Annotated in this window: 39 protein-coding genes, 1 tRNA gene, 1 other RNA gene and 1 pseudogene (1 of these 42 running past the window's edge); 21 read left to right on the top strand and 21 right to left on the bottom strand. The window is 64.3% G+C overall.

Annotation, left to right across the window (positions count from 1 at the left end):
• Positions 1-226 carry the 5' end (the start) of a hypothetical protein gene (locus tag H2052_RS13665; RefSeq protein ID WP_293782608.1) on the bottom strand. Its footprint begins 1,364 nt before the window's first position, so the window shows 226 of its 1,590 coding nt (coding positions 1-226); it begins with the start codon at positions 224-226; the stop codon falls past the left edge of the window.
• Positions 227-407: 181 nt separating this feature from the next.
• Between H2052_RS13665 and rnpB the strand changes: the two genes are divergently transcribed.
• An RNA gene (gene rnpB, locus H2052_RS13660) (RNase P RNA component class A) lies at positions 408-784 on the top strand.
• Here the strand turns inward: rnpB and H2052_RS13655 are convergent.
• Both H2052_RS13655 and H2052_RS13650 read right to left on the bottom strand, forming a co-directional pair.
• Positions 785-1,231 (bottom strand): NfeD family protein, encoded by a 447-nt coding sequence (locus H2052_RS13655; RefSeq protein WP_293782606.1) that lies wholly within the window; start codon positions 1,229-1,231, stop codon positions 785-787.
• Between the two features lie 10 nt (positions 1,232-1,241).
• Positions 1,242-2,216, bottom strand: coding sequence for an SPFH domain-containing protein (locus H2052_RS13650; protein ID WP_293782604.1), 975 nt, complete (start codon positions 2,214-2,216; stop codon positions 1,242-1,244).
• Between the two features lie 79 nt (positions 2,217-2,295).
• Between H2052_RS13650 and H2052_RS13645 the strand changes: the two genes are divergently transcribed.
• The 4 genes from H2052_RS13645 to tesB all read left to right on the top strand — a co-directional run bounded on the left by H2052_RS13645 (position 2,296) and on the right by tesB (position 6,663).
• Entirely contained in the window at positions 2,296-3,141 is an 846-nt protein-coding gene (locus H2052_RS13645) for a CoA ester lyase (protein ID WP_293782602.1), read from the top strand.
• A 62-nt stretch (positions 3,142-3,203) separates the two neighbouring features.
• Positions 3,204-5,297 (top strand): TonB-dependent receptor, encoded by a 2,094-nt coding sequence (locus tag H2052_RS13640; RefSeq protein ID WP_293782600.1) that lies wholly within the window; start codon positions 3,204-3,206, stop codon positions 5,295-5,297.
• Positions 5,298-5,371: 74 nt separating this feature from the next.
• Complete coding sequence (gene mce / locus H2052_RS13635; RefSeq protein ID WP_293782598.1) at positions 5,372-5,794, top strand: methylmalonyl-CoA epimerase; 423 nt, start codon at positions 5,372-5,374, stop codon at positions 5,792-5,794.
• The gene (gene tesB / locus H2052_RS13630) at positions 5,794-6,663 is read left to right on the top strand and encodes an acyl-CoA thioesterase II (RefSeq protein ID WP_293782596.1); all 870 of its coding nucleotides are present in this window, start codon (positions 5,794-5,796) and stop codon (positions 6,661-6,663) included. The genes mce and tesB overlap by 1 nt, the downstream gene beginning before the upstream one ends.
• Positions 6,664-6,665: 2 nt before the next feature.
• Here tesB and nhaA read toward each other — a convergent pair whose 3' ends face one another.
• Positions 6,666-7,856: a Na+/H+ antiporter NhaA gene (gene nhaA, locus H2052_RS13625; RefSeq protein ID WP_293782594.1), complete on the bottom strand. Its 1,191-nt coding sequence runs from the start codon at positions 7,854-7,856 to the stop codon at positions 6,666-6,668.
• Between the two features lie 153 nt (positions 7,857-8,009).
• Between nhaA and H2052_RS13620 the strand changes: the two genes are divergently transcribed.
• From H2052_RS13620 to H2052_RS13610, 3 genes are read left to right on the top strand one after another with little or no spacing between them, the layout of a single operon-like run.
• Positions 8,010-8,636, top strand: coding sequence for a methyltransferase domain-containing protein (locus H2052_RS13620; protein ID WP_293782592.1), 627 nt, complete (start codon positions 8,010-8,012; stop codon positions 8,634-8,636).
• On the top strand, positions 8,633-9,250 hold the full coding sequence (locus H2052_RS13615) for a TetR/AcrR family transcriptional regulator (RefSeq protein WP_293782590.1): 618 nt from the start codon (positions 8,633-8,635) through the stop codon (positions 9,248-9,250). Before H2052_RS13620 ends, H2052_RS13615 begins: the two co-directional genes overlap by 4 nt.
• Positions 9,247-10,128, top strand: a complete 882-nt coding sequence (locus tag H2052_RS13610; protein WP_293782588.1) for an SUMF1/EgtB/PvdO family nonheme iron enzyme — start codon at positions 9,247-9,249, stop codon at positions 10,126-10,128. The genes H2052_RS13615 and H2052_RS13610 overlap by 4 nt, the downstream gene beginning before the upstream one ends.
• Here H2052_RS13610 and H2052_RS13605 read toward each other — a convergent pair.
• From H2052_RS13605 to H2052_RS13570, 8 genes are all read right to left on the bottom strand, one after another.
• Positions 10,113-11,756, bottom strand: a complete 1,644-nt coding sequence (locus tag H2052_RS13605) for a sulfatase-like hydrolase/transferase (protein ID WP_293782586.1) — start codon at positions 11,754-11,756, stop codon at positions 10,113-10,115. The genes H2052_RS13610 and H2052_RS13605 overlap by 16 nt on opposite strands.
• Complete coding sequence (locus tag H2052_RS13600; RefSeq protein WP_293782584.1) at positions 11,753-12,775, bottom strand: glutathione S-transferase family protein; 1,023 nt, start codon at positions 12,773-12,775, stop codon at positions 11,753-11,755. Before H2052_RS13600 ends, H2052_RS13605 begins: the two co-directional genes overlap by 4 nt.
• Positions 12,772-14,541 (bottom strand): arylsulfatase, encoded by a 1,770-nt coding sequence (locus H2052_RS13595; protein ID WP_293782582.1) that lies wholly within the window; start codon positions 14,539-14,541, stop codon positions 12,772-12,774. The genes H2052_RS13600 and H2052_RS13595 overlap by 4 nt, the downstream gene beginning before the upstream one ends.
• A 97-nt stretch (positions 14,542-14,638) precedes the next feature.
• Positions 14,639-25,747 carry a YDG domain-containing protein gene (locus tag H2052_RS13590; RefSeq protein WP_293782580.1) on the bottom strand — a complete coding sequence of 3,703 codons (11,109 nt, stop codon included), beginning with the start codon at positions 25,745-25,747 and terminating at the stop codon, positions 14,639-14,641.
• Positions 25,748-25,776: 29 nt separating this feature from the next.
• Positions 25,777-26,286: an invasion associated locus B family protein gene (locus tag H2052_RS13585; protein WP_293782578.1), complete on the bottom strand. Its 510-nt coding sequence runs from the start codon at positions 26,284-26,286 to the stop codon at positions 25,777-25,779.
• 20 nt (positions 26,287-26,306) lie between these two features.
• On the bottom strand, positions 26,307-28,013 hold the full coding sequence (locus tag H2052_RS13580) for a POTRA domain-containing protein (RefSeq protein ID WP_293782576.1): 1,707 nt from the start codon (positions 28,011-28,013) through the stop codon (positions 26,307-26,309).
• The gene (locus H2052_RS13575; RefSeq protein WP_293782574.1) at positions 28,006-28,785 is read right to left on the bottom strand and encodes a SapC family protein; all 780 of its coding nucleotides are present in this window, start codon (positions 28,783-28,785) and stop codon (positions 28,006-28,008) included. Before H2052_RS13575 ends, H2052_RS13580 begins: the two co-directional genes overlap by 8 nt.
• A gap of 143 nt (positions 28,786-28,928) precedes the next feature.
• The gene (locus H2052_RS13570; RefSeq protein ID WP_293782572.1) at positions 28,929-30,248 is read right to left on the bottom strand and encodes an EAL domain-containing protein; all 1,320 of its coding nucleotides are present in this window, start codon (positions 30,246-30,248) and stop codon (positions 28,929-28,931) included.
• Positions 30,249-30,380: 132 nt separating this feature from the next.
• Between H2052_RS13570 and H2052_RS13565 the strand changes: the two genes are divergently transcribed.
• Complete coding sequence (locus H2052_RS13565) at positions 30,381-31,364, top strand: site-specific integrase (RefSeq protein WP_293782570.1); 984 nt, start codon at positions 30,381-30,383, stop codon at positions 31,362-31,364.
• Positions 31,365-31,377: 13 nt separating this feature from the next.
• Here H2052_RS13565 and H2052_RS13560 read toward each other — a convergent pair whose 3' ends face one another.
• Positions 31,378-31,809 (bottom strand): DUF488 domain-containing protein, encoded by a 432-nt coding sequence (locus H2052_RS13560; RefSeq protein ID WP_293782568.1) that lies wholly within the window; start codon positions 31,807-31,809, stop codon positions 31,378-31,380.
• A gap of 74 nt (positions 31,810-31,883) precedes the next feature.
• Here H2052_RS13560 and H2052_RS13555 point away from each other — a divergent pair, with 74 nt between their 5' ends.
• Together H2052_RS13555 and H2052_RS13550 are read left to right on the top strand one after the other, a co-directional pair.
• On the top strand, positions 31,884-35,225 hold the full coding sequence (locus H2052_RS13555) for a PAS-domain containing protein (RefSeq protein ID WP_293782566.1): 3,342 nt from the start codon (positions 31,884-31,886) through the stop codon (positions 35,223-35,225).
• A 192-nt stretch (positions 35,226-35,417) separates the two neighbouring features.
• Positions 35,418-35,750, top strand: coding sequence for a hypothetical protein (locus tag H2052_RS13550; RefSeq protein ID WP_293782564.1), 333 nt, complete (start codon positions 35,418-35,420; stop codon positions 35,748-35,750).
• A 67-nt stretch (positions 35,751-35,817) separates the two neighbouring features.
• Here H2052_RS13550 and H2052_RS13545 read toward each other — a convergent pair whose 3' ends face one another.
• Together H2052_RS13545 and acs are read right to left on the bottom strand one after the other, a co-directional pair.
• Positions 35,818-36,444 carry a response regulator transcription factor gene (locus H2052_RS13545; protein ID WP_293782562.1) on the bottom strand — a complete coding sequence of 209 codons (627 nt, stop codon included), beginning with the start codon at positions 36,442-36,444 and terminating at the stop codon, positions 35,818-35,820.
• A gap of 6 nt (positions 36,445-36,450) precedes the next feature.
• A complete protein-coding gene (gene acs / locus H2052_RS13540) occupies positions 36,451-38,412 on the bottom strand; it encodes an acetate--CoA ligase (RefSeq protein ID WP_293782560.1) in 1,962 nt (653 codons plus the stop codon).
• A 183-nt stretch (positions 38,413-38,595) separates the two neighbouring features.
• Here acs and H2052_RS13535 point away from each other — a divergent pair, with 183 nt between their 5' ends.
• The 3 genes from H2052_RS13535 to H2052_RS13525 all read left to right on the top strand — a co-directional run bounded on the left by H2052_RS13535 (position 38,596) and on the right by H2052_RS13525 (position 41,819).
• Positions 38,596-39,939: a DcaP family trimeric outer membrane transporter gene (locus H2052_RS13535; protein WP_293782558.1), complete on the top strand. Its 1,344-nt coding sequence runs from the start codon at positions 38,596-38,598 to the stop codon at positions 39,937-39,939.
• A gap of 18 nt (positions 39,940-39,957) precedes the next feature.
• Positions 39,958-41,625, top strand: coding sequence for an MFS transporter (locus H2052_RS13530; protein WP_293782556.1), 1,668 nt, complete (start codon positions 39,958-39,960; stop codon positions 41,623-41,625).
• 118 nt (positions 41,626-41,743) lie between these two features.
• Positions 41,744-41,819, top strand: a tRNA-Glu gene (locus H2052_RS13525).
• A gap of 550 nt (positions 41,820-42,369) precedes the next feature.
• Here the strand turns inward: H2052_RS13525 and H2052_RS13520 are convergent.
• The 4 genes from H2052_RS13520 to H2052_RS13505 are packed head-to-tail and all read right to left on the bottom strand — an operon-like array spanning position 42,370 to position 48,240.
• Positions 42,370-43,866, bottom strand: a complete 1,497-nt coding sequence (locus H2052_RS13520) for an MFS transporter (protein WP_293782554.1) — start codon at positions 43,864-43,866, stop codon at positions 42,370-42,372.
• Positions 43,867-43,906: 40 nt separating this feature from the next.
• Positions 43,907-44,695 carry an alpha/beta fold hydrolase gene (locus H2052_RS13515; protein WP_293782552.1) on the bottom strand — a complete coding sequence of 263 codons (789 nt, stop codon included), beginning with the start codon at positions 44,693-44,695 and terminating at the stop codon, positions 43,907-43,909.
• Complete coding sequence (locus tag H2052_RS13510; RefSeq protein ID WP_293782550.1) at positions 44,682-45,974, bottom strand: serine hydrolase domain-containing protein; 1,293 nt, start codon at positions 45,972-45,974, stop codon at positions 44,682-44,684. The genes H2052_RS13515 and H2052_RS13510 overlap by 14 nt, the downstream gene beginning before the upstream one ends.
• A 40-nt stretch (positions 45,975-46,014) precedes the next feature.
• Positions 46,015-48,240, bottom strand: a complete 2,226-nt coding sequence (locus tag H2052_RS13505; RefSeq protein WP_293782548.1) for a TonB-dependent receptor — start codon at positions 48,238-48,240, stop codon at positions 46,015-46,017.
• 116 nt (positions 48,241-48,356) lie between these two features.
• On the opposite strand from H2052_RS13505, the gene H2052_RS13500 reads away from it, so the two are divergent.
• Positions 48,357-49,187, top strand: a complete 831-nt coding sequence (locus H2052_RS13500) for a TetR/AcrR family transcriptional regulator (RefSeq protein WP_293782546.1) — start codon at positions 48,357-48,359, stop codon at positions 49,185-49,187.
• 34 nt (positions 49,188-49,221) lie between these two features.
• Here H2052_RS13500 and H2052_RS13495 read toward each other — a convergent pair whose 3' ends face one another.
• On the bottom strand, positions 49,222-50,682 hold the full coding sequence (locus H2052_RS13495; protein ID WP_293782544.1) for an AMP-binding protein: 1,461 nt from the start codon (positions 50,680-50,682) through the stop codon (positions 49,222-49,224).
• A gap of 202 nt (positions 50,683-50,884) precedes the next feature.
• On the opposite strand from H2052_RS13495, the pseudogene H2052_RS13490 reads away from it, so the two are divergent.
• Positions 50,885-51,284, top strand: a pseudogene (locus H2052_RS13490) (DDE-type integrase/transposase/recombinase); the annotation flags it as partial.
• A 115-nt stretch (positions 51,285-51,399) separates the two neighbouring features.
• Here H2052_RS13490 and H2052_RS13485 read toward each other — a convergent pair.
• On the bottom strand, positions 51,400-51,543 hold the full coding sequence (locus H2052_RS13485; protein ID WP_293782542.1) for a hypothetical protein: 144 nt from the start codon (positions 51,541-51,543) through the stop codon (positions 51,400-51,402).
• Positions 51,544-52,010: 467 nt separating this feature from the next.
• On the opposite strand from H2052_RS13485, the gene H2052_RS13480 reads away from it, so the two are divergent.
• The 5 genes from H2052_RS13480 to H2052_RS13460 form a co-directional block, all read left to right on the top strand.
• Positions 52,011-52,412 carry a TonB-dependent receptor plug domain-containing protein gene (locus H2052_RS13480; protein ID WP_293782540.1) on the top strand — a complete coding sequence of 134 codons (402 nt, stop codon included), beginning with the start codon at positions 52,011-52,013 and terminating at the stop codon, positions 52,410-52,412.
• Positions 52,366-54,255, top strand: a complete 1,890-nt coding sequence (locus tag H2052_RS13475) for a TonB-dependent receptor (RefSeq protein ID WP_293782538.1) — start codon at positions 52,366-52,368, stop codon at positions 54,253-54,255. The genes H2052_RS13480 and H2052_RS13475 overlap by 47 nt, the downstream gene beginning before the upstream one ends.
• A 161-nt stretch (positions 54,256-54,416) precedes the next feature.
• Complete coding sequence (locus H2052_RS13470) at positions 54,417-55,145, top strand: LuxR family transcriptional regulator (protein ID WP_293782536.1); 729 nt, start codon at positions 54,417-54,419, stop codon at positions 55,143-55,145.
• A gap of 92 nt (positions 55,146-55,237) precedes the next feature.
• Positions 55,238-55,597, top strand: coding sequence for a hypothetical protein (locus H2052_RS13465; RefSeq protein WP_293782534.1), 360 nt, complete (start codon positions 55,238-55,240; stop codon positions 55,595-55,597).
• Between the two features lie 11 nt (positions 55,598-55,608).
• Positions 55,609-57,671, top strand: a 2,063-nt coding sequence (locus H2052_RS13460) for a N,N-dimethylformamidase beta subunit family domain-containing protein (protein ID WP_293782532.1), incomplete at its 3' end; no start/stop codon positions are given.

Raw genomic sequence — 57,671 nt, 5'->3', positions numbered from 1 at the left:
GATGATCCAGCGCCAGCGTGCAGCGTTGGTGGCCGATCTCTGGAAGGACTTTCGGCGTTCTGGCTTTCGCGGCTTTGGGGCCCGCCATGAACGTCGTCATCTTGGAAACAGGGTTTTCCCCGCATCCCGCCCACAATGCATCTGATGCAGAAACTTGTGCGCTGGCCGCCGACGTGGCGAAAAACACGGCCGCGAGTGCAGCGTAACGAGTAATCATGATGGACATCCCCCTGTCTCACAAATCTAGAACGATTCTGGGGGGTATCAAGACGCGTTTTGCCAAATATTCCTTTTGGTGAGGCAACGGATTCATGAAACGAGACCTTACTGTTTCGATGGTCTTGCAAGTGCCTCTGTTCAGGTGCTGCCTTGCCAATCCGAACCCCTGACCGTATCTATATGCCCGGTCAGAGGGTCGGACGGCCGCCGCGCCAGGGTTCGAAAGAACGGCGGGGAGGAAAGTCCGGGCTCCACGGATAGACGGTGCCGGGTAACGCCCGGCGGGGGCGACCCCAGGGAAAGTGCCACAGAGAGCAGACCGCCCGATGGTTTCGGCCGGACGGCAAGGGTGAAAGGGTGCGGCAAGAGCGCACCGCGCGACCGGCAACGGAAGCGGCACGGCAAACCCCACCGGGAGCAAAACCGAATAGGGGCGGCGCATGGCTTATCCGGCCGGACCGCCCGGGTAGGTTGCTTGAGACGGCGCGCGAGCGCCGTCCTAGAGGAATGGTCGTCGCTGCCTTTGCGGGCAGTACAGAACCCGGCTTACAGACCCTCTGACCGTTTATGCCGGTTCGACGTGGAGCGTCGCACCGTCAACGCCGGTGATGCGGACCATGGTGCCGGCCGCGGCGTCGGGGCCGGTGGCGAGCCAAGGCGAATCGCCGACCTGCACGCGCCCGCGCCCGTCGATGATCGGTTCCACGACCTTGACGCGCGTACCGACCAGCCGCTCGCCGCGGCGGTTGAGCCCCGTATCGCTGGTTTCAACCGGGTTGCGCTTCAGGAAGTTGCGGCCGACGAACACCGCCACGACCGACAGGATCGCGAACACCGCGAGTTGCAGTTCCCACCCGAAGCCGAGCGCGAGCGTGACGACGCCGGTAACGCCGGCGGCCATCGCGAGCCAGATCATGAAGATGCCGGGTGCGATGATCTCCATGATCGCAAGCACCGCGGCGGCGGCGAACCAGACCCAGTAGGTCATCTCGAAGTTCTGGAAATCCGGCATGGCGGTCTCCTCAGGCCTGCTCGAACGGACCCGGACGGCGCGGGCGTGGCGCGGGCGCTGGCGGCGGCGTATCCCCGCCGTCGCGCACGGCCTTTACCAGTTCGCCGATGCCGCCGATCGTGCCGACGAGGCTCGTGGCTTCCAGCGGCATGAAGATCGTCTTGGCGTTCGGCGAGCTTGCGAAGGCGTGCATCGCGTCCACATATTTCTGCGCGACGAAGTAGTTGATCGCCTGCGCGTTGCCGCTGGCGATGGCGTTCGAGACCATTTCGGTCGCCTTGGCTTCGGCCTCCGCCTCGCGCTCGCGCGCCTCGGCGTCGCGGAACGCAGCCTCGCGGCGGCCTTCGGCTTCCAGGATCTGCGATTGCTTCTGGCCTTCCGCTTTCAGGATTTCCGAAGCGCGCAGACCTTCAGCTTCCAGAATCGCGGCACGCTTCTCGCGTTCCGCCTTCATCTGCCGCGCCATCGAGTTCACGATGTCCTGCGGCGGGCGGATGTCCTTCACCTCGACGCGCGTGATCTTCACGCCCCACGATGTCGTCGCGTCATCGACGACATGCAGCAGCCGGGCATTGATCTCGTCACGGCGCGACAGCGTCTCGTCGAGGTCCATGGAGCCCATCACGGTGCGCAGGTTGGTCGTGGTGAGCTGCAGGATCGCGACATAGACGTCGGAGACCTCATAAGCGGCCTTCGCGGCATCGAGCACCTGGAAGAACACCACGCCGTCCACGGAAACCATGGCGTTGTCCTTGGTGATGATTTCCTGTCCCGGAATATCGAGCACCTGCTCCATCATGTTGACCTTGCGGCCGACGCGATCGATGAACGGCAGGATCAGCGTGAAGCCGGGCTTTGCGACCTGCGTGAAGCGGCCGAAGCGCTCGATCGTATATTCATAGCCCTGCCGGACGACGACGACCGCACTCCACACGAACACGACGGCGAGCGCCGCCAGGAAGATTACGAAAAGTCCGCCACCCATATCCATGTCCCCCATAAATCGGTTGCCCACAGCGATATTGGACCGCCATAGCACGAATTCCACAGGGAATCTTAACGCCATGACCGATTTTCGCGCTTACCGCAGTGCGCTCTATCTTCCGGCCGCGAATGCGCGCGCCGTCGAGAAGGCGCGGACGCTGGATGCCGACGTGGTGATCCTCGACCTTGAGGACGCCGTCGCGCCTGACGCAAAACCAGCCGCCCGCGCCGCCGCCGCCGAAGCGGTGACGGTGGGCGGCTGGGGTCGCCGCACGGTCGCGATCCGCGTCAACGGCATTGGCACGCAGTGGTGCGAGGCGGATTTCCTCGCCGTCCGTTCCGCCCAGCCCGCAGCCGTCGTCGTGCCCAAGGTGAGCAGCGCGGACGAAGCAGCGGAGGCGGTGCGCCTCGCAGGCGGTGTGCCGGTGTGGGCGATGATCGAGACGCCGCGCGGGGTGCAGGCGGTCGACGCGATCGCCGATACCCCGGGTGTCGCCGCGCTCGTCGTCGGCGCTGCCGATCTCGAAAAGGATCTCGGCTGCCGCGTCGGCCCGGCGCGTGCCGAAATGCAGTACGCGCTGCAGCGGATCGTCATTGCCGCGCGCGCCGCCGGCATCATGGCGTTCGACGCCATGTACCCCGATATCAAGGATATGGAGGGGCTGGAGGCGGTGACGCTTCAGGGCAAGGCGCTCGGCTTCGACGGCAAGACGCTGATCCACCCCGCGCAGATCGAAACCGCGAACCGCGTCTTTTCGCCCTCCGCTGCCGAGGTGGAGCAGGCCCGCCGCATTGTCGCGACGTTCGAAGCGGCGAAGGCCGAAGGAAAAGGCGTCGCGACGCTCGATGGCAAGATCGTCGAGGTGCTCCACGCCGCGCAGGCCCGCGATCTCATCGCTTTCGCCGAGAGCATCGCACCACAATAATTGACAAGTTATAACATTACATTCTAAACGGCCTCCCATCAGAAAAAAGGGAGTTCGTGGTCATGCGTTCGATGCTTCTCGCCGCGTGTGCGGTTCAGGTTCTTGCGCTTCCGGCGTTTGCACAGGCCTCCGGCGAGCAGAAGAGCGACGACCTGCACACGATCGGCGACGATATCGTGGTGACCGCGCCTTACGCCCGCTCGCGCGCCGACCTTCTCTCGGGCACCTCGGTGATGACCGAAGGCGAGCTCCGGCAGTCGCTGCAGCCGCAGATCGGCGAAGTCATCGCCCGCCAGCCCGGCGTTTCGGCGACAAGCTTCTCGCCCGGCGCCTCGCGCCCCGTCCTGCGCGGCATGCAGGGTGAGCGCATCCGCGTTCTGACGGATGGTATCGGTTCGATCGACGTTTCCAACACGTCGGCCGATCATGCGGTCACGATCGACCCGATCACCGCGCAGCGCGTCGAGATCATCCGCGGTCCCGCGTCGCTGCTGTATGGCTCGTCGGCGATCGGCGGCGTCGTCAACGTCCTCGACAAGCGTATCCCGCGTTCGGTCCCGGAGCACGGCGTGCATGTCGATGCGATCGGTAGCGTCGCGAGCGCGGCGGATGAGGTCAGCGTTGCCGCCGGCATCGACGCGGCGCTTACCGACACGATCGTCGCCCACGTCGACGGTAGCTGGCGCGACACGAACGACCTGCGCATTGGCGGCTATGGGCTGGCGCCTGAACTGCGCGCAGAGGCTCTGGAACACGCCGCGGAAGGCGACGAAGAGGCCGCCGAGGCTGCGGGCATCCGCGGCCGCCTACCGAACAGCTTCACGCGCACGAAGACGGCGGGCGGCGGTCTCTCGATCATTACCGACGGTGGTTCGCTCGGCTTTTCGGTCGGCTATTTCAATTCGAACTACGGCGTTCCGGAACGGCCCGTGCTGCACGAGCATGAGGAGGGCGAGGAGGAAGGCGAGGAAGAGGGCCACGAGCACGGCGACGTCAGCATCGGCCTCAAGCAGTGGCGCGCCGACGTGCGCGGCGAGGTCGAGCTTGGCGAAGGCTTCCTCGAAAAGCTGCGCGTGCGCGTCGGCTACGCTGATTACACGCACACCGAGTTCGAGGGCGACGAGGTCGGCACGGTGTTTGACAACCAGGGCGTCGAGGGCCGCGTCGAGCTCGTTCAGGCGAAGCGCGGCGCGTGGAACGGTGCGTTCGGCGGCCAGTTCTACATCCGCGATTTCTCGGCCGTCGGCGAAGAAGCCTTCCTGCCGCCGAACGAAACCGAACAGTTCGGCCTGTTCACCGTCCAGGAGTTGAACCTCGGCGCGCTCGGTGTCGAGGCGTCGGGGCGCTACGAGCGCACCAACGTGACTTCGAACGCGGTCGGCATCAGTCGTCATTTCAATGCCTTTTCCGCCGCACTTGGCGCACGCTACGAACTGACGGACGGCATCAACATCGGCATCAACGGCTCGCGCGCCGTGCGTGCTCCCTCCGCCGAGGAGCTGTTCTCGAACGGCCCGCACATCGCGACACAGGCGTTCGAGGTCGGTGATCCGACGCTCGCCAAGGAAAAGAGCTGGGGTCTCGAAGCCTTCCTGCGCGGGGAGACGGGCGGTGTCGCCTTCTCGCTGGGCGCCTTCGCGAGCTGGTTCAAGAACTACATCTACGAGGCCGACACGGGGCTGGAAGAAGACGAGCTTCCCGTCTTCCAGTATTCGCAGGCCGACGCGACCTATTATGGGCTCGAAGCCGAACTCTCCGCGCCGCTGTTCACGGCCGGGGATTTCCGCTTCGTTGCCGACGGTGTGGCGGACTACGTCCGCGCGAAGATCGATTCGGTCGGCCCCGCGCCGCGCATCCCGCCGCTTCGGGTGCTCGGCGGCATCGAGGCGCAGTCGGATCTCGTCACGGGCCGCGTCGAGGTGGAATGGAGCGACAAGCAGACGCGCGTTGCCGCGTTCGAAACCGAAACCGGCTCGCACACGCTGGTGAACGCCTCCGTCTTGTGGCGCGTCCTCGGTGCCGATAGCCCCGCGACGCTGCAGCTTTCGGCGAACAACCTGTTCGATGTCGATGCGCGCCGCCACGCGAGCTTCACCAAGGACTACGTGCCGCTTGCGGGCCGCGACGTGCGGGCGACGCTCAGCCTCAGTTTCTAGCCGGGTTGCGTCCGGCGCCCGCCGGGGTTTATGGGCCTTCTTCGCAGATGCAACATGCGGTGAAGGAGGCCCAAATGATCGGACGCTTGAACCATGTCGGGATCGCAACCCCGTCGATCGACAAGGCCGTCGCCGTCTATCGCGATTTCCTTGGCGCGACGAAGATCCACGAAAAATTCGCACTGCCCGCGCAGGGCGTGTGGGTCTGTTTCGTCGATACACCGAACAGCCAGATCGAACTGATCGAGCCTTACGGCGACGATTCGCCCATCCACGGTTTCCTGAAAAAGAACCCGGCGGGCGGCCAGCACCACGTGTGTTTCGAAGTGCCGGACATCATTGCCGCGCGTGACGACATGCGCGCAAAGGGCGCCACCGTTCTCGGCACCGGCGAACCGCGCATCGGCGCACATGGCACGCCGGTGATCTTCATTCATCCCAAGGACATGGGCGGGGTCCTTATCGAACTGATGGAAACGCCGAAGGACGCGCATTGATGAACGCGGAGGAGATGGTTGCGGATCTCGTGTCCGCGCTCGATCTGGAACGGATCGAGGAAAACCTGTTCCGCGGCCGCAACACGGGCGAGGGCTTCCGCCGACTGTTCGGCGGGCAGGTGATCGCGCAGGCGCTCGTCGCGGCGAGCCGCACGGTCGCGGACGATCGCCCGCCGCACAGTCTCCACGCTTATTTCATGCGCGAAGGCGACCATAGTGTCCCCGTCGTCTATCAGGTCGAGCGCGACCGCGACGGCAAGAGCTTCTCCACCCGGCGTGTCATCGCCATCCAGCACGGCCGTCCGATTTTCAACCTCGCGGCGTCGTTCCAGGTCGAGGAAAAGGGGCTGGAGCATCAGTTCGACATGCCCGATGTGCCGGCTCCGGAAACGCTGATCAGCGACATGGACTGGCGGCTGCAGTTCGCCGATCAGATTCCCGAGGCGGCGCTCGAGCGCTTTCTACAGGAACGGCCGATCGAGTTCCGCCGCGTCGATCCGTCGATACCGGGCAGCGGGGCGAGGCCGCCGCAGCAGAACATCTGGTTCAAGGCAATCGCGCCGGTGCCGGACGATGCCGCGCTGCATCGCTGCATGTTGGCCTACGCCTCCGATATGACGCTCTTGTCGACAAGCGAGCGGCCGCACAACATCGCCTGGTGGGACGAAGCGATGCAGATCGCCAGCCTCGATCACGCGCTGTGGTTCCACGCACCGTTCCGCGTCGACGACTGGCTGCTCTACGTGCAGGACAGCCCACGCTCCTCCGGCGCACGCGGTTTCAACCGCGGGCTCATCTACGACCGCTCCGGCGTGCTCGTCGCTTCGGTGACGCAGGAAGGGCTGATCCGGAACCGCGACCTCGCCTGACGTTACGGCGCCGGTTCGCGGCGTGCGATCGACAGCACCACCGCCCCGAGGATGCCCGAGAGCAGCGAGCCCCCGAGCACGCCGAGCTTCACCTCGTCGAGATAGATGTCGGAGGCATAGGAGAGGCCGCCGATGAACAGGCTCATCGTGAAGCCGATGCCGCAGAGCAGCGCCACGCCATAGACCTGCGCAGTAGAGGCGTGGACCGGATAGTCGGCGAGGCCGAGCTTCTTCATCACCCAGATCACGCCGAACACGCCGACCTGCTTTCCCATGAAAAGGCCGAGCGTGATGCCGAGCACGATCGGGCTGACGAGCATTTCCGCAGTGACGTTCGCGAACGAAAGCCCCGCGTTGGCGAAGCCGAAGATTGGCACGATCGCAAACGCGACCCAACCTGCAATTGCGTGTTCGAGCCGGTGCAGCGGGGAATGTTCGTCGTCGATGTGGGTCGCCGTCTGTGTCAGCGGGATGGTGAGCGCGACGGCAACGCCTGCGAGCGTCGCATGAACGCCTGAAAGCAGCATCGCCGTCCACACGCCGGCGCCCACGATCAGGTAGGGCCAGAGCGAACGGATGCCGAAGCGGTTGAAGCCATACAGCACCGCGATCAGCAGCACCGCCGCCACAAGCGCGGCGAGATTGAGTTCGGCCGTATAGAACAGCGCGATGATCACGATGGCGCCGAGGTCGTCGATGATGGCAACAGCGGTCAGGAACACTTTGAGCGACACGGGCACGCGCGGGCCCAGCAGCGTAAGGACGCCGAGCGCGAAGGCGATGTCGGTGGCGGAAGGGATCGCCCAGCCGCGAATCGTGGCGGCGTCACCGACGTTGAATGCGGCGAAGATGAGCGCGGGCACGATCATGCCGCCTGCTGCGGCGGCGCCTGGGAGGATACGGCGTTCCCACGTCGAAAGCTGGCCGTCCAGCAGCTCGCGCTTCACTTCCAGCCCGACGAGCAGGAAGAAGATCGCCATCAGCCCGTCGTTGATCCAGTGGCTGAGCGAAAGCGGGCCGACATAGGTCTTGAGCGCGCTGAAATACGCGTCCGAAAGTGGGGAATTGGCCACGATCAGTGCAGCCGCCGCAGCCGCCATCAGCACGATGCCGCCGGCGGACTCCGTCCGCAGGAACTCGCGCAGCGCCGACTGTGGGCGTTCGATCACCAGAGTGCGCAGATCGTTTATCATCTCACCTCGTCCGCAACGTTCACCATGCGCTCCGAATGGGGTTACAGGAGCCGGCTGGGGGCGAAAACCCCAAACCGGACGCCTGACCTGCCGAAATATGCTGCTTGCCCGCGCGCGTCGGGTGTCCGACTATTCGCTCAAGGAGATATAATAATGGGTTTTTGGGATCGCTATGCGGTGCCGGCAATCGTATCGTGCGCCTGCACGTCGAAACCGGTCATGCGGCAGCGCGCGAAGGTTGTGCCGGAAGCTGCGGGGGCAGTGCTTGAACTCGGCTGCGGCGCGGGAACGAATTTCGCTTTGTATGATCCGGCGCGCGTTACGCGGCTTCATGCCGTGGAGCCTGCGCCCGGCATGGTCGCCCGTGCCCGGGAGAGGGCGCGGCACACCGCGATCATGGACCGCGTGCAGTTTCACGAAACGGGCGGGGAGAGCCTACCGCTGGAGAACGAAAGCATCGATACGGCGGTGGTGACCTTCGTGCTCTGCACGATCCCGGATTGGGGCCGAGCGCTTCGCGAGGTGCGGCGCGTGCTGAAGCCGGGCGGGCGCGTGCTGTTTTCCGAGCACGGCCTCGCGCCCGACGCGGACGTCGCGCGCTGGCAGCAGCGGATCGAGCCCGTTTGGACGCGTGTTTTCGGCGGCTGCCACTTGACGCGCCAGCCCGTCGCGATGCTCGCGAACAGCGGCTTTCGCGTGGATCGCCTCGAAACCATGTACCTGCCATCGACACCGCGCTTTGCGGGCTTTGCGAGCTGGGGTGCGGCGGTACCCTCATGACATCCGCTCCAATGGGCAAGGTCACCCGGCTGGTGCCGCACGGTGAGGAGGTCGTCGATGGCCGCCGACTGCGGAGCGAGCGAAGCCGTGTGCAGATCGTCGCCGCGATGCGCGCCGTGATCGAGGGCGGGAACATGGATCCCAATGCAACAAGCGTGGCCGAAGCGGCCGGTGTCTCGATCCGTACCGTTTTCCGGCATTTCGAGGAGATGGACAGCCTCTACCGCGAACTGAACGCACAGCTGGAGGCGGAAATCCTGCCGATGGTGATGACGCAGTTCGAGGCGCGCGACTGGCAGGGCAGGGCGCTAGAGGTCGTGACGCGACGGGCGCGCATCTACGAGCGGCTGATGCCGTTCAAGACCGCGGCGCACGCGCGCCGGTTCCAGTCCGAATATCTGATGGATGCCCACCGGCGCTTTCTCGCGATTGAGCGGGCGGCACTGCAGGCGATCCTGCCCCCCGAGGTCCGGTCGAACCCTGCGTTGTTCGCGGCGTTCGAAATGGTCACGGGGTTCCAGTCGTGGCAGCGCCTGCGGCAGGATCAGAACCTCGAGCCTGAAGATGCGGAGGCGGCGATGCGGTTTGCCGTCGAACGGCTGCTTGGTCTGTGAGGCGCCTCGCCGTCCTCGGCCTCGCGTTGCTCGGTGCGTGCGGCGTACGCGGTGGCGATGCCGCGTGCGGCATTCCCGCGGACAGGCTCGGCGTTTTCGTTGATGTGCCGGAGGGGCGCTTCATCAAGGGCGCCGCGCCGCGCTATCCCGAGGAACGCCCTGAAGTGTCGCTGCATGTCGGCGCGTTCCGAATTCAGGCGCATGAAGTTACGAACGATCAGTTCGCCGCGTTCGTGAAGGCCACCGGCTATCTCACCGATGCCGAGCGCACGGCGGGCGACGCCGATGGCGGATCGGCGGTGTTCACGGCGCCCGACGGCGGCGAGAGCCGGCCGTGGAAGCTGGTGCAGGGCGCGACGTGGCGGACGCCGGAAGGGCCGGGCTCGGACATCGCCGGCCGCGGCCGTGATCCCGTCGTGCACGTCTCCCCTGCCGATGCCGCCGCTTATGCGGCGTGGGTGGGCGGGCGTCTGCCGACCGAGGTCGAGTGGGAATATGCCGCGTCGCTCGGCCTGCCGAAGGGCGGCGATCAGGAAGCGGGCGCCTATGGGCCTGAAGCACGGCCGGTCGCCAACACATGGCAGGGCGTGTTTCCCGAAGAGCAGAAGGCGGCAGACGGCTTCGCAGGTCGCGCACCCGTCGGCTGCTTCCCGCCGAGCCGCATCGGCCTTTACGACATGATCGGCAACGTTTGGGAAATCACCGAGACGCCCTACGGCGAGGGCACGCAGACGATCAAGGGCGGCTCCTATCTCTGTTCGGAGAACTTCTGCCGCCGCTACCGCCCCGCCGCGCGCCAGCCACAGGAGGCGCGCTTCTCTGCAAGCCACGTCGGCTTCCGCATCATTAAAGATGCACCGTCTCAGTTGGGCCAGTAGGCGACCTCGTCCCCGGCGCCGACCCGCTCGGCGAGCGTTTTGTCGATCGCAACCGGTGCCTCGATCGTATGCGGATAGAGCGGCGCGCGCCCGGCCTTGCGATGCGCATCGAGCAGCGCCGTCATCGCCTTCACGCGCGCCGGATCGCGGTCCGCAAGGTTGGTCTTCTCGGTCGGGTCGGCGGCAAGGTTGAACAGCCAGGTTTTCTTCGGCCGCTCGGTCACCTGCAGCTTCCAGTCGCCCTGCCGCACGACGCGATAGTAGGCGCTCTGCCAGAAGAGTGCATCGTCGGCGCGCGGCGCAGCGTCGGCGAGCAGGTCGATGCCGTCGATGGCGACCCCGGTGGGAAGCGCCGCGCCCGCCGCCGCCGCAAAGGTCGGCATCAAATCGATATGCCCGGCGGGGCGCTCTACGCGCGTGCCGGGTGCGATCCGGGCGGGCCAGCGCATGAACAGCGGCACCCGGATGCCGCCTTCGAACATCGTGAGCTTCCAGCCCCGGTAGGGCGCGTTGATGTCGGGCAGGCCGATATAACCTGCGCCGCCGTTGTCGCTTGAAAACACGACGATGGTATTCTCGTAGAGACCCTCGGCTTTCAGCGTCGCGAGCACGCGTCCCACGCTCCGGTCGAGCGCGCGCACCATCGCGGCGTAGACGCGCAGGCGATGCGGCCTGATGTCTCCCACCGCTTCATAGTCCGCGCGCGTCGCCTGCAGCGGCGTATGCACGCCCCAGTGCGCGAGATAGAGGAAGAACGGTCGGTTGCGGTTGGCGCGGATCACCTTCACCGCCTCGTCGGTCCAGTAATCGGCAAGGTAGCCGCCCGGCGCGAACAGCGGCCCTTCGTTGAAGGATGCCGCATATTGCATCCGCGCCCACAGGAAGCGGTCGATGGGATCGAAATCGACGCGCGCGTTGACGACGCCGGGGTCATCCTCCGGCAGATGGAGGCCGCTCGCCATCAGCAGGCTTTCGTCGAAGCCCTGCGCGTTCGCGCCGAATTCCTTGCCGCTGCCGAGGTGCCACTTGCCGATATGGACGGTGTGATAGCCCGCGCCCTTCAGCACCTCCGCGATGGTCACTTCCGAACCCGGAAGGCCTTGTTCGTCGAAGGGCGGCACCTTGTCGTCTGCGTCACGGTTCCAGTCGGCGGGCGGCAGACCGGAGCGGTCGTTGTCCGAAAACATGGCGACCATGCGCCCCATCCCGTCCGGCGTCGGCGTGAATTCGAAGCCCGTGCGCGTCGGATAGCGTCCGGTCAGGATCATGGCGCGCGAAGGCGCGCAGCTCGCCGTGCCTGCATAGGCCTGCGCGAACAGCGCACCGTCCTTCGCGAGCCGGTCGATGTTCGGCGTCGGCACGCGCCCGCCCGCGACACCGCCGCCGAACGCGGTAATGTCGTTGATGCCGAGATCATCGGCCAGGATGAAGACGATGTTGGGCGGCCGCTTGCCTGCGGGTGCGGCGGCCGGGCCTTCGTTCCACGCAACGGGGCTGTAGGGCGCGATGTCGCGATCCTTGGCGAGCGTGGTGACGAGCCACAGGATCACCTCCTTGCGGTTCAGCCACGCAGCCGCGCCAAGCACAACAAGAAGCGCGGCGGCGGCGAGGGCCCACCGCCTTTTCACGGCAGAAGCTCTTCGCAGCCGGTGCGATCGAGAAGCGTCCGCACCGCGGCCTGGTCATCCGTACCAAGCGCCGCAAACGCATCCCCAATCCACTGCAGGCATTTCGCCTGATACGGGAAGGCGGGCTGCGTCCAGGGGCGACCGTCGATTTCCGTCTGCACGATTTCGGCGCCTGCCATCACCGCTTTGGCGTTCGCGATCAGAAACGGTGCATAAACCCGTCCGATCTCGCTGAGCAGCGGGCGCAGCGCGGTGAGCTCATCGCGCGAAAACCAGTCTGTGGTGGCCGGCTCGACGCCCGAGAGATCCTCGACACGGTCGATCCATGCCCGCACGCGCGGCGCGGTCTGCGCGGCGATCGCGGCGGAGGTCGGCTCGATGACGGCAAGCTGCGCGAGCTGCCCGTGAATGGCGAAATCGGCGGAGGATGGCCGCGCGCCGAGCACATAGCCACGCCTTGCAATCAGCGCATCCAGAACGGCAAGGAACCGCCGGTAGCTGAGTTCGATCGTTTCGGCCGTCGTGTCGTTCGATCCGACGACGTAGAGCCGGCTGATCTGCCGGTCGGCGAACATGTCCGCCGCCTGCGCGGCGAGTTCCGTCTGCATCGTCGGGGCCATCCAGAATACAAGCAGCGGCGCGGCATTCGCGGCATCTTCGGCGAACGCCCAGCGGTAGTGGAACATGGCCTTCGTCAGCCACTCGTCCGCATAGTCTTCGATCAGGTGGTTGAGAAACGCCAGCACGGGATCGCCGGGAAGCGCCTCGCGCCCGCCATGTTCGGCTTCGAGTCGCCGGATGATCGGCGAGGAATCCACCACGGGGTCGAGCGTGCCGTCGGGAAGCGGGAAATAGACCGTGGGCAGCAGCTTCACCTTCGGAACCGGATGGCCGGCGGGCGGCTGCCTGTAGCTGCCCCAGAGGATCGCGTAGGGAATGCGCCTGTACCGGAGCAGCGCGATCATCTTGCGCGTATAGGGCGAGCCCGGGGCGCCCAGCAGTCTCAGCGGTTCGGTCAAGCGGGCCTCCGTTTGCGTATAAGACGCAGGGTAAGAATGACGAGTGCGACGCCGCCGAGCAGAATGCCGCCGAGCGCCCAGCCGTGATGTTTCAGGATCTTGATGCGTGTGTTGAGCGTGATCTGCCGGAAGGGGTCGTATCCTTCCGGAATCTCGAGCACGCCCATCGACTTCGCATAGGAACGATAGTCGGCGAGCATGGACCGGAGGCGTGCAGGTTCGGTGCTGCCGAGGTCACGGGTTTCGCCGGGGTCCTGCGCGAGATTGTAGAGTTTCCATTGCCCGTCACCGTGCGGTGGCAGGTTGCGGACGAGCTTGTAGTCGCCGCGGTAGAGCGCGGCGTTGCCCGAAACCTCCATGCCGATCGCCGCATCGGGCGCATAGACGTGATCGGCCGCGCCGCTGAGGACGGGGCGAAGGCTGCGGCCGGTCATCGTCATGCCGCCCGCGCCCTCGATACCGGCGATGTCGAGCAGTGTCGGCGCCACGTCGGTGACAAAGGCGGCGGCTGACACGCGCGGCTGCGCGGTGATGCCGGGGCCGGACATGATGAACGGCACGCGCAGCCCGCCTTCGGACGCATAGAACTTGAACAGGCTGTGCGGCGCTGCCGCGGCGGTCGCCCACTCCGGGCCGATCGAGACGAACGAGCCTTTCTCGCCGAGCCGGTCCAGGTTCTGGTCGTAGCCGTTCATCCGCATCCAGAGCGGAAAGCCGCGCTGGCTGACGGGTTCATTGGGCTCAGGCCCATTGTCGGAGGTGACGACGAACACCGTGTTCGCCAGCGCACTGCGCTTCTCGAGATAGGCGATCAGCCGGCCGATGTGGTCGTCCATCGCCTCGATCATGCCGGCGTTCACCGCCATGCTTTTCGCGAGCAGGCGCCGCTCGGGGTCGGGAAGCGCATCCCAACGCCGCTGGCCGGCGGGTTTGGCGGCGACAGGGGCGCCGGCCGGGATCAGGCCCATCGCCTGCGCGCGCTGCCAGCGTGCCGTGCGGACACTGTCCCAGCCCTTGTCGTAGACCGCCTCGTAGCGCGCCGTATAGGACCGCGGCGCCTGCACCGGGATGTGCACAGCCTGGAACGCCACATAGGCGAAGAACGGGTCGCCCGTGGCCCGGTCCGTTTCCAGATAGTCGATCATGCGGTCGACGATGAATTCCGACGAGTAGAAATCGGCGGGCAGTGTCGCGGGCTTGCCGTCCTCGAACCACGGTGCCGTATCGTAATACGGCATGTAGGGCTTCTGTTCCCAGTTGTCGGCGCCGGAGGCATCGAGCGCGAACGACTTCTGGAAGCCATGCGAAGGCGGCAGGTCGCCCTTGCCGCTGCCAAGGTGCCACTTGCCCGTCATGTAGGTGCGATAGCCCGCACGCCGCAGCCGCTCCGCGACCGTGACCGCTTCGGGCGCAAGCCGCAGGCCGTAGCCCGGCTTCCCCTCGTGTTCGGGCGGCAGCACCTCGGGGATGGTGGCAACGCCGTTCCGGTGATTGTCGATGCCGGTGAGCAGCATCGCGCGCGACGGCGCGCAGAGCGGCGAGGTGCGGTAGTGCGTGAACAGCGCGCCCGCCGAAGCGAGCCGGTCGATATTGGGGGTACGCGCTTCGCCGCCGTAGGCGCCGAAATCCATCAGCGCTGCGTCATCGACCAGGATAAGCACGAAGTTGGGACGTACCGGCGCGGGTTCCGCGCGGGCAGGGGCGCAAGCGGCTGCAAGGCCGGCAAAGCCGCCCCAAAGCCAGCGCTGCAGCCTGCCCAGCCGCACCAACACCCTCTCCCGTTTGACCGTCCCCTTGCATCTGCAGGGCTCACGCCCTCGACGCAATCAATAATATGGCATTAGGACTGTCAATTTAAGGCGTCTATTGCGCAAAACGCGAGGGGCTGCCGAGGCAGTAGAGCGTGCGGCCGCTCATATTGAGCTGGAGGTGCGGAAGCAGACGCTGGCCGCCCGAGCGTTTCCCCGGATCGGAACAGAACGGCTCCTGGCCATCCAGCGCCGCTTCGCTCGTGTAGCCCGAGAGCGTTTGCAGCGTGGGCGTGGGTGCGATCGAGACCAGCCCGCCGAAACCGTCGCTGCCGCTGAGGCTGCCGGGCACGTGCTGGATGCGGTCCTGATCGTAGGGCGAAATCAGGTGGCCGGTCACGGTGAGCGTGCCCGGCGTGTAGGCGAGCACGTAATTCGGAGCCGATCCGCCGGACGCTTCGATCGCATAGTGCCCGGCGGGGGATTCGCCCGTCGCGGCCGTATGCAGCGCCACGCCGCTGACCACCGAGGCGTCGTCGCCCTCGGCGAGGCCGACGAGGTGATAGGTGAACGCCGGATTGGGCTGGAAGCGCGCGCGAGACTTGTCATCGACAACGACGGTCAGCGCCTTCGCGGAAACGTCCGTCGTGAGGCCGCCGAGCAGGCTGTCGTCCAGAACGAGATCGTAATTGCCCGCATCCCCGCCCGACAGCGAAACCCCGCCCACGGTCACGCTCTTGCCGGTTCCGGCGTTGCGATCGGCGGCCAGCGCCTCGTAGTCGAACGCGACGTTGTCGCCGGCAAGAATATCCACGGTCGTGAAATCGAGCGGCACGTTCCGCGTGCCGTCATAGGTCTTTTCGGCGGCCGCCACATCCGTGACTGTCAGCGTCTTGCGCCCGATATCGGCGCTGAGCCCGAGCAGCAGCGCCGCGTCGAGGCTGAGCGCGTAATTGCCCGCGTCGGCGCCGGTCAGCGCCACCGCGCCGCCGGTCACAGCGATGGCCTTGTTTGCGCCCGCGTTCTTGTCTGCGAACAGCGCTTCGTAACCGAAGCCCACCGTGTCGCCGCTAACGACATCGTCGGTGACGAAGGCGAGATCGGCGCCGCGCGAACCGTCGTAGGTTTTGGCAAGCGCGAGCACGTCTGTGATGCTGAGCGTCTTCGCGGTGATGTCCGCCGAAAAACCGCCGAGCAGCGCGGGATCGAGCACGACAACATAATTGTCCGCATCCGCACCGCTCAGGCTTATGCCGTCCCTAACCGAGACGGTTTTTCCGCTGCCGACATTCTTGTTGGCAAAGCGCGCATCATAACCGAACGCCGCATCGTCGCCGCCGACGAGTCCCGTCGCGGTGATCGCCAGCATGGCCGTCGTCGTTCCGTCGTATACCTTTTCGGAGGCCTCTACGGCCGTGATGTTCAGCGTCCTTGCGGCGATGTCGGCCGAAAGCCCCGCGAGCAGCGCGCCATCGAGGACGAGAATATAATTTCCGCCGTCCGAGCCCGAGAGCGACACACCGGAGGCGGTGATGCTCTTGCCGACGCCGGCGTTCTTGTCCGCGAAGTTCGCGGTGTAATCGAACGTCACCATATCGCCGGAAAGGATGTCCGCCGTCGTGAACGCGAGGCCCGCCGACGTCCCGCCGTCATAGACCTTGTCCGTCGCACCAACCGTGCTCACCGTCAGCGTTCGCGCCGTGATGTCCGCCGTGAGCGTGGACACGTCGCCCGGATCGAGCGCGAGCGTATAGTTCGCCGCGTCCGTTCCCGTCAGCGTTACGCTGCCCACCAGGCTGACGGACTTGCCCGTCCCGGCGGCCTTGTCGGCGAACTGCGCATCATAGGCGAACGTCACCGAATCCCCGGTCACGATGTCGCCGGTGGAGAAGGTGAGGGCGGCATCGCGCGTCCCGTCATAGGTCTTGCCGTTTGCCGTGACGCCCGTGTTCAGCGTGCGCGGCGAGATCGTCGCATTGGCGATCGTCGGCTGCGTCAGTGTATAATTGCCCGCGTCGCCGCCGGTGAGCGTGTAGCCCGATGCGGTGACGCTCCAGGTCCCCGCGTTCTTGTTGGCGAACAGCCCCGAGCCTGCCGAGAATTCGACGTCGTCACTGCCGATAATACCGATGAGCGATCCGCCCGAAAGGTCCGCGTCTGCGTCGCCGTCATAGACCTTGCCCGCAGCGGAGACGCCCGTCAGCGTCAGTGTCTTCGCGGTGATGGTTGCATTGGTGACGGTCGGCTGCGTCAGCGTGTAGTTGCCCGCATCCACACCCGACAGCGTGTATCCTGTGGCGGTGATGCTCCAGGTGCCAACATTGCGGCTCGCGAACGTGCCCGATCCGGCGACGAACGCGACATCGTCGCTGCCCACCACGCCGCCCAGCGTGCCGCCGGAAAGGTCGGCGTCGGCATTGCCGTCATACGTCTTGCCCGCGGCGGTCACACCGGCGAGGGTGAGCGCTTTCCGCGTCACGGTGAGCGCGCCGGTGGAGGAGGGGGTGCCGAACGTATAGCCGGCGCTGCTTGCCAGCGTGCCGTTGGCAATGCTGATGCTGTAAGGCGAACCGGCGACGTTCGCGGCGGCTGCGGTGCCCGCCGAACTCAGTATGGGCGCGCCGGAGAGGCCGATCGTTGCGAGCGTCTCCTGTGTCCAGATATCGCCGTAGGCCGATGCGTCGACGAGGCCATCAAGCGCATAGTGCGTGCCGAGCACGAGCGTCGGCCAAGAATAGGTTTCGCCGTAGACTTTGTCGTCCTCGAAGTCCGTGCTCGCCATCAGTGTGGGAGCGAAGGCGAAGACGTGACGGTTTCCGGCTCCAACGGATGCGGGGGGGAGTGTTCCGATCGTCTGCCCCCAGATCGGCAGGCTGCCGCTGGCGAGGCCACCGAACACGCTGTCGTCGGGGTTCCCCAGATACAGGATCCAGCGGCCCGAACCGGCGTCCAAGGCATTGCTTCCGGCGAGGTTGTCGAAGTCGAGGCCATCGGTTCCGGCTGCCGCCGCGATCACGATTTCGCCGGTGCCGGATTGGACCACGGTTCCGGTTCCCGCGAGGCGGAGGCCGTCATTGTTCGTGCCGGAGGCCGGGATGCCGCCTGTGGCGGTGATGCTGATGTTCGCGCCATTGCTCGAGAGCGCAAGCGCGCCATCAAGAAGTACGCCATGATTGCCGCCGGAGGTTCCCGTGCCGCCGCCCGTGCCGATGATCGCCACGGTGCCCGCGCTGGAATTGCTCGAGGTGGAGGCGACCGACGAATTCTGGATGATGGCGACGCCGACATTGTCGTCGCCCACCGTCGCATTGCCCGCCGTGCCGGTGATCGTGATCGCGCCGAGATTGCTTTCGATGCGCGCGCCGACCGGCGTTGTCGCCGTATCGTGAACGAGGACACCGGATTTGCCGCCGCCGACAGCGCCCGCGCCGCCGTGCCCTTCGATCTCGATCGCCCCGGCGCCGAGCGATTGGATCGTGCTGCCGTCGATATCCACGCCGATCGCATCGAGCGTGCCGGTGCCTGCGCGCCCGAAGAGCGCAATGCCGCCGCCGCCTCCCGCCGCGGTCCGGATCAGCGCATCGAAGGCAAAGAGCCCGGTATTCCTGCGGCCATCCGGCCTGGCGAATGCGATTCCATCGTTGTTTGCCGTCACCGAGATGGCATCGAAGGCGGCGCCGTCACCCGCGTAGCTGTTCTCCAGCGTGGCTTCGAAAATGGCGATCTGGGTGCCCGCCGTGAGGGAGAGTGTCGCCTTGCCCGTGACGAGGAGATGCACCCCGGATTTGACATCGATCGATGCGAGTTCGGATGTGAAGCTCTGCGCGCCGCTTGTGGTCACGTCCTGCTCGATGGAGATCACGCCGGAAGCATCAGTCGTGGTTACGGACGCGCTGCCTGCGGTGATGCCGTCCACCCCGCCGAAGCTGCCGACATTAAGACCGGTCGCCGCACCGTGATTGAGCACGAGCGCGCCCGTCCCGATATCGGCGGCGAGGAAGCCGACAGCGTTGTCCGCATGGTCCAGCGTGTAGTCGCTGTCCGCGCCCAGCAGCAGGAGCTGCTCGGCGGAGATCGCTGCGGTCTGCGTCGTTCCGCCTGCGATGTCGAGCGTCAGGCGGTTGAGGCCCACATCGATCCCGCCACCGATCGCAAGCGTGCTGCCGCCCACGATGCGCAGCCTGTCGTTGAAGGTCGTGAGGCCGCTGCCAACCGTGATTGCCCCTGCATCCGCATTGCCGATGACGATTTCGGAGAAGCCGTTCTGGATGTTGGAGAGCGATGACACGCTCAGCGATAGGTCGCCCGCGCCCGCGCCGAGCCCGATGGTTCGCCCGTCCGTGCGCGGCCGGATGGTGAGGATGCCGTTTCCGGAAACCGCGGCCATGAATGCAACCGTGTCTGCGTTGATCGTGATGTCGTTCGTGCCGGAGACGCCCAGCGATCCCCCGGAGGCGATCTCGAAATCCGGGTTGCCGCCGACGGCGCTGGCCGCGTTGATGGTGATATCGCCCGAAGCCGTGTGCACGCTGGCGCCGCTCCCCGATATCCATACGCCTGCACCGGCGGCGGAGGCGGTGCCCTGCAGCGTGATGTCGCCCGTACCCGTCGTGCGCACCTGCGAACCGTTGAACACGTGCATCCCCGGCGCCGGGCCGGTTCCCGTCGATTCGGCGATGATCTCTATGTCGCCGTCCGTGCCGATGATCTCCGACGACTGGGTCAGGAACACGCCGTAAGCGGTTCCGCCCGTGCCGCCGCCGCCCGTGCCGTTCAGCGTGATCTTGCCCGATCCGAGCGATTCGATCCTGGAGGCGCCGATCATGTTGATGCCGCGCCCATCAGTGGCGCCGCCGCGTGCTGAGAGATTGATCGCGCCCGCGCCCCCGGCGGCGGTGCGGATGACGGCGGCAGCGTCCATCTGGATGCCCGCAAGCGAGCCGGTCGCGGCGATAGCGCGCCGGTTCACCTCGATGACGATGGCGTCGAACGGCGTCAGGCCGCCGCTGTATGTGTTCTCGATCTTCGAGGCATCGTCGAGAAGAAGCTGCCGCGCGGCGTCGATACCGAGCGTCGCCGCACCCGACACCGCGATGGTCGTGCTCGCCGCAAGCTTCACGTCGCGTTCGGACGTATAGTGCTGCGCGCCGCTCGTGGTGATGTTGCCGCTGAGCAGGATGTCGCCCGCCGTGCTGGCGTTCGTCACGGTGAGCGCGCCTGCCGTGATCGCGCGCAGCGTGATGTCGCCGGCAGCGGTATTGGTTTTCCCCGCGCCGTCGCGCAGATCGATGGAGACGCTGCCGGTGCCTGCGGTGATCGTCGTGCCCACGCCCATGGTAATGGCTGCGGTTCCGCTGTCGCGGTAGGCATCGACCACGCCGTTCGCCAGCCTATCGTTCCCGATCAGCGTCAGGTCGCCGTTGTCGGTGGCGATGCTTGCATTGAGGAGCACGCTGCGCCCCGCCTGCAGCGTCAGATCGCCGCCGTCGCCAAGCGCGTTGTCCACCGTCACTGCCGCCGAGACGGTGATGTCGTTCGATGCCTGCAGCGTCAGGTTGGTGCCGGCGGCAAGCAGCGCGGCGAGCGACGTTGCCGAAATGTTGACGGTGGCATCCGGATGGTCGGCATAGGAAAACGCGCTCGGCCGTTCGGTCGAGAACAAATAGACGGCACCGCTGTTGGAGATGGCGTTGCTTGCGCCGTCATCTCCGTTCGCCCCCACCGCCAGCCGCAGGCCGTCCGCGCTCAGCGTCGCCGACACGCCGAAATTATCATCCACGTCGAGCACGATATTCGTGTCCCACGTGCCCGTGTAGCCCGCACCGATCGTGCCTTTGTGCGCCGCACCCGAAAAACTCGTGTCGGTGAAGCTGAATAGGTAAACAGCGCCCGCGTTCTGCACTGCGTTGCTGAAACCATCGTCCAGATTGGCGCCCACGGCCAGATAATTGCCATCGCCATTGAAAGCGACTGATCGGCCAAGCTGGTCGCCAGCTTCGAGCGGGATGAGATTGAGATTCTTTCCGCCGGAATAGCCCGTACCGATCCTCGCGGCGGAGGTACCGCCGCCAAAATCCGCATCGGTAAAGGTGAACAGATACACCGCGCCGGAGGCACTCGCCGCGTTGCCCGCGCCGTCATCGCCCGAGGCGCCGACGGCGAGCCGATCGCCGGCCGCGTTCAGCGCGACAGAAATGCCGAAATAGTCGCTGTCTTCAAGCGTCGGCATTCCGCTGACGCCGGCATATCCGCTCCCGATGGTGCCGGCGTGAGACCCGCCGCCAAAATCCGTGTCGGTGAAGCGGAACAGGTAAACCGCGCCCGAATTTGTCGTGGCGTTGGTACTTCCATCATCGAGATAAGCACCCACCGCTAGCCGATCACCCGCCGCGTTCAGCGCGACGGCCGAACCCAGGGAGTCGCTGGAGCCAAGCGCAACATTAATGTCTCCGACGCCGACATAGCCCGTGCCGATGGTCCCTGACTGCACACCGTTGGAAAACGTGCTGTCAGTGAAACTGAACAAATGCACGGCACCCGATCCCGCCACGCCGTTTGCGAAACCGTCATCCCCCCACGCGCCAACCGCCATGCGATTGCCGGTATCGTTCAGCGCGACGGAAAAGCCGAACCCGTCGCCCGATTCAAGCGACGCGAGATTGATATTCTTCCCGCCCGTATAACCCTTGCCGACAATGGCTTCGAGCGCACCGTCCGAGAACTGGTCGTCGCTGAAGCTGAACAGATAGATGGCGCCGTAGGGCGTTGTCCCGCCCTCGGCACCATGGTCCCCGAAAGCCCCAACCGCTAGCCGGTCACCCGCGCCGTTTAGCGCTGCGGATATGCCGAATTGGTCCGCAGTGTCCGGTGTGGGATTGAGCGCGAGATCGCGGTTTCGTCCATAGCCCTTGCCGAAAATGCCCGAGAGCCGGCCACCGCTGAAATCACCATCGGTGAAGCGGAACAGATAGACGGCGCCGGAACTTGCAGCCCCATTTGACGCGCCGCCATCCAGGAACGTGCCGACGGCAAGCCGGTCGCCCGCGGCATTCAACGCGACTGATATGCCGAACCGGTCATTTGCCTCCAGGTTGGATAAGCCCAGATTCTTGCCGCCAGTGTAGCTGCTGCCGATCTTTGCGGAGACTGCGCCGCCGGAAAAGTTCCTGTCGGTAAAGCTGAAGAGGTATACCGCACCCGCGTTCGCTGCAGCGTTGCCATTGCCGGCATCGCCAAATGCGCCAACTGCAAGCCGGTCGCCCGCCGCGTTCAGGGATACGCTTATTCCGAAGGAGTCGTTTGCATCCAGCGCCAGGGAAACATCGCCGCCGCCTGCATAGCCCTTGCCGATCGTACCGACATGCGAAGCGCCAGCGAAATCAGCGTCGGTGAAGGAAAACAGATAGACTGCACCAGCATTGCTTGTCAGGTCGTCACTTGCATCGTCGACGATCGTGCCGACGGCGAGACGGTCTCCTGCCGCGTTCAGTGATATTGAAACGCCGATCTGGTCACCGGCCGCAAGCGCAACATTCAAATCATCGGGTCCGGCATAACCGGCACCGATCGTACCCGTCAGGGACGCACTGCTTCCCAGCGTGAAAAGAAGTACGGCTCCTGAATCTGTGACAGAGTTGTTGAATCCGTCATCACCGGTCACCCCGACAGCCATGCGATCGCCCGCGGCGTTCAGTGCGACTGCGCGGCCGAACCGGTCGCTATCCTCGAGGCTGGCGACGTCAAGATCGTTGGCGCCGCTAAAGCCCGAATATCCTTTTCCGATGATCCCGCTGACATTCCCGTTCGAGAAGTTACCGTCATTGAAATCAATCAGATACACGGCACCCGCGTTTGAGGTGGAGTCGTCGCTGCCGTCGTCGTTGAGGGCTCCGATCGCGAGCCGTGTTCCGGCTGCGTTGAGTGCAACCGTTGATCCGAAATTGTCGTCAACCTGAAGCCGTGCGATGTCGAGATTCTTGCCGCCGCTATATCCCTTGCCGATGATCCCGGAGAGCGTGCCGCCCGAAAAATCACCGTCCGTGAAGCTGAACAGATACACGGCACCCGCGCTTGACGTGTCGTTGAGTGCGCCGCTGTCTGCCAGCGCACCAATGGCGAGCCGGTCTCCTTCGGCGTTGAGTGCGACGGCATCGCCAAACCGGTCATTCGCCTGCAGGTTCGCGACATCGATGTCGCCCGTCCGCCAGGCATCCCGGCCGATCACGCCCGCCACCGCGCCGCCCGAAAAATTGCCGTCCGCGAAGCGCATCAGATAGACGCCGCCCGCGCCGCTCAGGCTGTTGGTGCCGCCGTCGTCGCTGTAAGCACCGACCGCCAGCCGGTCGCCCGCCGCATTGAACGCGAGGCCGAAGCCGAACATGTCGCCGGCTTCCAGATCGGCGACGTCGGTGTTCTTGCCGCCGGTGTAGCCCTTGCCGATGATGCCTTCGTAGGTGCCGCCGGAAAGATCGGTGTTCGCGAACGACAGCAGGTGCACGGCGCCCGAGTTGGACATATTGTTCGTCGCGGCATTGTCGCCGAGTGCGGTTCCGGCAACGCGCGTGCCGTCCGCATTCATCGCGACCGCGTACCCGAACATGTCGCCGCCGACGATCGCAGAGACATTCGTATCTCCGGCACCCGTATAGCCCTTGCCGATGGTGCCGAGCTTGGTACCGCCGGAGAAGTTCGTGTCGGAAAAACCGATCACATGGATCGCGCCCGATTCCGCCGCGCTGTTGCCGAAGCCGTTGTCCCCGTGCGCGCCTATGGCGAGCCGATCACCGGCAGCGTTCAATGCGACGGAGACGCCGAGATAATCACCGACGTCGAGCGCGAGATTAATATCGCCGGGCCCTGCATAGCCGTAGCCCACCGTCCCGGCGTGCGTGCCGCCGCCGAAATCCGTGCCGGCGAAGCGGACGAGATAGGCCGCGCCCGATTTATCGGCAACGTTTCCGAAGCCGTCGTCGTTCCACGCGCCGATCGCAAGCAGGTCGCCGTCGCCGTTCAGCGAGACCGAGCGTCCGAAGCCGGCGTCGGCTTCAACGGCGATGGCAACGTCGCCCGCGCCGTTATAATTCCTGCCGATCGTTCCGACATGCGTACCGCCACTGAAATTGCCGTCCGCGAAACGGAGCAGATAGGCAGCGCCCGAACCGCTCGCGTCTTCATTCTTCCCGTCGTCGCCGATGGCGCCGACCGCGAGCAGATCGCCTGTCGCATTCAGCGCGACAGACGTACCGAATCCGTCGGCAGCGGCGAGTGCGGCGACGTCGATATTCTTGCCGCCTGTATAGCCCTTGCCGACGATGCTGGTCAGCGTGCCGTTCGAGAAATCGCCGTCGCTGAAGCTGAACAGATAGACGGCGCCCACATTGGTCGTGAGATTGTTCGCGCCGTCGTCTCCGCTCGCGCCGACCGCCATGCGCGTTCCGGCCGCATTGAGCGCCACCGACGATCCGAACGAATCGAATGTATCGAGCGCCGCCGCAACGGAATTCTCGAATGCATCGGGATTGCTGCTGTTCGCATAGACCGCACCGAGAACGGCGGCATATTGCCAGCTTTTGACATCGTCGACGGTGCCGATCACGATGTTCTTCGGATCGAGCAGCAGGTGCCCGCCCGCGCCGGTCAGCACCCAGTCGAGCGCGGCCTGGCGAAGATCGCCCGCGGAGGAGATTTCCACCGAACCGCCGCGCCCGCCGCGCGCGTCGACCGATCCCAGGAACGTCGTGCGCGTGTCCGACCAGAACACCGCCGTGCCGCCGTCGCCGCGCGAGGACGAAACATCGATCGCAGCCGCGTTGCCCACGAACAGCGTGTCCGCGCTCGACAGGGCTTCGCGCGCGCCCCATCGGCCGAGGAACGTCGAATGATAGGCCTGCGCAGGATCGGGCGTCTTCCCGCCCTGAAACGCGCCGCCGACGCGCACGAGCCCGCCCGCAAGCCGACCGCGTGCGCTGATCTGCGTGGAGAGCAGCGACACGCTGGCGCCGCTGAGATCGACCTGGCCGCCGCGCCCGTAGACGCCGTCCGCCAGATAGGTGCCCGATGTGGCAAGCCCGCCTTCGGTGACGACGCGGATCGCGCCGCCGTGAATCGCGCCCGAGGCATCGTTGCGGCCTGTCGTGGTTTCGATGATGCGTCCGGCGTCGAACCGGATCGTGCCGCCGTCGCCGAGACGGCCGGTCGCCGCCACGGTCTCCGCGAGCGAGAGCAATCCCTGCGCGTCTACCGCGATTGCGCCACCGTCCGTGCCGCTGGCGCTGATCAGCCCGCCGAGCGAAACGCTGCCGCCGCTGATCGCTATGGTGCCGCCCGCCTGCTTGTCGCTGTCCGCGGTGATGCGTCCGTTCGCGGTGACGCTGCCCGAGCCCGAAAGCACGATGCTGCCGCCCTTGCGGCTGATACCGTCCGCGCGCACGACGCCCGACACGTTCACCGAAGCGTTGACGACATCGCGCGCGGCTGCCGCGCTCAAGAGCACCTTGCCGCCGCTCGCCTCGATAACGCCGCTGTGCTCGACAAGCGCGGAGCCGCCGTCGCCGATCGTGGCCGCAACAATGCCGTCCGGCGCGAACGACACCAGACCGTCGCCGTAGAAATCGACAGAGAATCCCGTGCCTGCGCCCAGCGCGACGCGGCCAAGGTTGGCGACGATCGTGCCGCTGTTGCGCACGCGCGGCGCGACCAGCGCGGCAAGCCCCGCGTCGCGCACGGTGATGCGGCCTTCGTTGACGATCGATGCGGCGGGCAGGCTGCCGCCCGAAAAGTTCAGCGATCCCGTCGCCATGAACGCCTGGCGGTCGATGTCCGCCGTCGTCGCGACGAGCCCGCCCACGTCCACGGTCGCATCCTTGCCGAAGGCGATGCCGTTCCGGTTGATGAGCACGACGCGCCCGTTCGCGGTCAGGTTCCCGAGGATCGAGGAGGGGTCGGCGCCCGTCACGCGGTTCACGGCGACCGAGGTACTGCCCGGCTGGATGAAGCGCGTGCTTTCGCCCGTGCCGATCGAGAAGCTGTTCCAATCGAGAATCGCGCGGTCGCTCGTCTGCGTCACGGTCACGTGGCCGGTGCCGTCGCCCGCGATCGATGCGCTACCGGTGCTCACCGTGCCGCCGGAGGGGCCCGCGTGCGCCGCGCCCGCGAGCGCGAGTGCGGCAAGGCTGGTGCCCGCAAGAATGATGCGGCGCTTGTCGAATACGAAACGCGGGGCCATTGGGAATGCCTCTTTTCTTATTAGGTCTTTCAGCGGTTGGAGGCTTTCGCCCACGCCGTGTTCTGGATTGCCGATGCATCGAGCGCCTCGGCGAAACCGTTGAAGGAAAGCGGCAGCACCATCGGCTTGCCGTCGCTGCCGAGAACGGCGAGCGCACCCGCCTTCGCCGTGCGCAGCCGTGCGATCTCCGGCGTGCCGAGCAGGCGCTCGATGTAGCAGCCGCCCGCGTCGCAGCGCGTGTAGCCATAGCCTTCCAGATCGCTGGTTTCGTCGATGCGCAGCAATGGCGGCTGCGTGAGCCGCACGCCGAGCGGGAGACGGATCTGCACGGCATAGCGTTCGCCGCTGCCGCGATAGGCGAAGGCGACGCGCATGATCTGCTCGCCCGTGCTCTTCGATGTCGCGGCCTGCGCGATCTCGCACGGCGGCACGTCCGCCGCCGCCGTGCATTGCACGACCCAGTCGCCGTGGATGTCGGCCTTTGGTGTTTCGGGCGCGGCGGCGGCGAGTGCGACGAGGATGGCGGGCAGCGCGATCATGAAGCGGTCCTTGCTCCGGGTCATAGCGAGAGAGAGATCGAGAAATTGGCGCGCCATTTGCGCTCGGTCGGCCCCGAAAGGCCGCGCGCGGCCTCCGCCTGCGCGGTGAGGCGCGGCCCGATCTGCACCGAAATGCCGCCGCCTGCCGAGGACGCGGAATGACGCCGCGCCTCGCCGGTATCGAGGCGTCCCTTCTGCCAGCCGATGCCGCCATCGACGAAGCCGTGAACGCCGACCCCGATCTTGCCCGCCACCCCGCGCCGCCAGCGCGCTTCAAGCCCGCCCATCACGCAGTGATCGGCGCTCACCGTGCCGCTGTCGTAGCTGCGCCCGAAGCCCGCGCCGCCATAGCTGCATTCCGCCGCGCTCAGCAGCGCATCGGTCGCGGCCCATTGGCCGGAGCCCTTGGCGACAATCCCGAAATCGCCGCCCGCCACGCGCGCCACCGGCTGATAGCGCTGCGCGTAGAGCGTGACATTGAGGAAGGACGCGGAGCCGTTCATGCGCGTGCGCAGCGGATCGTCATCCCTCGTTGCGCCGAGCCCGGAGAAGCCCTTGATCGCGCCGACGCGAACGAGATTGATGCCGCCGCCGGTGTCGGCCCAGTCGAAATCGAGATCGACGGTCGCCGTGCGCATCCGGTCGCGCGTGAACGCCGTGCGCAGAACCGTGGAATCGGAATCGATCACGTGCCCGGCAAGGGTGAGGCCGATGTTGCTCGCGCGGCTACGGCGGATCGGGACCGCAATGCCGAGATCGACGTTCAGTGTCTCGCCGCGATAGCGGATCGCTTCGAGCAGTTCGCCGATCGGCCGGCTCCACGAAAAGCTCGCGCGCCCATCCAGGCGGACACCGTTCGGGCCGAGCCACTTGGTCGCTTCGCCGGTGAAGGAGCGGTAGCGGTCGCCGTCGGGGCTCGCCCATCCGCGCAGGCGCACCTCGCCGCTGTCGCCGCTGAAACGCAGCCCGCCGCCCAGCATGTCGCGGCCGAGCACGCCCGACATCATGTTGGTATAGCTCGCGTCGGCGCGCACGGCGCGGTGCGACAGATCGATCGTGAGCAGCGACGTGCCCGGCGTATCGGGTGATGGCGCGAGCTGCGATGTCGCGGCGAGCCCCGGCAGGTCGTTCATCAGCAGCAGCGCGCGCTCCAGATCCTCTGCCTTCAGCGGGCGCGATTCGAGAATGCGCGCCGCCGTCCGCACCGCGAGCAGTTCGCCCGCTGCGTCGCTCACGCTGCGGATTTCGCGCACCGTGCCGTTCCGTTTCACGCGGATCGCGGAGACGTGCCCCTCGATCACCTGGATACGCACGACGCCTTCGGAGAGCGCCTGCTCGGGAACGAGCGCGAAGGAGAGGAGATAGCCCTCCGCCGCATAGGCGCGCGTAACGGCGTCGGCGAACTGGAAGATCGCGCTGACGGCAACCTCTTCGCCCGGCTCCGCCCGCCACAGCGCCCGCAGGTCGGTTTCGGGAATCGCCGATGCGCCGTCGATCACGAGTGTGCGGAATGTGAATCGTGTTTCGGCGGCGGCTTCCGGCGCGACCTGCTGACGCAGCAGCGGCGCGGGCGCGGGTGCGGTCGCGCGGGCTTCGGGAATCGGCTCGGGCATCTGCGGCCGCGGCTCCGCGGTGCGCGGAATATCGGCGGGTGTCACCTGCGCCCCCGCTGCGTGGGCGGTGCAGAGCAGGACCGCGAGCACGGCCGGCGGGAGAACATCACGCATCGGCACGCTTTCTTGTTGATCGCTGGCGTGCCGGCGGTGTGTTCGCCGCAGCGCGCGCAGCCTGACGATCGAGCAGCGTCTGCCAGTTCGCCTGAGAGGTTTCGGCAAGTGCGGCGAGATCGAGCCAGCCCTTGCGGAACCAGTCGCCCAGACAATTGTCGGGAAGCGCACGCAGCTTCGCGCGATCGATCATCCGAAACCCGTCGATCCGGAATTGCGACTGGTCGGGAAGGTGGATATCGGCGCGCCGCGTTTCGAGAAGATCGCGCTCCCGCAAACCCGACACGAATTCCACCGTACGCAAATGATCGCGGTGATAGCGCTCGCAATAGTCGAGCGCGCGCGCGGCAAGAGGGGAGGCGGTGTCGCCGTCGAAAAGCCCATTCGCGTCCGCTGGCACCATGCCGTCGCGCTCGATCAATCGCGGCCGATCGATCGCCAGCATCAGCGCGTCGCTGTTCGGTGTGGTCACGGGCAGGAACGGATAGCGCCGAACATAGGCCGGCACGTAAGCGCCATCCGACCAGCGGCCCTCGCCGTCCACGAACAGATTGGAATCGCCGCCAAGTCCCAGCACCGCCAGCGGCACCGTCGTCTCGGTGTCGGCGAACACGATTGGATAGCAGCGCGCGGCGAGCGCGAATTCCGATGCGTTCAGCGGAACGGCCACGACGCTCGCCGCGAATTGAAAACTTTCGCAGGCGAGGAGTGCGGCGTGTTTGTGGAGATCGCCCCGGAGAAGGACGGGGTCTTCGTAAAGCAACGGAGGCATTTTTCACCAGCAGCATTGTTATTGTTATGTGCGACTGCCGTTCGACTTCGCGAGAGAACGCATAAACACGACATCCCCGGAATCGAACCGGGGATGGAACCGTTCCGGTGCTTCGAACCGTTCCCGCAATGATTGCGTTCTGATCATCCGGAGAGTCCGATCGATCGATATGGCGAATTTGCGGGCAGAAACGCGGCGCCACCAGATGCGGTCATTGTGGATGCAAATCCGCTCGCTGCGGCGGGTGCATTGCGGCGTGCGATCCACGGGCGCAGCGTGGAGGGGAAATGGATGTAGTGGCCCTGCTGCCAGTCCGCGCCGAGCGACGCGACGAGGCGGCTGTCCGCCTCCGTCTCGACGCCTTCGACGATGACCCCGGCGGCCATCGTGCCTGCAAGCCCGATCATGTGCGCAAGCGCGTTGCGGCATCGTGCCGATTGGCCTGCGCGGCGCAGAAAGAAGGCGTCGACCTTCACATAGTCGGGCGATAGGGCAAGCACGCTCCGCACGGAGCTGAAGCCCATGCCGAAATCGTCGATCGCGATCCGGCAGCCGAGTTCGCGCAGCGCGGATGTGAAGCGCGCGGCACTGGAAATCGAAGGGAACGCCGCGGTCTCGGTGATCTCCACGACGAGCCGACGCGTCGCGGCGGGGTTCGCGCGTAGCCGCGCGAGCGCATCGTCCCACCAGGGATCGAGAAGCGCACTCGCGGCGGAAATATTGACGCCGAGTCGCGCTGCGGAATCGGCCTCCAGCTCGTCGAGCACCAGCGACAGCATGATCTGGTCGAACGCGCGCACGAGGCCTGTGCGTTCCAGCGCTGCGACGGCGTCGCTCACCGTGGGCGTGTCGTCGCCGACGAGGCGCAGCAGGCATTCATGATAAAGGATTTCGTCCTCGCCGCTCACCGCCTGCCACGCGGGAAACAGGCGCCCCTCCGCCACGGCCGTGAACACCTGCGCGGCGGTCGCCATGTCGCGGCGATAGCGCGCGGCATCCGGGCACGCGGGCAGGGGGGCGCCGAAGGCGTCGTGAAGTGCGGCAAACCCGGCGGGGCTTATGTCTGCCCCGCTCGTGAATGTCGCCGCCGACCAGGCAATGGACACGGTCAGGAAAATGGAATCGTCCAGATACCGGATCGGCGAACGGGCAAATACGCTACGCAACTGCTGGGTGAAGTGTTCGGGGCTGCCCGGCACGACGAGCGCCGCATCGAGCCGGCCGAGCGCGCGATCGACGACATGCGTCGTGGCGCGCCCGGACACGGTGCTCTCAAGATGCTGCTGCGCTGCGAGTGCAGCGGCCTCGCCATAGGCTTTCGCGATCGACCGGATATTGTCGATTCGAAGCGCGATGAGGATCGGGGCGCAGTGGAAAACGCTGGCCACGGAGTCGTCCGGGTGCGCGGCTTCCGCCCCGATTGTCGTGAATCTTGCCGCCATGTCCGCCATGCGTTCCGCCAAATCCTGTTCGCCTTGGTTTGAGACGAAATAACCAAAACGGTATCAGAGGCGGCTGGACGACCGAGTATCGGGGATGAATACTCCCTATCGGAAGAAGAAAATCCAAAAAAACAATGTAATGGTAAAACAAAAATGTCCTGGAATATGTATAATACTAATGGAAAAAGAAAGTATCTTACAGAATCAGAAACTATGGATTTTGTTAGATTTGCGAAACAAAAAAGTAAAGATGTCTATGCGTTTTGTTGGCTGATGGCAGAAACGGGTTGCCGAATATCGGAGGCGCTGGCCGTTAGTGCGGAGAGTATAGATTTCCAGGCTGGAACCTTAATTATAAAATGCCTGAAGAAGCGGGGTAAATCTGTATATCGGGAAGTTCCTCTTTCTGAAGAATTCCTAAGATTCATGAAAAAATGGATAAATAGCAGGTCAAGTTCGGAATCCGATCTTTGGACATGGTCTCGCATGACTGCATATCGCCGTGTTTGCGAGGTGATGGTCGAGGCGGGACTTACCGGCGACTATGCGACACCGCGCGGACTACGCCACGGCTTCGGCGTCCGGGCCATTCAGTCGGGGGTTCCACTCAATCTGGTGCAGCGTTGGCTCGGCCACGCCGACATGAAGACGACGGCGATCTATGCGAGCGCGTCCGGACCGGAGGAGCGGCAGATCGCAGCGCGCATGTGGCTCGATGGGCGGGGCGGGGGTGGGGCGATGTCGGGCGGCGAAAGGGCGCCGCGCGAAAATAAAATCGAGTCCGATGAAAGGCTTGAATCCGCGAATTCCACGGAAAATGTATCAGCGCGAGCGCGTTCGGAGGGGGCGCGGGCACATGCTGCGGCGCCGCCGCCGTGGACGCTCAGATCAGCGGCGCGTTTAATTTATTGCCATCTGTTACGATATTGGTTATTTTGTAACACGAATTTTCATTGCGTTTCATTGACTTACCTCGCGTCCCATGGGGTTTTCCGTCTCCGGTCGTTATTGTCCCGAACGACGGTTTTTCGGCCATTCGGCCTGATTGCGGACCCTGTGCCGTCCGACCGGAAATTATGCAATCGTACAATTGTCGCAGATCGGCTGTCCGGGCGAGGGGTCGGGTCCGGGTTATGAATTCGGTGTCGCATCAGGCGAACAGGTGCGTCACGTCGGCATCGGGCATGATGGCATCGATCAGAAGCGTGCGGTGGCAGCAGGCAGGGTCGCGCTCGAAGCAGAGCAGCGCGGTCGGCTTCTCTCGGGCAAGCTCGATCAGCTGTTCTGCCTGAACAATGGCCTCGGGCTCGCGGAGCTGGCCTTCGTATACGGCGGCGAGTCCGGCGTGATCGCCCTTCCGCGCAGCCTCCCGGCCCGCAGGCGGTGTGCCGAGCGCCTTCAGCCCGACATAATCGATCCCGGCTTCGCGCAGACCGGCGGCAAGCACGTTCTTCGAAAACCCCGGGCGCCGCGAGAGCGGCACGGCGCGGACATCGGCGACCACCGTGACGCCGGCATCGCGCAGCGCCGCGATAAAGGCCTCCTGCGTCGTTCCTTCGTAGCCGATCGAGAAGATGCGCATGACGCTTCATAGCATTGCTTGCATTGCCTTGTGAATCCTCTCAAATTCCGGCCAAACAAGGGGAGGCGCGGCCCATGGATGGGCTTGTCCTGTTCGCGATCGCCGCGGCCTACGTGTCCGCGCTGTTCGCGCTCGCCTACTGGGCGGAGAACCGGCGTGGCCGCTGGCTGAAGCCGCGCTACCGGATTCCGGCCTACACGCTCGCGCTCGCGGTCTATTGCACGAGCTGGACGTTCTACGGCGCGGTCGGCAGCGCGGTGGCGGACGGTTGGCTGTACCTGCCGATCTATCTCGGGCCGATCCTCATCTATCTGTTCGGCTGGCGTTTCCTCGAGCGGCTTGTCGAAACCGTCCAGCGCGAGGGCGCCACCTCGATCGCCGATTTCATCGGCTCGCGTTTCGGCAAGAGCCGCACGGTCGCGGCGCTGGTCACGCTGCTCGCGCTCCTCGGCACGATCCCCTATCTTGCGCTGCAGTTGCGCTCGGTCGGCACCAGTTTCGCGGAGTTCACCGGCACAGACAGTCCCGGCCTCGTCATGGGATTTACCGCCGCGATGCTGGCGCTGTTCGCGATGCTGTTCGGCACGCGGCGCTACGAGGCGGCGGGCCGCAACGACGGCGTTCTCTTCGCGGTCGGCGTTGAATCGCTCGTGAAGCTCGCCGCGCTGGTCGCGGCGGGCGTGTTTGCAGCGGTCGTGTTCATGGGCCTCGACGCGCCGACGCGCACATCCGGTATGGCGGCACTCGGCGAGAATTTCGCGCCCGCGGGCATCGGCATCGATTTCCTTGTCGTGACGCTGCTTTCGATGATGGCGATCGTCTGCCTGCCGCGCCAGTTCTACATCGGCGTGATCGAGGCTGCATCCGTCCAGGATGTCCGCCGCTCGCGCCTGCCCTTCGCCGCTTATCTCGTCGTCACGTCGCTGGTCGTGATCCCGATCGCGCTCGCCGCGACCGCGCTCGTTCCGGCAGGGGCCAGCGCCGATCTGCTCGTGCTTGAAATGCCGCTCGCCGCGGGTGCGGAGGCCATCGCGATCCTCGTGTTCATCGGCGGCTTCTCGGCGGCGACGGGCATGGCGATCGTCGAATCCGTCGCGCTTTCCACGATGGTTTCGAACGATCTCATCGCGCCGCTTCTGCTGCGCAGCCCGCGCTGGGCAAACGATGCCAATCTCGGCCGCGTGATGCTCACGATCCGGCGCGTCGTCATCGCCTCGGTGATGGCGGGTGCGCTCGCCTACACGCAGATCATTCCGGCGGGCGAGCGGCTCGCCGCGATCGGGCTGATCGCGTTTGCGGCAATGGCACAGTTCGCGCCGAGCCTCGTGCTCGCCGTAGGCCGCGCCGGGCGCGATGCAGCGGCGGCCAAGGCGGGGCTTTCGACCGGCCTCGTGCTGTGGGCCTACACGCTCTTCATTCCCGCCGTCGTCGGCGCCGAAGGCATCGCGCCGCTCGCCGGAACGTTCGCCGACCCCAATGCGCTGCTCGGCCTTGATGGGCTCAGCCCGCTCGTCCACGGCACGCTCTGGAGCCTCGGGCTCAACATCGCCGTCCACGCACTCGTCGCGGCACGGCGCATCCGCTCGGCGCGTGTCTCCTTCGATTTCGGCGACGGCGTCGCGCGTGTGTCCGATCTCGCGGGGCTTGCCCGTCTCGTCGAGCGCTTCGTGGGCGCCGAGCGCACTGCCGCTGCGTTCGGCGATGCGCCAGCAGGCGTTCCGGTCGGGCGCGGGGCCGCGCAGATGGCCGAGCGCATGATCGCGGGCGTTGTCGGCGCACCTTCCGCACGCTCTCTTGTTGCGTCCGCGCTTTCCGGCACGACATTCACCGCAAGCGACGTTGCGCTGATGCTCGATGAAAGCAGCGGCAGCCTGCAATTCTCGAAGGATCTGCTCGCCGCGACGCTCGAACACATCGATCCGGGCGTCAGCGTGGTCGATAGCGATCTTAATCTCGTGGCGTGGAACAGCCGTTATCTCGACCTGTTCGATTATCCGCCCGGTATGGTGCGCGTCGGCGCGCCGGTCGCCGAACTCATCCGCCACAATGCACTGCGCGGCGAATGCGGCCCCGGGGAGGTCGACGATCATGTGCAGCGGCGCCTCGATCACATGCGGCGCGGCAGTCGGCACAGTTTCGAACGCATCCGCCCCGATGGCCGCGTCATAAAGACCGTCGGCGGCCCGATGCCGCGCGGCGGCTACGTGATGTGCTTCACCGATATCACGGCGGAAGCCGAGGCGCGCGCAGCCCTCGAACAGTCGCGCGCCGAGCTCGAAATCCGCGTCACGCAGCGCACTGCCGAACTGTCCGAAGCCAATGTCGCGCTTGCGCGGGCAACGCGTGAAAAGACGCGTTTCCTCGCCGCCGCAAGCCACGATCTGCTGCAGCCGCTCCACGCCGCCCGCCTGTTTGCCGCCGCCCTCGACCGCGAGGTGAGCGGAAGCGGTCATGTGCTCGTGGATCGGATCGACCAGTCGATCGTCGCCGCCGAGCAGCTCCTGCGCACGCTGCTCGATATCTCGAAGCTCGACGCAGGCGGCTTCGAACCGACGATCACCGTCTTCCAGTTGAAACCCCTGCTCCACGAGGTCGCGGCGACATTCCAGCCGATGGCCGCGGAAAAGGGACTGACGCTGCGTATCGGTGGTGTCGATGCGACGCTCGAAACCGATCGCACGCTGCTTCGCTCGATCGTGCAGAATCTCCTATCGAACGCCGTCCGCTACACCGCGCGCGGCGGTATCGTCCTCGGCGCGCGGCGGCGGGGCGAGCGCGTGCGCATCGATGTCGTCGACACCGGCCCCGGCATTCCGGAAGACAAGCAGGACCTGATCTTCCGCGAATTCGAAAGGCTCGGTACGGGCGGCGAGGCGGGCGTCGGGCTCGGCCTCGCCATCGTCGATCGTGCCGCCCGCCATCTTGGCGCGAAGGTCGACCTTGCATCGGTGCAGGGCAGGGGCAGCCGCTTCAGCGTCACCTTCGACCTCGCGAACGCGCAGCCGCCGCTGATCCAGGATGAAAAGGCCGTTTCGGTGACGGACGCGGTGCCGCTGCATCTCCTCGTCGTTGATGACGATCTTGCGGTCTGCGAGGCAATGACCGTGCTCGGCACCAGCCGGGGCCACCGCGTCACGACCGCAAACGACCCCGAGGCTGCGCTTGCCCACGAAGGCCCGTTCGATGTCGCGCTCGTCGATTTCCAGCTCGGTGCCGACATGGACGGTATCGATCTCATCGCCCACCTGCGCGCGCGCCATCCCGGCCTGCGCGCCGCGCTCGTCACGGCGGATCGCAGCCCGGAAACGCCGCGCCGCGCCGCCGCGCTTGGCATTCCCGTGCTCGCAAAGCCGCTGGCGGCGGCGACGCTCGATGCGTGGCTTGCAGGCGCGGCGGAAGAACCCCGCGCTGCCTGAATCAGGTCCCAATGTTGATTGGTCTTAGAGATATTCGGAGTCGGATGGATCGTCCACGATCCCCCCCCTCCCTGAAGCGGAGGGGCTTACCGATCCAATCCGGAACAGAACATCTGGGCAGTGCGGACAAGTTCGGACGGTCAGGAATCAACGCGGTTGCATACATGGTCGCGCTGAAGATATCCTCTCGTTATGCGTGCCGCCGTTTTACTTTGCTTCGCACTCGTCAATTGCTCGCCCGGCGATCGTTTCGATCAAGAGGCGTGGAAGAATGCCGACCTCATGGGTCGCGCGCGCGCCGACATGCTCCAAGATTTTTTGGATCGTTACCCACTGAAGGGAAAGACTCGCAGCGAAGTAATCGCCTTACTCGGAGAACCCACAAAAACAGACAAGTGGGACGGTACAGAGATGGCTTATGTGCTCGGCAATGATGGCTCTTATATGCCGATTGACAACGAGTGGTTGTTAATCGACCTGGATCAGCATCAGAGAGTGGTGACATTCAAGAGGGTGCGGGACTGACGCGGGGATGCCTGCACCTCTTCAAAAAAATCATTCATTCGGTGAGCGCGGAACCTGACACTACCGCCTAGTGCTTGATGCCGATGCCGAGCGCGCGTGCCGCAAGCGCCGCTTGTGTCCGGTTGCCGACGTCGAGCTTGCGCAGGATCACGGTCATGTGCGCCTTCACGGTTGCCTCGGTAATGCCGAGGTCGAAGGCGATCTGCTTGTTGAGTCGTCCGTCGAGAACGCCGAGAAGCACACGAAGCTGGGTCGGCGTCAGTGCCGCGACACGCGCTGCGACATCATCGAGTTCGCCGCTCGCGGGCGCGGCGATGGTTTCCCCGGCAAGCGCGTTCGCGATGGCCTTTTCGATCGTGCCGAGGTCGCTTTCCTTGCTCACGAAACCCACGGCGCCGAACCGCCGTGCCTCTGCCGCCGCGGTCGAAGCTTCGGCGCTCGACACCACGAGGATCGGCACGCCGGGCCGCTCGGCATGGAGCAGCGCGACGCCTGAATAGCCGGTCGCGCCGGGCATGTTGAGATCAAGCAGGATGAGCGCGATGTCCGCATTCGCCTCCGCCGCGCGCGACGCGGTGTCGAGCGTCCCCGCCTCGATGATGCGGGCGGCGGGGCGGACGCGGGTGGCAGCGAGCGAGAGCGCCTGTCGGAACAGGGGGTGGTCGTCCGCGATCAGGATGCTCTCGCCTGCCATGCAGGTTCACCTCTGGCGATTGCCGACGAGGTTCGCAACCACGGAAGGGTCCGCGAGCGTCGATGTGTCGCCAAGGTTGGAAACGTCGCCTTCGGCGATCTTGCGCAGGATGCGCCGCATGATCTTGCCCGATCGCGTCTTGGGGAGGCCGGGCGCAAACTGGATGGCGTCCGGAGTCGCGATGGGGCCGATCTCGCGGCGCACCCATTGCACGAGTTCGCGGCGCAGCGCGTCGTCACCGGTCTCGTTGGCGTTCAGCGTCACATAGGCATAGATGCCCTGGCCCTTCAGGTCGTGCGGCATCCCGACGACCGCCGCTTCCGCGACCTTCGCATGGGCGACGAGCGCGCTTTCGATCTCGGCGGTGCCCATGCGGTGGCCGGACACGTTGATCACGTCGTCGACGCGGCCCGTGATCCAGTAATAGCCGTCGGCGTCGCGGCGGCAGCCGTCACCTGTGAAATACTTGCCTGCATAGGTCGTGAAATAGGTCTGGAAGAAGCGTTCGTGGTCGCCCCAGATCGTGCGCGCCTGTCCCGGCCAGCTGTCGGTGATGACAAGATTGCCCTCGGCGGCGCCGTCCAGAACCTTGCCCTCGGAATCGACGAGTTCGGGCTTCACGCCGAACATGGGCTTGGTCGCGCTTCCGGGTTTCAGGTCGGTCGCGCCCGGCATCGGCGAAATCATCGCGCCGCCGGTCTCCGTCTGCCACCACGTATCGACGATCGGGCAGCGGCCTTCGCCGACCACGCGGTGATACCATTCCCACGCCTCCGGGTTGATCGGCTCGCCGACGGTGCCGAGCAGGCGCAGCGATTTGCGGCTGGTGCGCGTCACCCAGTCGTCGCCCTCGCGCATCAGCGCGCGGAGCGCCGTCGGTGCCGCGTAGAAAATTTCCACCTGGTATTTGTCGATGATATTCCAGAAGCGGCTGAAGTCCGGGTGGTTCGGGATGCCTTCGTACATCAATGTCGTCGCGCCGTTCGCAAGCGCGCCGTAGACGACATAGGTGTGGCCCGTCACCCAGCCCACGTCCGCCGCGCACCAGAACACCTCGCCCGGGCGGTAATCGAACACGTATTGATGCGTCATCGATGCCCAGACGAGGTAGCCGCCGGTCGTATGAAGCACGCCCTTGGGCTTTCCGGTGGAACCCGAAGTGTAGAGGATGAACAGCGGGTCTTCCGCGTTCATCGTTTCGGCCGCACAGTCCGCCGCGGCGGCGGCGACGGCATCGTGATACCAGATGTCGCGGCCGTCCTTCATCGCGATGTCCGCGCCCGTGCGGCGCACCACGATCACCTTTTCAACGCTCGTGCAGTGGGTCAGCGCCTCGTCGACATTGGCCTTCAGCGGCACGCGCTTCCCGCCGCGCAGCCCCTCGTCGGCGGTGATGACGAGCTGGGAATCGCAATCGGTGATGCGCCCGGCGAGACTGTCGGGCGAAAACCCGCCGAACACCACCGAGTGGATCGCGCCGATGCGCGCGCAGGCGAGCATGGCGGCAGCGGCTTCCGGGATCATCGGCAGATAGATCGTCACGCGGTCGCCCTTGCGGATGCCGCTTGCCTTCAGCGCGTTCGCCAGTCGGCACACCTCGTTGTGCAGCGCGCGGTAGCTGATGATGCGGCTGTCACCGGGTTCGTCCCCTTCCCAGATAATGGCGATCGCGTCGGGCCGGTCGGCGACGTGGCGGTCGAGGCAGTTGGCGGAGACGTTGAGCGCGCCGTCCTCGAACCACTTGATGCCGAAGTCGGCCTCGGCGAACGATGTGGCCTTCACCTTCGTGAACGGCGTCATCCAGTCGAGCCGCTGCGCCTCGCGTTTCCAGAATACCTCGGGGTCGCGCGCGGCCTCGGCGTAGAATTCCGCATAGGTGTCGGGGTTGATCATGGCGCGTGTGCGCCATTCGGCGGGAACCGGATAGGTCGCTGCTGCGCTGCTGGCGGATGCGGCAAGACTGGCCATGATGATCTCCTCCCGTTCTGTTTGGGGCAGCACATAGGGCAGGGGAGCCCTGTCGCGCATCCTCGACCATGGTCGTAGCTGCATTCGACCATCGTCGGGGTGTTCCCGCTGCCCGGTCAGCGCGATGCTCAGCAGCGTCGGTATAGTCCCGCCAGGGGACCGGCCGCCACTGGGAGGATTGCCATGACCATGCGTTCGCGGCCCGGCCTGTGCGCCGGTGTCGCCCTGATCGCCCTGATCGCTGGGCCGGCAAGCGCCGCCGAAACCCCCGACATCGAAGCGCGCATGAGCGCGATCGAGAGCCGCATGGCGGCGCTCACCGGCGAGCTTGAAGCCACCCGCGCGGAAAACGCCTCGCTCCGTAACGCGCTTGCCGAAACCCGCGCGAAGGCATCGCCGTCACCTGCGGACGGTTTCAAGGTCGGCGGCACCACCATCAAGATCGGCGGCTTTCTGAAAACCGTCGCGACGTTCAGCCGGTGGGACGATGGCGACGTCGCGGGCAATTCGCTCGGCCGCGATTTCTATCTGCCGCAGGCAATTCCCGTGGGCGGAACGCGCGAGTCCACGGACAGCGATTTCTCCGCAAAGCAGACGCGCCTTTGGCTGAACCTCTCGACCGACGTTTCCGGCCACACGCTGAAGGGCTATCTCGAAACCGATTTCCAGTCCGCGCCCGGCACGCAGGGATCGGAGCGCACGACGAACGGCTACAACCTCGCGCTGCGCCGCGCCTGGGTCCAGTTCGACAATCTGCTCGTGGGGCAGGACTGGTCGACCTTCCAGTATGTCGGCGCGCTTCCCGAAACCACGGATTTCGTCGGCCCCACCGAAGGCACGGTCTTCGTCCGCCAGCCGCTCGTGCGCTACACGGCGAAGTTGACACCTGCGCTCGCGCTCAGCGTCTCCGCCGAAAACGCCGAGTCCGCGACTATTTCGTCTACTTCGCCCACTCTTGTCGAGAACGACGACGACCGTCTCCCCGACTTCGTCGCAAGGCTCACCTACACCGCTCCCATCGGCGAACTCTCCTTCGCCGGGCTGTTCCGCCAACTGTCGGTCGATAACGGCACCGTCTCCGACACGGCCGCGGCCTGGGGGATCAGCGCCGCCGGCAAGATCGTGTTCGGACCCGACAAGCGCCACGACCTCCGCTTCATGGCAACCTACGGCGACGGCATCGGCCGCTACGTCGGCCTGAACTTCGCGCCCGATGCGGTGTACGACGGGTTTCCCGGCAGTACGCTCGAAACGGTGAAGACCTTCGCCGCACTCGCCGCCCTGAAGCTGGGCTGGACCCCGACGCTACGCTCCACCGTCATGGCCGGATACCAGAACGCCAGCTATCCTTCGCCGGCGCCGCTCACGGCGAACGACAAGGCGTGGAGCCTTGCCGCGAACCTGTTCTGGTCGCCCGTGAAGGCGCTCGATCTCGGCGTCGAATACCGCCACGGTGAACGCGAGTTGCTGAACGGACTTGCCGGACAGCTCAATCGTCTGGAATTTGCAGCAAAATACAATTTCTGAGGGAGAGGGAACAGGGACATGGCAACCGCTTACGACAGCATCCCCAAGCACCATAAGGCGACGCAGAGCGAAAAGCTCGTCATCGCCGCATCGTCGCTGGGTACGGTTTTCGAATGGTATGATTTCTACCTCTACGGTCTTCTGGCGCTTTACATCTCGTCCCACTTCTTCTCGGGCGTGAATGAAACCACGGGCTTCATCCTCGCGCTTGCGGCGTTCGCGGCGGGTTTCGCGGTGCGGCCCTTCGGCGCCATTTTCTTCGGGCGCATCGGCGATCTCGTCGGGCGCAAGAACACGTTCCTCGTAACGATGGGTATCATGGGCCTTTCGACGTTCGCGGTCGGCCTGTTGCCGTCCTATGGCACGATCGGCGTCGCCGCGCCGTTCATCCTTGTGGCCCTGCGTCTGCTTCAGGGCCTCGCGCTGGGCGGCGAGTACGGCGGCGCGGCCACATATGTTGCCGAGCACGCCCCCAACCACAAGCGTGGCCTCTATACCAGCTGGATCCAGACCACGGCGACGCTCGGCCTGTTCGCCGCGCTCCTCGTCGTCATCGGCATCCGCACCGTCATGGGCGAGGAAGCCTTCGCCGACTGGGGCTGGCGGATTCCGTTTCTCGTTTCGATCATCCTGCTCGCGGTCTCGATGTGGATCCGTATGCAGCTTTCCGAAAGCCCGGTCTTCCAGAAGATGAAGGACGAGGGCACCACATCAAAGGCGCCTCTCACCGAAGCGTTCGGCAAGTGGGGTAACCTCAAGTGGGTGCTGATCGCACTGATGGGCGCGGTCGCGGGGCAGGCAGTGGTCTGGTACACGGGCCAGTTCTACGCGCTGTTCTTCCTTGAAAAGACGCTGAAGGTAGACGGCGCGACCGCCAACATCCTCATCGCGATCGCGCTTGCACTCGGCACGCCGTTCTTCATCTTCTTCGGCTGGCTGTCGGACAAGATCGGCCGCAAGCCCATCATCCTCACGGGCTGCCTGATCGCGGCGCTCACCTACTTCCCGTTGTTCGGTGCGCTCACGAAGGCGGCGAACCCGGCGCTTGCGGCAGCGCAGGCGGCGGCTCCGATCAGCGTGATAGCAAACCAGGACGAGTGCTCGTTCCAGTTCGATCCGATCGGCAAGAACAAGTTCGACAGCTCAAGCTGTGACATCGCCAAGGCCTATCTCGCCAAGGCGGGTCTCAACTACAAAAACGTGGAGGCGCCCGCAGGCACCGTCGCTGAAATCCACATCGGCGGCACCACGATCGCAGCTCCGAATCCGGCAGAGGTGACGGGGGCGGACCGCACGGCGGCAATCACGGCCTTTCAGGATCAGGTGAAGAGTGCGCTCGGCGATGCCGGTTACCCGGCAGCTGCGGACCCGGACCGGATCGACAAGCCGATGGTGGTGGCGATCCTTTTCTTCCTCGTGCTGCTCGTGACGGCGGTATACGGCCCGATCGCGGCACTTTTGGTCGAATTGTTCCCGAGCCGCATCCGCTACACATCGATGTCGCTGCCGTATCACATCGGCAACGGCTGGTTCGGCGGTTTCCTGCCGACGACGGCCTTCGCGATGGTCGCGGCGACGGGTGATATCTACTACGGCCTCTGGTATCCGGTGGTGGTGGCGGTGATCACGCTCGTGGTCGGGATTCTGTTCCTGCCGGAAACCTTCCGCCGCAACATCGACGAGTAAACGTACCCCACATGAATCCGGGCGGCGATGGCAGCATCGCCGCCCGTTTCTTGCCGGCTTGACTCCTGCAGCCCACCCGCCTAAGTCACGCGCCTTCGCAAGCGGCTCTGCCGCCCACGGCCCCTTCGTCTAGCGGTCCAGGACGTCGCCCTCTCACGGCGAAAACACGGGTTCGAGTCCCGTAGGGGTCACCACGAAGGCTTCCCAAGGCTCCCAAGACGTGTCATAAGCGGCTGTTTTCAGCCATTTATTCCGCTATAATGCTCCTAGGCCATCCCGCTCTGGACCGCCACATCCCATCAATCTGATGGTATTTTTGATGGTACGTCGCGCGGGCCCGAAAGGGCGATACCATCATCTCAGGATCGTCCGACCCCGTAGAGGCTTCTTTGTTATGCTGGCCGCAGCGGACATGATTGAGGTCGCCGTCCACGCATCCGCTCGAGATAGACAGTCCGAAGCTGACGACTTGAGGCTTCGTCGCGGGCGACAAGAAACAGCCTAGGTCCCGCGCGCTATGCCTTCACACATGATGTCGTTCCATATCGTGCGCTTGAGGTCTTGAGCGCCAAGACGACACATCTCTGCCGGCGTCCATGGCTCAAATGGTATCGCGCCATCTCCAGGGCATGGAAATGCGTAAACTTGGCCGATGCGATCGAGCGGCCTGCGAGAAAACTCTCCCTAGGATTGGGTCACTCGATCTAAACGGCGAAATGATCGCATGGGGGACGTTGGTGCGCATTATCGTGGCTCGTTCACGGCTGCCTCAGTTCGCATGGCCTCCAGCTCAACCACGATATTCTTATGTTTTGCCCTGGTCAGATGATAACCGAAAAGGAACAGCGGTGCGACTATAACGATCAGCGCAGGCAGTGGCCCTGCGATCAGGCCGAGCCTTTCAACGACATGGCTGGGAAGCTGGAAGGCGTCGGGACGCGAGGCGAGATCGGCAGGAAAGCCGACGACATCCAACGCAATGCCGGCGATCAGGCCGCCGAGACCGGAAGCGCCTTTGTAGGCCAAGGTAAGGCCGGAAAAGAACAGGCCCTCCCGTCGAACCCCGAATAGCCATTCGTGCTCGTCAGCGGTGTCAGCAAGCATCGACTGAAATGCTACGCCTCCTATCATGATCGTCGTACCGAACAGGATTCCATTGACGACCAGGATCGGCGTCGTGCTGGACGGTGTGAATATCTGAGGATTGTAAATCTTCACGAGGGGCGGCCACATCAGAAATATAGCGATCCCGAGAAATGCTGAGATCGCCAGTGTGCGTTTCTCGCTCCTGCGCAGAATAAAGCTGCTGATGGGTGCGCCCAACAGCGGTCCGAGCGTGGAACTGAGGAGGACTAACTGGATGGAGAATGTATCGAGATTCCAGAAATAGCGTGTTGCGTGCAGCGACAAAGATACCGATGCCGAATAGGCAAGGAAGTAGAGGAGCACGGTTCCGAACAGGACTAGGAACGAGCGATTGCGGCCCAATTCGATCATCTCCCGCCTGAAGCTGGCAAGAAAGGGTGTCGTCTCCGGGGTTGGAGCATGTAACCGTGGGAGGGCCTTCCTGACAGCGACAATGGCGATGAGTCCTGCGAGCATAATGAGCACCGCAGATGTCCAGGCATAGGGGATGTAGCGCTCTCGGGCGAGCAGGCCACCGTCGCCGGACATGTAAACGCCGAGGCCAAGGATGACGCCAAGCAAGATGCCGCCGCTCTGGGAGATCAGGCGATAGGATACGATCGAAGCGCGCTCCCGGTAGTCATCGGTTACTTCGGCGCCCACGGCCGTATACGGCAGAACAAAACCGGACAGCGTCACTCGAAGGACAATCAGGCAACCCGTTACGTAGATGAATTGCGGGAATCCGGTCAGGGACTCTGGCATGGAGAACAATATGCCAAAGGCAATTGCGAATGGCGGCAGGCTGAAGACCATCCAGGGCAATCGGCGCCCCCAGCGCGAGCGAAGGCGGTCACTCGCCAGCCCGATCGCCGGATCGGCTATGGCGTCGACCAGAAGGGCGATCAGTTTTGCCGTACCCGCCAGGGTGCCGGACATGCCGCACACGGCAGTGAGATAGAACAACAGGAAGAAGCCAAATCCTGCGGCGACAATGCCGTCGGCGAGCGCCCCCGCGCCATAACCTGCCTTGAGACTGACTGACAGTGGACGGCCACGCCGGGCAGTTGCCGTTGACCAGTGGTCAGCCGCGGACTTCGCTTCTGCCTGAGGCATCAACTTTTCGTCACAGTTTGCGTTGTCACGGCAGGCAGTCTCATTTCATTTCTCCTGCACGTTTGGCTGATGCGATGAAGTCCGCAATACGCTCGCCGGCTGAAGCGCCATGAATTTCGAACGCCGCGATGTGGTCGCCGGGCAAGTCAATAAACGTGATGCCGTGGCTGGCTGCGAATTTCCGGCTCGCAGCGTAATAAAGATCGTCGCATCCCATCCAGAAGGCGACCGGCGCCGGAACGCGGGCTACCCCCTCCGCAAGTCCGTCAAGATCGTTCATCCCCTCGATTGCCGACGCGAGGGATGTTTCCTCCGTCTTGCCGACCCATGCAGCTATCTCGGGATTTACTTCCCGCACGAGTGCGATGAGGTACGGACCTGTTATCTCCGCGACGCCCCAAATGGCTGCAGGGGTGTACATGCCGCCGACGACGTCCCAGCCACCGATCGCCAAGGTGGCGACTCTGTCGGGATAATAGGTAGCGAACGCCGACGCCATCCAGCCGCCCATCGAGTAGCCGACGATGTGCGCACGCTCGATGGCCAGGACATCAAGGACCGCCGCGAGGTGTGCTGCGCGCCGCTTGGCAGTGTAGTGCCCGGATTCAACCGGTGCGTCGCTCCTGCCATGGCCCAGCGAATCCGGCGCTACGACCCTGTAGCGCGCGGCAAGCTTCCGGCCGAGGTCGCGCTGCAGAATGTCGGTGCCCGAACCGAAAGCCCCATGAAGCAAAAGCAAGGGCTCCCCCCTGCCGCATTCAACGAAATGGATCCAATGGCCGCCGGCTTCAGCATAACCTGTGTTGAGGGGCGTCTCAGTCTGTTCCACGCTGCTGCTTCTCCATCCCACCGACGTCCGCGTTCAACGCATTGTAGATTCCTCGCTGGTAGACAGGCAGCGCGCGCCTTCCCGCCGCGCCTACCCCGGTGGCGATCGTCGATCCGGACTGGGCGGAGACCGGCACCTGGTGCTGGATCAGATAAATCATGACAAGGTCATTGGCTGGATCGGCCTGCCACCACGTTCCAAAAATTCCTGGCCACGTGTAGGAGCCAGCCGCGCCGCAGGCGTAAGGATTGTCGTCGACGTCTTCCGCCATGGAAAGACCCAGTCCGAATCCGGATTTCTGCCACAGGGGCATGCCCGCGAATGGCACCTGACGCTGCGTCGCAGTGAGGCGGTTGGTCAGCATGCTTTCGACCGTCTCCTGCCGCAGCACCCGCACGCCATCATACTCACCGCGTTGTAGAAGCATCCGGGCAAACCGATGGTAGTCCCCGGCGCTGGAGATAAGCCCGCCGCCGCCTGGCGTGTAGCCCGGCGGTTCATCGTACATGCCCATTTCAACCTTCGACAACCCGCCGGCCGCTTTGTCGTATTCGTAGATGCTGGCGAGCCGGTCACGTTTTGCTGGCGGCAGCCAGAAGTCAGTATCGGTCATTCCAAGCGGTTCGAAAATCCTTTCGCACAGCACATCGCGCAGCGGACGTCCCACGATCCGCCCGATGAGAAAGCCCAGAACGTCCGTCGAATGGCCATAATGAAAACGCTCACCTGGCTGGTAGGTGAGCGGCAGGGTGCCCAGCGCCGCGAGCCATTCGTCCGGCGTCATCGCATTCATCGACGGATTGCCCAGCACATCGAAATATGCCTGTTGGATCGGCCCTTCGGAAAAGAAGCCGTAGGCCAGGCCGGACCGATGGGTGAGCAGGTCCTCGAAGGTTATCGGGCGCCGGGCGGGCTCGGTCTCGTCAAGTGGGCCTGCCGCCGCGCGAAGCACCCGCGGTTCGGCAAGCTCCGGGGCCCACGTGGAGATCGGCTGGTCGAGTGTGATCCGCTTCTCCTCCACCAGCCGCAGCGCGGCTGCAGACGTGATTGGTTTCGTCATCGATGCTATTCGAAACAGCGTATCGGTCCGCATCGGCGACGCCATTTCAATGTCTCGCCATCCGAGAGCTGAGGACTGGACGATGGTCCCCGATTTCGAGGTAAGCGTGACGATTCCGGAAAGCTCACCCCGGTCGATGAATGCCTGCAATGCAGGTTCGACCGCGGCGAGCCTCTCCCGGTCGAAGCCATGGGTGTTGTGGACTGCGTCAGCGATCACGGTCGCGAACCTTTCCGAATGGCGAACCGTTCAGGCTGGGTCAGAACTTGAATTCCGCACTCAGCCCATACATCCGAGGCTGGCCCACGGCGCCGCCCAGACTTGGATTGCCCTGGCTCACGTTTGCCTCGGCGTAGGTGACGTAGAAAGCGTCTGTGACATTGCGAACGAATGCGTCCAGCCGCCAGTTTCCGTCAACTCCGCCAAGGGAAGCGGACAGGTTTAGCACGCCATAGGCTTTCTGCGCGTTGAGTGGGTGGTTAAAGAATGAGAAGTATACCTTGCTCTGCCACTGGTAGTCGGCGCGGAAGATGGCTTGCAGACTATTGCCGATCGGCAAGGTGTAAATTCCAGAGGTCGTAAATTGCCACTCCGGTGCCCGCGTCAGCCTGTTGCCAGACAGGTCGCGCAGACCGAGCTCAGGATAGATCAGGTCGTTCGTCTCGAGTTCGTCGTATGTGGCGTCGAGCCAGGTTCCCGCGGCCCTCAGCATCAACTGATCGGTAGCGGCCGCGTCGATGGATGCCTCAATACCCTTTATCGTGGCGCTGCTCGCATTGATCACGTTCGGCAGCAGTACACCGGTGGTTTCGTTCAGAATGCGCAGGTTTTGCTGCACATTGGTGTAGTCCATGTAGAAGCCGGTCAACGAGGTCTGAACGCGGTTATCCAGCAGATTCGCCTTCACACCCGCTTCGTAGTTCCAGATGAATTCCGGCTCGAATTCGTCGAACGTACCGTCCGAGGTCGCGAAGGCATTGATGCCGCCGGCCTTGAAGCCGCGCGATACACTCGCATAAAATAACAGGTCAGGATTCGGCATGTAATCGATCGCGAAGCGGGGCGTGAAAGCTTCCCAGGCACGCTTCGCGTCCACGGTCGGCAGTGGAAAACCGGCAAAGAAATCGACTTCGCGATAGTGTTTTTCATCGTGGGTATAGCGACCGCCGACGGTAAGTCGCACCTCGTCGGAAAGCCGGTAGCGCCACTGCGTGTAGAAAGCGAATGAGTTCAGGGTCTGGTCGGCGGTGAAATCGAACGTATCCACCGGGAGGCCAGCACTGGGCAGCCCGAACAGCAGGGGCTCGTGCGATTTAGAGTTGAGGTAGATGCCCCCGAGGATGAGATCCAGCCTGTCCGATAAGTCCGTGGTCAGCGTCACCTCCTGAGACCGCTGCTCGACGTCGGTTTCCAGATAATCGAAGACTGCGAGAGTATCGACCAACGCGCCACCGAACTGGCCGCTGTTCTTGTTCGCGACATAGCCAGTAATCGAGGTGAGATTGGTGGTGAGACCAAGGTCCCAGCTTAGCCGCAGAATTCCCTTTTCGCCCTCGACGCGGCGATTCGATGGGTAGTTGGCGCTAAATGTTCTCGCCTCCCTGTCATAGTCGACCGAACCGATCGCCTCGGCATAGGACGGCCGGTCAGGCCTTGCGCGGCCGAGACCGAAGATCATCGGTGAGGAATCGTCGATAAACTTCTCAAGGATAAGGCTTGCCGTGAAATCGGGGCTGAATTTGGCGAGAAGTGTAGCCCGCGCCTTGAAATTGTCGGCATTGTTGAACGTCTCGCCGGTGAGCGTGTTCGTGGCCCAGCCGTCCGATCTTTCCCGGCGGACCGCCAGCCGTCCCAGGAGGACATCGCCTGCAAGCGGGCCGCTTATCATGCCCTCAGCCATCCGGTAGTCGAAGTTGGCGACCGCAGCCCTCACGCGCCCTTCGAATCGGCTGGTCGGCAAGGCGGAATAAATGTTGATGGTGCCGCCGGTTGCGTTGCGCCCTGCAATGGTCCCCTGGGGACCCCTCAGCACCTCGATGCGCGCCACATCCATGAATGCGGCATCGAACATGGTCGGACTTGAAAAGGGGACACCGTCCTGTGCGATGGAAACGCCGGGTTCGGAACTTATGTTGATAAGCTCGGCGCCCACCCCGCGGATGGAAACGAAGTTGTCGATTGGTCCTTTTCCGAACTGGAGATTGGGCGAGACCTGCTTCAGGCTTTCGATATCGGTGACGCCGGCGTTCTCCAGCTCTTCTCCGGTAAAGGCCGAAATCGCGATGGGGACGCTCTGGGCACTTTCAGCACGTTTTTCCGCTGTGACGATGATTTCACCCAGCCGCTCGATGTCAGCCTCACCTTGTCCTGCTGGGTTTCGGCCGGAATTCACATCCTGTGCTGAGGCATGCGTTGCAGCCGCGGCCAAAGCGATGGTGGTGAGCACGCACGAAGCGAGCTGTGCCCGGGCGGAAATGAAGCGCATTTCTTTCTCCCCAAAAAGAATCTGTTCATTTATTTAGCACTAAGTCAGTGAAATTGGTACGGCATTGATGGCCCGCTTGCAAGTCCCTTCGCTTTCGCTCTTCCGATCCCAGGAAGATGCTGGTTTATTCAGTGGTAAATGAGCTAAGTATCAGGCGTTTGCCGAATAAGCCGGACAGAGCAGAGCTTCCCAGCGACGGGTTGGCTTCCGGCGTCGAGCAATCGGAACCGCAACCAGAGTCAGAGGTCATGACCGCAGCACCCAGACCAGCCAACCGCAAGACTCGCGCCGAACAGCGCGCGGCGACATTGAAGACGATCCTGGACACCAGCGAGGAACTGTTTGCTCAACTCGGCTATTTCGGTGTCACCATCAAGGACGTCGCCAATCGGATGGGCACACATCCGGCGCTCATCCATTACTATTTCGACGGGAACGACGCCAAAAAGGCGATGTTCGACGCAGTGTTCGAGCGTCGCGTGGCCTATGCGGTAGAGGCGCGAACGGCGGGGCTGGATGCCTACGAGGCGGAGGTGGGCGACCGTCCGACGATCGAGGGGGCGCTCCGAGCCTATTACGACAGCGCTTTCGACGTCTATATGGACGACCACGACAATTGGCGCAGCTTCGGGCGGATCTTCGCTCAAGTGAACAACGCGCCCGGTTATGGCGCGGAAATGATGGACGCCTACTTCGATCCCCTTGTGCTTCGACTGATTGGCCTTCTGCAGAAGGCCAAGCCCGATGCCTCGCCGGAAGACCTGTTCTGGAGCTTCCAGTTCACCTCCGGCGCCTATTCGCTGATCCTTTCGCGGACCGGACGAATCGACCGCCTTTCAAGCAACCTGTGCAAGTCCGACGATTTCGCTGCTGTCCGGGAGCGGTTTGTGACGTTTATGGCGGGCGGTTTCGAGGCCCTGTACAACCGACGCAAGGGCGCAAAGTAAGCTGGACGTCCCAGGTCCGTTGGTGAGCAAGCGCTCATCGGCCCATGTTAGCGAGGCGTTCATCGCGCAGGGCGGATCGGCGCACTTTCCCGGCGTCGTCGCGCAGCGATTGCATAGTGAACTCAATGGACTTGGGAAGTTTGTAGCGGGCGAGATGATTGGAAACGAATGAGAGGAGTTCCTCCTGTTCGATCGTTGCTCCCTCAACGGGCTGCACGATCGCATGGACTAAGGCGCCCCATTCCTCGCTTGGAAGCCCGATCACCGCACTCGTGCGGACATCGGGATGCGCATCGATCGCGGCTTCGACTTCTGCTGGATAGATATTGGCACCCCCTGATATGATCAGATCGTTCCGGCGATCCGACAGGTAAAGGTAGCCTTCTTCGTCGATCGACCCCAAGTCGCCGTTGGATTCCCATTCACCGATCCGTCGCGAGGGACTTTCAAGGTATCGATACGTCGATCCTACCCCGGTATCCGGCCGAAAATAGACCTCACCCACCTGGCCCGTGGGGCATTCGCGGCCCTCTTCGTCCAGGATTTTCATGCGGAAGCCTTCCCGCACTTTTCCGACCGAGCCTTCGTGTTCGAGCCAATCTTTGCCAGAAATGATTGTTGAGCCAATCCCCTCTGTGCTTCCATAATACTCCCAGACCCGTTCGCTGCCGAGCCAGTCGATCCAGGCCTTCTTGAGCCATGGCGCGCATGGCGCAGCCATGTGCAGCATCATCCGAAGGCTGGGCAGGGAAAAGCGCGACAGGATATCGGGGCCCAATTGCCAGATGCGGTGCATCATCGTGGGCACCATCGTTACCCAGTTGACTCCGTACTCCTCGATCAACTCCAGCGAGCGCAGCGCATCGAAACGCCCCATCTCCACGATCGTCGCGCCGACGAACAGGCCCATCGTGATGCAGTGGAAGGGAGCATTATGGTATAGCGGTCCGGGATTGAGGATAACGTCTCCCGGCCTTTGGCCGAGAAACCCGTTCTGCGGGTTCCATCGCGCCGCCATGGCATCGACGATGACCTTGGGCCGCCCGGTTGACCCTCCGCTGGTCATGGCCTTCCAATGGGACGCCGTCGCTTCGGGCAGAGGTTCCGCCGACAGATACTCATGCGCGCGTGTTGATCCGGGGACCGACGGAAGATCGGTCCGGGGTGATTCGCCGACGAACAGGCTTGGCCGGACGATCTCCAGGATCGCGTTTGCCTCCGCCGGCGGCAGCTTTGCCGAAACGATGTTGGGCGTGGCGCCCAGCTTCCAGATTGCGAACACTGTTTCGTAGAAGTCGAGGCCATTCGGCAACGACACGGTTACAAAATCGTCCTTGCGGACGCCGTGTCTCGCCAGCAGCCGAGCGCGCCGGTTAGATTTCGCGTCGAGTTCGGCGAAGGACAGCCGCTTATCGCGAAAGATCAGTGCGATCCGGCCAGGTCCAGCGGATGCATGGTATTGCAGCAAGGATGCCAGAGGGATCTCGTCAGACATGTCCTGATTTCCTGTTTCAGCTTTGCCGTGCGTGTGCGTGACGATGCTCTCCTTTCGGATGCATCTACTGGTTGATTTAGTGCTAAGTTAATATAATTGTCGCGCGGGTGAGGTAAAGCGCATCTTGAAAGGCTTGAAGGACCTAACCGCCCATCAGGCCCTGATACAGGGCGCCGAGGCTTGGCAGCTCCCGGACGTGGCTGCGCCTGACCGAGCCTGGGTGACAGACATCACCTACATCCGCACCCTGGAAGGCTTCGCCTAGCTGGCCGTCGTGATCGACCTGTACTCCCTCGCGTGGTAGGCTGGTCGATGCAGAGCCGCCAGACCGCCGATGTGGTGCTGCCGGCTCTGCACATGCGGTATGGCGGCGGAAACCGAAGCAGCGGGTGCTGATCCACTCGGATCAAGGCTCGCAGTTCACCAGCATGGACTGTGGGCCGCGCTTATAAGGGCCATACAAAACACGCGAGGATGCCCGGCAGGACGTGTTCGATTATATCGAGATGTTCTACAACCCGGTGCGCCAGAAAATCAGGAACAGGATGCTGTCGCCCGTCGAGTTCGAACGGCAGCAAATATTGAAAGCAGAAAGCGTCTAGAAGACTAAGGGCTACTCAGTTGTAGCCCCGGCCAATCGTCCCAAGCGCAGTGGCATCTCACGCACAAAAGAAAGGCCGCCGATTAAGGCGACCGTTCTTCACTTGAGCTGGAGGCTCAGCGCTGACGCTCGTTCTGGCTGTCTTCACGGCGCTCGGGCTGGCCCTGCTGGCGACGCTGATCGTCAGGGTTGCTCTGTTCCTGTTGAGGATTTTTGCCGGGCTGTTGGCCGGGATTCGGGTTCGGGTTCTGATTTCCCATGGGACTTCCTTCCAATTGATCCGCCGGAACGCGGACGTTCTGGAGAAACGGGAAGCATGCAAACCCGTTCCATGAAACGGGGTGAACCGATCATCATGGCAGGCCTGATGCCGCTGACCGAGAAGTGATGCGGGAGAGAGCCGCGCCGGAAGGGCCGACGGTGGGAGCCGTTCCGCCCACCGGGCCCGAGGGATAGGTCAGGACAATCAAGATCGGGCGCGTGATCGCCCCGGCGGCGCGCCTGCACGACGCGCCCTCAAAACGTCCCCGCTTTCGGTGACTTGAACGTGATGGCTGCTCTGAACGACGATCAGCACAACAGAAATTGCGTTTCCAGGGGGCGAAACGGAGGTGGCGTCTCGCCGGTCCGGAACGGGAAGCCATCTGAGGGTGGTTCAGGAGGGGGAATGACTATGCGAGTGAGGACGGATACGGCGTTCGGAAGCAACAGTTTACGAGTGACATCGATGATTGCGCTGCTTGCATCGGCAATACAGGCGCGGGCGCAAGAAGGTCCGGCTGTCGCGGCGGACGAAGCGGTCGACGGCGGCATCGGGGAGATTGTCGTCACGGCGCAGAAGCGCGATCAGTCAGTGCAGGACGTGGGCATCACCATGTCGGTGCTTTCGTCGGAGGCGCTGGCAAACGGCGGTGTCACGTCGGTTACCGACATTGCCGGCATGGTACCCAACGTGCAGGCGAACTATGGCGCGGGCCAGGTCGCGTTCAATGTGCGCGGCATCGGCACCAATGAGTTTTCGGCGAATCTTGATTCTCCAATCGCGGTGCATCTTGATGAAGTGTACCTTATCCAAGACCTTCATGACCGGGCTTCTGCTGTTCGATGTCGACCGGGTAGAGGTGCTTAAGGGGCCCCAGGGGACGCTCTTCGGGCGGAATGCCACTGGGGGCACGGTCAATTTCTTCTCGCGCCGACCGCAGACAGATTTCGGGGCAGGGGCGAATGTCAGCTACGACAACTACCGCACCGTGCGTTCAGAAGCCTATGTCACCGGGCCGCTTGGCGGCGATTTTTCGGCGCGTCTTTCCGGCCTCTATGTCGATCAGGACAAGGGCTATTACCGCAACCTCACGCTCGGCCGCCGCGAAGGCGAAGAGAAGAAGTGGGCGCTGCGCGGGCAGGTGGCGTGGGATAACGGTGTCACGAATGCGCTTCTCACGGTGAACGCCGGGCGCCAGTGGGGCACGCTGCAGCCTTACGAAGGCGTCGGCATCTTCACGCCGGGTTCGCTTGCGGATGGCGCCCCGGTGCTCTGCGCGCCCTATGCGGCGGGCGCTGCGTCAGGCGCTGACGTGGGCTGCGTGCGCGGCACGGACGGCCTCTTTCCGGGCGACGACGATCCGTACACCTCGAACAACAATCGCCTGCACACGGTAAAGAACAAGAGCCTCGGCACCACGCTACGCATCGAGCACGATCTCGGCGAGAGCACGCTCACCTCGCTCTCCAGCTATCAGCATTTCCGGCGGATGCAGCACGAAGATTCAGACGGAACGCCGGTCGATACGCTCGATGTCGATTACTACAACCGCATCAACCAGTTCACGCAGGAGGTGCGTCTCACTTCCTCAGGCGAGCGGACGTGGAACTATGTCGTCGGCGCCTACTACGAGCACGACGATTACAAGAACGGCGACTATCTCACCGTCGGCTACGGCGCGGCGCCCGGCTACTACAGCCCGTTCACGCAGAAGGTGGATGCGCTGGCGCTGTTCTTCCACAACGATGTCGCGCTCACCGATACGCTCGGCCTCACCGCGGGCGTGCGCTACTCGCGTGAGAAGGTGAGCTTCGACGGAGGCACCTACGCGGGCACCGGCCGCACTGGAAGCCCGATCCGTCCATCTGCGATCATCGCGACGCTTGCCGAGGCGGATGAATCGCGCACCGATGACGCCGCGACGTTCAAGGTCGGCATCGAATGGAAGCCGGTGATCAATTCGGCCTCGGTCGATAAGCTGATGGTGTTCGCGAACGCCTCCACGGGCTTCCGTTCGGGCAGCTACAATGGCGAATTCGTCGGCAGCCCGGAGGCGCTCACCTCGCTCGCACCCGAGAAGATCACGGCGTACGAGGCGGGCTGGAAATCGATCCTGTTCGGCCGTTCGCTGCTCTTCAACGCGTCCGCCTATCACTACAAGTTCACCGACGGCTTCATCAACGTCGACAGCACCACTTCGCCGATCCCGATCACCATCAACGCGGCGAACATCTCCACCTACGGCGTCGAATTCGATCTGCAGTGGCGGCCGGTGGAGCAGCTCAGCTTCGGCATGGGTGGCGGTTGGCTGCAATCGAAGATCGACAGCGACATCAGCACCGGCGGCCTAAGCCTGAAGGGCAACCGCACCGTGCAGTCGCCCCGCTGGACCTACAATGCCCAGGCGACCTTCACGCAGCCGCTCGCCGGCGATCTCGAACTCGCGCTCACCGGTGATGCGAACTATCGCTCCGCGCAGTATTTCGAAACGACCAATTCGCCGAACAGCCTCGAGCCGGGCTACTGGCTGGTGAACGCGCGGCTGGCGCTCAACGGGCCGGATGATCGCTGGTCGGTGGGCTTCTTCGCGAAGAACCTGACGAAGACGACCTACCGCACCTATGTGAACGATCTCGCGGCCTTCGGCTTTCTGCTTAACATCCACGGCGCGCCGCGCACCTATGGTGTCTCGGCCTCGTTCAAGCTGTGAGCGCGGCAATGCAGGCCCCGTCCTCCGCTTGCGGCTACCAGCCCGGGTGGATTGATGATAGTCGTACGACGACGACTCGGTCACGGGCGAGTGATAGCGCCCCGGCTGGTCGCGGGCAGGGAGGCCGGAAGCGATTGAATCCGGGGGCAGGCGAGCTCGGTGTGATCGGACGCTTCATGTCCGACATCGATCGTGCGCGCTGTGTCGACGAAGCGGTCGATGTTCTACACGATGTCATCATCGGCCTTGGCTTCCCGCAGCTCGTCTACGGCTGGACGCGAACGCCGTGCCGCGTGGACGGCAAGTGGGCGGCAGTGCCGCTGCACACGCGGAACTTCCCCACGAAATGGGATCGTGACTGGGAGCGCCATAGCCCCCACGATCCTTATTTCCGGAACTCCTACGTCACCGGCGAAACAGACTGGAAGGACGTGCGGGATCGGCGCGAGGAGCTGAGCGTCGAGGAGCAGGCCTGTATCGATTATGCCGCCGATTGGGGTCTGCATCAGGGCCTTACCGTGCCGGTGGCGAGCCGCGGTCGCTTCGCTTTCGTCACGGCGGTGGGTGACCCCACGAACGGCAGCCGATGGCAGGATTCGGTGGGGGCCGCGCGGCCGCTTCTGAAGCTCGTGGCGCACTATTTCGACAGTGTCGTCGCGCAGCGCTTTCACGAGATGCCGGCGACCGCGCGTCCGCTCAGCGAGCGCGAGCTCGAGTGTCTCGCCTGGTCGGCACGCGGCAAGACGATCGAGGATATCGCCACGATCATCGACATCTCGCCCGAAACCGTCCGCATCTACCTGAAACGCATCAACCAGAAGCTCGATACGGTGAACCGGGCGCACGCCATTGCGCGTGCGGTCGCGCTCGGCCTGATCGACATCAAATGAAGTCGGGCCGCGCGCGGCCTCTTTCATCCACACGCGATCAGGGACGGGCTTTTCCACCCGGCGTTCGCGCTTGCCAGAAGGACATCGGCGTCATGGAGTATCCCGATCCGGTCAGGGACAAGCAGCTCGATTATTTCGCGGCGTTCGACCAGCGCATCCGCGCCCGCCTGCGGAGCCTAGTCAGCGATGCCGTGATCGAAGAGCATCGCCAGCGACCCCTCGGTCAGCATTCGGACGCGCTCGAACGGCTGCTCAACTATTTCCGGCGCGGCGGCATGGCGGGTAAGCTCGGCATCTTCCAGCCCGATCCGGCGGTGCCCGAATACCGGCTCGTCGTGTTTCCCGGGAGGCGAGGCGTGCCCGCGGCGGTGGAAGACGAGGTCTTCACTTCGCTGAATGCCGCCTATCATGCGGTGTTCCTGCGCCGCATCGCCCAGCTCCAGGCTGAATGAAAGAGACCACCATGAACAGACTGCTCGGCTATGCAGACCCGCTTGCGACACGCGCGGGCGAAACCGTGTCCTTCATGCTCTCCGCTGACGCCGCGACGCGTGCCGAAGTGCAACTCGTGCGCCTTCTCCACGGCGATGTGAATCCGGCCGGCCCCGGCTTTGTGGAGCAAGAGGTTGCCTCAACGCTGCCCGCCGAAATCGAGGTCGTGCCGCAGGCGATCCATCGCGGATCCTACGCGGCAGTGCCACCGTCTGATATGCTCGCGGATCTGCCGTCTGCCACGCTGCATGCCTTCATCTGTCCCAGCCTTCCGGGCGCTGGCGAGCAGGTGCTCCTCAGCTGCGGCGACGGCGCGGCAAGTGGCTACAGGCTGCAGATCGGTGCCGACGGTCGGCTCGGCATGCGCGTTGGCGGTGCTGAGCTGGCGCTCGACCGGAAGCTGGTGGCGAACTGCTGGTATTTCGTGGCTGCAAGCTGGGACGCTGAAACGGGCCGCATGGCGCTGATGCAGAAGAGCCGCATCAACCGCTGGAATTCGAAGATTGGCCCCGTTGCGCCCTTCGACTTCGACGACAGCGCCGAAGGCGAAGGTGTCGTGTTCGTGCCGGCATCCGGCGCGCGCTTCCTGATCGGGGCATCGGCGGGTGATACGCCGTCAAATTTCTACAATGGCAAGATCGACCGTCCCGGCGTGCTCGGCGGCGTGGCGTCTGCCGATGTGCTTGCAGCGATAAGTGAAGGCAAGGGACTGCCCGCAGCCGCGTCCGTCGCGTTCTGGGACACGACCGCAGGCTACACCGATACCGGCATCGGCGACGTGATTGAGGATATCACCCCGTCGAAGCTGCACGCGCACGGCGTCAACCGCCCGATCCGCGCGATGACCGGCTGGAACTGGAACGGTCGCGAGGACAGTTTCCGGCTCGATTCCTCCCAGTACGGCGGCATAGCGTTCCACGAGGATGCGCTCATCGATTGCGGCTGGCAGGCGACGCTCCGCTACTCCATTCCCGCCGACCTGCCGAGCGGCGTCTACGCGCTCCGCATCCGCAGCGGCGAGGCCGAAGACCACGTGCCGTTCTTCGTGCGCGCCGCGCAGCCGAAGGCGCCGATCGCGGTGCTGATGCCGACCTTCACGTATCTCGCCTATGCGAACGAGCATCTCGCTTTCGATGCGCCGATCGCGCAGGCGATCTGCGCCAACACACCCGTGGTGACGCCCGAGGAGTTGCAATGGAAGGAAGCCGAGGAGTTCGGGCTTTCGACCTACGACGTGCACAGCGACTACGCGGGCGTGTGCTATTCGTCGTGGCGGCGGCCGATTCTCAACATGCGCCCGCGCTACCGCATGCCCGCAACCGGCGTACCGTGGGCATTCCCGGCTGACCTGTCGCTGATCTGGTGGCTCGATCATGCCCGCTATGACTTCGAGATTTTGACCGATCACGATCTCGATCGCGAAGGACTGGACGCGCTCCGGCCCTACCGCGCCGTTCTCACTGGAACGCATCCAGAATATTATTCATCGTCCATGCTCGACGCGACCGAAGACTATCTCGCGCGCGGAGGGCATCTGCTTTATCTCGGCGGCAACGGCTACTACTGGGTCACCGCAGTGCGCCCCGAAGAGCCGTGGTGCATCGAGGTGCGCAAGCTCGACGTGGGTTCACGCGCATGGCAGGCGGCGGCGGGCGAGGGTTATCTCGCAACCACCGGCGAGCGTTCGGGCCTCTGGCGTTCGCGTGGCCGTCCGCCGCAAAAGATCGTCGGCGTCGGCTTTACTACCGAGGGTATGGATGAAAGCCAGCCCTTTGAGCGCTTGCCCGATAGCTTTGATCCCGAGGTGGCGTGGATTTTCGACGGTATCGGGGAGAACGAGCTGATTGGCGATTTCGGCCTCGGTCTCGGCGGTGCTGCGGGCCTTGAGCTCGACCGCTATGATCTCGCGCTTGGAACACCGCCGCACGCACATCTGCTCGCGGCCTCGTTCAACCATTCGGACAACTACCCACTTGTCTCCGAGGAAGTCGCGTACGCTTTTCCTGGCCGCGGCGGGACGCAGGATCCTCAGGT

It is taken from the genome of Sphingosinicella sp., from assembly GCF_013911755.1.
Taxonomy (GTDB): Bacteria; Pseudomonadota; Alphaproteobacteria; order Sphingomonadales; family Sphingomonadaceae; genus Sphingosinicella.
This window is presented reverse-complemented; position numbering and strand designations above follow the sequence as displayed.

Excerpts from the sequence above, each read along its gene's own strand:
- H2052_RS13655 (WP_293782606.1), bottom strand. The coding sequence starts at position 1,231 with ATGCCGGATTTCCAGAACTTCGAGATGACCTACTGGGTCTGGTTCGCC.
- H2052_RS13650 (WP_293782604.1), bottom strand. The coding sequence starts at position 2,216 with ATGGGTGGCGGACTTTTCGTAATCTTCCTGGCGGCGCTCGCCGTCGTG.
- H2052_RS13645 (WP_293782602.1), top strand. The coding sequence starts at position 2,296 with ATGACCGATTTTCGCGCTTACCGCAGTGCGCTCTATCTTCCGGCCGCG.
- H2052_RS13640 (WP_293782600.1), top strand. The coding sequence starts at position 3,204 with ATGCGTTCGATGCTTCTCGCCGCGTGTGCGGTTCAGGTTCTTGCGCTT.
- mce (WP_293782598.1), top strand. The coding sequence starts at position 5,372 with ATGATCGGACGCTTGAACCATGTCGGGATCGCAACCCCGTCGATCGAC.
- tesB (WP_293782596.1), top strand. The coding sequence starts at position 5,794 with ATGAACGCGGAGGAGATGGTTGCGGATCTCGTGTCCGCGCTCGATCTG.
- nhaA (WP_293782594.1), bottom strand. The coding sequence starts at position 7,856 with ATGATAAACGATCTGCGCACTCTGGTGATCGAACGCCCACAGTCGGCG.
- H2052_RS13620 (WP_293782592.1), top strand. The coding sequence starts at position 8,010 with ATGGGTTTTTGGGATCGCTATGCGGTGCCGGCAATCGTATCGTGCGCC.
- H2052_RS13615 (WP_293782590.1), top strand. The coding sequence starts at position 8,633 with ATGACATCCGCTCCAATGGGCAAGGTCACCCGGCTGGTGCCGCACGGT.
- H2052_RS13590 (WP_293782580.1), bottom strand. The coding sequence starts at position 25,747 with ATGGCCCCGCGTTTCGTATTCGACAAGCGCCGCATCATTCTTGCGGGC.
- H2052_RS13585 (WP_293782578.1), bottom strand. The coding sequence starts at position 26,286 with ATGATCGCGCTGCCCGCCATCCTCGTCGCACTCGCCGCCGCCGCGCCC.
- H2052_RS13580 (WP_293782576.1), bottom strand. The coding sequence starts at position 28,013 with ATGCGTGATGTTCTCCCGCCGGCCGTGCTCGCGGTCCTGCTCTGCACC.
- H2052_RS13575 (WP_293782574.1), bottom strand. The coding sequence starts at position 28,785 with ATGCCTCCGTTGCTTTACGAAGACCCCGTCCTTCTCCGGGGCGATCTC.
- H2052_RS13565 (WP_293782570.1), top strand. The coding sequence starts at position 30,381 with ATGTCCTGGAATATGTATAATACTAATGGAAAAAGAAAGTATCTTACA.
- H2052_RS13560 (WP_293782568.1), bottom strand. The coding sequence starts at position 31,809 with ATGCGCATCTTCTCGATCGGCTACGAAGGAACGACGCAGGAGGCCTTT.
- H2052_RS13555 (WP_293782566.1), top strand. The coding sequence starts at position 31,884 with ATGGATGGGCTTGTCCTGTTCGCGATCGCCGCGGCCTACGTGTCCGCG.
- H2052_RS13550 (WP_293782564.1), top strand. The coding sequence starts at position 35,418 with ATGCGTGCCGCCGTTTTACTTTGCTTCGCACTCGTCAATTGCTCGCCC.
- H2052_RS13545 (WP_293782562.1), bottom strand. The coding sequence starts at position 36,444 with ATGGCAGGCGAGAGCATCCTGATCGCGGACGACCACCCCCTGTTCCGA.
- acs (WP_293782560.1), bottom strand. The coding sequence starts at position 38,412 with ATGGCCAGTCTTGCCGCATCCGCCAGCAGCGCAGCAGCGACCTATCCG.
- H2052_RS13535 (WP_293782558.1), top strand. The coding sequence starts at position 38,596 with ATGACCATGCGTTCGCGGCCCGGCCTGTGCGCCGGTGTCGCCCTGATC.
- H2052_RS13530 (WP_293782556.1), top strand. The coding sequence starts at position 39,958 with ATGGCAACCGCTTACGACAGCATCCCCAAGCACCATAAGGCGACGCAG.
- H2052_RS13520 (WP_293782554.1), bottom strand. The coding sequence starts at position 43,866 with ATGCCTCAGGCAGAAGCGAAGTCCGCGGCTGACCACTGGTCAACGGCA.
- H2052_RS13505 (WP_293782548.1), bottom strand. The coding sequence starts at position 48,240 with ATGCGCTTCATTTCCGCCCGGGCACAGCTCGCTTCGTGCGTGCTCACC.
- H2052_RS13500 (WP_293782546.1), top strand. The coding sequence starts at position 48,357 with ATGCTGGTTTATTCAGTGGTAAATGAGCTAAGTATCAGGCGTTTGCCG.
- H2052_RS13495 (WP_293782544.1), bottom strand. The coding sequence starts at position 50,682 with ATGTCTGACGAGATCCCTCTGGCATCCTTGCTGCAATACCATGCATCC.
- H2052_RS13485 (WP_293782542.1), bottom strand. The coding sequence starts at position 51,543 with ATGGGAAATCAGAACCCGAACCCGAATCCCGGCCAACAGCCCGGCAAA.
- H2052_RS13480 (WP_293782540.1), top strand. The coding sequence starts at position 52,011 with ATGATTGCGCTGCTTGCATCGGCAATACAGGCGCGGGCGCAAGAAGGT.
- H2052_RS13475 (WP_293782538.1), top strand. The coding sequence starts at position 52,366 with ATGACCGGGCTTCTGCTGTTCGATGTCGACCGGGTAGAGGTGCTTAAG.
- H2052_RS13465 (WP_293782534.1), top strand. The coding sequence starts at position 55,238 with ATGGAGTATCCCGATCCGGTCAGGGACAAGCAGCTCGATTATTTCGCG.